This window comes from Vibrio pacinii DSM 19139 (assembly GCF_000711795.1).
Taxonomy (GTDB): domain Bacteria; phylum Pseudomonadota; class Gammaproteobacteria; order Enterobacterales; family Vibrionaceae; genus Vibrio; species Vibrio pacinii.
Window position 1 is genome coordinate 346,029 of the sequence record NZ_JONH01000002.1, and the last position, 57,671, is coordinate 403,699.

The window sequence follows — 57,671 nt, forward strand, 5'->3', positions numbered from 1 at the left end:
TGTCTCGCGAGCGAGGGCTTGGTAGTACACGTTGGCTGTTACATGCTGCCCAGATCGATCAGCTTGATGGCATCAACAAAATTTACAATGTAAAACTGGCGGATCTGTTCTTAGCGCTGCAAAAGGAGGCAGTATGATGAATGCCCATGTGTCTATGCTGGAAAAAGAGTGGTTAGAGCACAAAATAATTACCCGAACCCCTTTGGGATTGCTGGTTTGTGGCGTGTTACTGCTGCTCGCGGTGCTAATGAATTCGACCATTCAAAGTAATGTCACCTACGAGTTAACCTACGATGTTGACGGAATGGGATCGGGTTTTGAGTTGGGCCAGCAGCTTAGTCAAATGGTGTTTGGCTTTACTGGGTTGCTGTCTATCCTGTTAACCACGCTTTATTTCCCCAAAACACTGCGTAAAGAGCGCCAAGAGGGTAGCGTGATGTTTTGGCGCAGTATGCCAGTGTCTGACTTAACAACTCATTCGATTAAACTGGTGTTTGGCTTGCTGGTGACCCCAGTCATTTGCTCGATACTCGTGATCAGCGCGGATCTATTGATGTGGTTAGTTAATGTGATGATGGCGCAGAAATTCCCACTGTTTTTCACTGGTGAATCAATTCTCTACGTGTTGACGCATTGGGTCGAATTTATAGGCAGAATGTGGTTAGTTGGTCTAGTCCTTGCGCCCGTGGCGATGCTGGCGATGGCAATTTCACAAAAGGTTCATTCGCCACTCTTGGTTATGCTGATAGGTTTTTATGTGATCAAGTTGTTTTCAGATAGTCTGCTAGGGACCTCTGTCGTCGGTGACTTTCTTATCGAGGTCACTATGTTGCCGTTAGACGTGCTTCTGGCCGATAACCCATTCATCGCGATTAGTAATATTGGTTTGATTAGCCTTGTGGTGTATTTCTTACTTGGAGCGATCGGACTATTGGCGAGCTTGAAATTAAGCCGCGTTGTCGATTAGACGATAACCAACAAAAAAGGTAGCGAGATCGCTCGCTACCTTTTTAATCAAGTGAAAAATTTAATCAAGTGACAAATTAAGCTTTCTTTAGATCTTTTGCAGGGTAAGTGAGTTGCATACCGTCTACTTTGACGTGGACATAGTTACCGCCGCCGCTTAAGCCAGTGACGACCATTTTACCTAAATCAACGCCTTTTGTTGCGACAACAATATCATCGATTGCAAACATGGTTGCTCCTCCTTATGAACAGATTCAACGGATTTTTCGGAGCGGATTAAAGCAATAACGATGTGTCTTGACCAATCAAGTTTTTTATTGACATGACAAAAAAATCTCATGGCAAGGCTTAGTTTAACTGGTTATCTTTAAAGCTTTGTACGTAAGCTTTATCTTCTTTCATGATGTGCTGCACAAGCCAGTTTTTCAAAAAGGCCATCAGCTCGTCGCCAATCTCTTCACCTTTTTCTACTCGAGCTTGAAAGTCCAGTACTTGCTTGACGAGACTATGATGCTTATCGATGTGTTGTTGAGTTTGTTTATAGTCAATTTGCTCGAACAAGATCTCTTCGTATTTAAAGTGGTTGGCTGTATAGTCAATTAAACCTTGTACGACTCGCTTAATCGAAGCTAAGCCATAGTTGTGGTTGAGTAAGTGGTACAACTCGTTGATGAGATGCACCAAGGTTTGATGTTGGCGATTGATCTCATCCAGACCAATATCCAGTTGGCTGTTCCACTCCATCAGTTTGTCTCGTTTGGCTTCCTCTGCTTCTATTTGCTTGCTGTCTGTGGCAAAGCGGTGCAGTAATGAATCTATCTCACCTGATAAGTTGCGCACGGTAATGCTGGCAATCAACGTTTCTTGAGTGGCACGGACGTTGTTCTCGGATTCGCTCGCAATCAACTGCAAGCATTCATCCAAGCTCAATGTTTGACCCAATTGTTGTTCCGATGAAGTGGCGATCTGCTGACCATATTGGCGTACTTGATCGATTTGAAGGTCGAGCTCTGCAAAGGTATGTTCAGCGGTAGAGGCTATCTCTAATGATTTGGTCATGCTCGATTTATTCTCTTGCATGGTATTCATGACATCATCAGTCTTGGCTTGTAGGTTGGATATTTTACCGCGTATCTCTTCGGTGGCTTGCTGAGTTCGCATGGCTAAAGAGCGAACCTCATCAGCGACCACGGCAAAGCCTCGTCCTTGCTCACCTGCTCGAGCACTTTCGATCGCAGCGTTTAGAGCCAACAGGTTGGTTTGTTCAGCAATGCTACTAATGGTCTCCATCACTTGGCTAATTTGCGCGGTCTCTTCCATCAGAGATTGGAAGTGTTGATTGGAATTATCAATATGTTGATTGGCGGTATCTAGGGCCTGTTCAAGCGCACGCATATCTTGAGTGCCTTGATCGGCTTTGGCTTTGGCTTGATTGGCTAAGGTCGCGGTTGACTCACAGTAGTCTGAGACATTCTTAGTGATGTCAGACAGTTGGCTAATGATCTCTTTGGCAGTATCAACATCGCGTTTTTGTCCGATCGCGCCTTTTTTTGATAACGCGGAGTCTTCTTGCACAGTGTCAGCGACTTCGACCAATCGCGCCGTCGATTTTCTTAATGCGTGGACGGTGCGCGAAATGTCTTCGCCGATGCGATTAAAGGTCTTGAGTAAAGGATCATTGACTGGCGCTTGCCCGCTAATGCGCACAGTGAGATCACCTTCAGAGAGATACTTAGCCGTGCTGCTTAATTTACTCAATAAGCCGTTCATCGAATGAATCAGTATCACAATAATAAGGTGATACAGCACTAATAAAGTAATCCAGCCCCACCATTGTTGAACTAACAGCTGATAGGCGATAGGTGAAATCAGTACCGTTAACAATAATGACCACTGCACAGAGGAAAGTTGATTCAGCTTCGCCAGTACCGTTGTAAACATAATCCTGCTCCCTAGTGGATAATCAGTACATTGCCCCATTAAAGATAGACCAACGGCCTAATTTGAATTGAACTTATTGTGCAAATATTGAACCAACTCGTGCTTAACACGATATGCGTCTATTTGGCGAACCATCGTGGCCTCGAAAGTGTTGTTGAATTCAACCCGCTGCACAGCGACGATTTCTAACCATCTATGCCACAGATCTGCCATTTACACCTTTATTAATAAAATGTAGTGATGTTTCATTGGTGTTGTTAATTAATTGCTACTTAAAGTCGCATGGCGTTGAGTTGATAGGAACGTTCAGTGAATCAAATGGTTAGTCAAGAGCTCGAGGTAGCGCATCTACCATCCCCTAACTCGTACCGAGGTCGCTTTAAATGGCGAGGTATCGAAGTGCGTCTTGGTTTAGCGTTGGCCTTGTTATCATTGACGACGTTATTACTGGCTCTGTTTAGTTCAACCACGTACGACAAACTGGAATTTGCGCTGGTGGAGTTGAAAGAGAAAGATATCGCCTCTCTTGAGCAAGCCGCTAGGCTCAACGACATGGTTCGACTGGTGATTACGGACTCTTCGCAATTGATCGATGCAGAATCAAATTTACAGCGTAACGAGGCCATGCAGCGGATTGAGCAAAGCATTGGGGTGATGAAGCAAGTGCTGGTGCATTTTCCCACCTACCACGCCTATTTTAAAGATTTGATCATGCAGGTGAATAACAGCTTAAGTTTGCTACATCAAAGCAGTGAGGAGTCGCGTAAGCTGAACAGTGAGTTACGCAATTTGCTTGAAGGTTTCTATCCGTTGTTACAGCAAGTGAGTGAAGAGCTTAATTTATTGCCCGATGAGCAAAAATCGCGTTTGCAATATAGCCAGCTAAAGGCATTGCTGTTTTATCAGCTTGGCTTGGTCGAAAAGCTCTACAACGATGGCAGCTTTAATGAGCTTGACTACACCACCTACCGATTAGAACAGCTTGGTCAAGAGTGGTTTAGTTTGTGGCTTGCCAGCGGGTTAGCTGAATCGCTCCCCGCATTAGACGAGAAGCTGTCGGTCATCTATACCTTGGCTTCGCGTTCAAGCAAACTCGTCACGCTCAAAAATCAAGCGCTTGAGCACCATTATCAACAAGAATATTTTCTACAAAACAGCCGTGAATATTTGCATCAGCTTTCAGTGCAGATCGAGCGCAACACGGTAGATGTCAATTTAGAAATCGATGCTTCGATTGAAAAGATCCAACACTCTCTGGCTTCAAATCGAACCTTCTCACTGGTTTTGTCGGTATTTAGCTTATTGGCGGCTGCCGCGATTGCGTGGTTTTATGTTCGTAAAAATATCCTCGAGCGGCTGCTGACTTTACGCGATGATATGTTTGCCATTTCAACAGGTCACCTCGACACTCGTATCGAATTAAAAGGTCATGATGAAATCACTCAAATGGCCAAGTCACTGCAAGTCTTTCAGGCAACCGCACAGGTCGTAAAAAAAACCAATCAAAGACTCGAGGCTGAGGTTGAAGAGCGCAGAGCGGCGGAAGAGAAACTGCGTGTCACGCAAGATGAGTTGATTCAAGCCGGAAAGTTGGCCGCTCTTGGGCAATTGAGCGTCGGTATAACTCATGAAATTAATCAGCCTTTGACCGCGATCAGCAGTCATGCGCGCAGTGCGCGAAAATGGCTCGAGCAACATCGCCCTGATAAAGCGACCCACAATCTACAGAAAATAGAAACGCTTTTGGGTAAAGTCGCCGCCTTGACCCGACACCTGAAAGCGTTCTCACGCAAAAGTGACGGTAAAGTTTCATCGGTATCAGTGATGCCTGTAGTTAACGATGCGATTGAACTGTTTGCCAATAGTTCGGTGCCGATTTTGCTCGACTGCCACCTCACGCCTTATGCAGCGGTAAAAGCGAACCCGATTCGTTTAGAGCAAGTGTTGGTCAACTTAATCAGCAACGCGATAGATGCGGTCGCCGAGAACGTAGAGCCACTGATCGTGGTGTCAGTTAAGCGTGACGACGAAAAGGTGCTCATCGCGGTCAAAGACAACGGTAAGGGCATTCTCGCGCAAGATATTCCTCATATATTTGATCCCTTTTATACCCGAAAAGAGGTAGGCAAAGGCTTAGGGCTTGGGCTGTCTATTGCTTTTAACATTATTAAAGACTTTGGTGGCTCGATACGAGTCTCTTCGCAGCCCCAACATGGCAGCGAGTTTGTCGTCCACTTAGAACAACGCGAAAAGTCATGACAATCGAAAAACAGATTACCTTAATTGATGATGAATTAGACGTGGTTGAAGCGGTAAGTGAGCTATTAGAGCTTGAAGGCTTTGAGGTCACTGGATTCACGGATCCTAAGCTTGGTCTTAAATCATTAACGCCCAACAGTCAGCAAGTGGTGTTGTGTGATGTCCGCATGCCACAGCTTGATGGCTTGGCGATGTTGGATGCCATTCAAAGCCGCGCACCACGCTGTGAAGTGGTACTAATGAGCGGACATGGTGACATTCCGATGGCGATAGAAGCGATGAAGTTAGGCGCGTTTGATTTTATCGAAAAACCGCTTCAAAGCGATGAACTGCTTGAAAAGCTTAACCTTGCCAACACACATATTCAACACGCAGCAGAGCGTAGTAGCACGATTTCGACACTGCCGATTGAACAGGTTCTGATTGGCGTGTCGCCGCAAATGGAAATGATTCGGACACAAGTGCTCGCACTCGCACGAACGGGCGTTGATACCATCATTAATGGTGAAACCGGAACAGGGAAAGAAGTGGTGGCGTATTCGTTGCATCAATACTCTCCGCGCCGCGATAGACCGTTTGTGGCCATCAACTGTGGTGGTATGACGGAGAGCATTATCGAAAGTGAGCTGTTTGGCCACGAGGCAGGCTCGTTTACCAGTGCCAACAAAAAGCGTATTGGCAAAATCGAGCAAGCACATGGTGGTACGCTGTTTCTTGATGAAATCGAAAGTATGCCCATTGCGGTGCAGATTAAGCTGTTGCGTGTGATCCAAGAAAGGGTGATCGAACGCGTCGGAGGCAATAGTTTAATCCCGGTCGATATTGTCATTATCGCAGCCAGTAAAGCCGATTTATCCGAGCTTAGTCAACGAGGTGAGTTCCGCGCTGATCTGTTTTATCGTTTAAATATCGCCAGCTTAAACCTTCCTCCTTTACGTCAGCGTAAAGAGGATATTCAGTCACTGTTTCGCCATTTTGTGGTCCAGGCCAGTCAAAAATATAAAACCCGCGCTTCGACCCTCTATGCCGAGCAAATCCAACAGCTGTGCCGACACGATTGGCCAGGCAACGTACGAGAGTTACGAAATGTCGCTGATCGTTTTGTATTGGGGATTGTTGGTGAAGGGTTTGATTTACAGGCGCCGTCTACGTTAGGCAGTGAGAGTTTTGCCTTCGAGCAACAAATGGAGCAATACGAGCGCAATGTACTCACTGAAGCGTTGATCGAAACCGCAGGCAATATCAATGAAGTTTCTGAGCGACTTAATCTGCCACGCAAAACGTTGTACCGCAAGATGAAAAAACATCAGCTCGATAAGGAAAGCTTTAAAGCTCATAGCCGTGTAGAACTCTAGACATAAATGACCCATGTTATCTGATTTGGGTTGGTGTTTTCTTTATCTACTTGAAATTTAATGGAAAAAATGTTGGCATGGCGCGTGCAACTCAGATGACAACTCTGATAAAAAAACAACCATTATTTATTCGTCTGTAAAACAATTGAAATGTGTTGAGTTCAGAGTCTTGTTATCCAAAACACATCATTTGCTGCAAGGAGAAACCAATGAAGCAAATCGTCACGAGTAGTATCGCGCTCTTATTAGGTGTCAGTTCAGTTGCTATGGCAGGCAATGAACCGGCGCAAGTCGGCCCACGTCCACTTTATTTAGTCAGTGACATGGAAAACAGTCCGCTCAAAACCAAGCTTGAAAGCTGCAGTAGCGGCCCCTTCCATCGTAGTGACTTCTCTATTGGTCACCGTGGCGCTGCGATGCAGTTTCCTGAGCATACTAAAGAATCTTATCTAGCTGCGATTGCTATGGGTGCAGGCGTACTTGAGTGTGACGTTACGTTTACTAAAGATAAGCAGTTGGTTTGTCGCCATTCACAAAGTGATTTGCATACGACCACCGATGTGCTTGCGTACCCAGAACTGGCGAAGAAGTGTACGGTTCCGTTCAAGCCAGCCAACCCAGACACTGGTGAAGATGCTCAAGTTGAGTGTCGTACCTCTGACTTTACCTTAGCCGAGTTTAGAACGTTAAAGGGCAAGATGGATGGTGCTAACCCGAAAGCGACCACGGTTGAAGAGTATATGCAAGGCACGCCAGGTTGGCGTACCGATCTCTACTCCCAAACGGGGACCTTGATGACTCACGCTGAGAGTGCCGCGTTATTTAAGCAGTACGGTGTTAAAGTCACGCCAGAGCTTAAATCGGCGGCGGTTGAAATGCCGTACCAAGGTTTCACTCAGCAAGACTATGCGCAAAAGCTGATTGATGAACTCAAACAAGCCGGTTTCACGCCTGATGAGGCATACGTTCAGTCGTTTAATCTTGATGACGTAAAGTACTGGATTAACAATGAGCCGAAATTTGGCAAACAAGCGGTGTATCTTGATGATCGTATGTACGAGCAGCAAGACTTTGTCGCCTCCCTCGAGAATATGAGAGATCTACACAAGCAGGGGGTTAACATTATCGCTCCTCCTCTCTACGCCCTGATTGAACTCGATGGCAACAAGATAGTTGAATCCAATTACGCTAAGCTCGCCAAGCAAGCCGATCTTGACATTATTGCTTGGACGCTAGAACGTTCAGGGCCTTTAGCGCAAGGTGGCGGTTGGTATTATCAATCGGTAACCGAGCAAATCAAACGTGATGGCGACATGATGAAAGTGCTTGATGTACTGGCAAAAGAGGTCGGTGTAATAGGTGTATTCAGTGATTGGCCATCAACAGTGACGTACTATGCAAACTGTATGGACATTTAAGTTTTAAACGACGTCAATAAGCAACTGAAAGGGCCGCAAGGTCCTTTTTTTGTCTTTATTTTCATAGGACACAAATGACTCAAGTTTGACGAGATTGGTAGGACAAAAATGACCCAAATAAAAGCGACCTAGAATGAGTGATTGTTAACTTATTGAATAATATGTTCTTTTAATCTGGCACGCCGCCTGCAATAGGGAAGGGGAATATCAACAATAACGTGAATGTAAGGTTCTAATATGAAAAACAGTGTAAAAGGATTGTTAATCGCTGGGTCTTTGTTGCTGCCAACCCTTTCGATGGCAAGTGAATGTGCTAACCGTGGTGTTCTTGACGATAGATATTGTGATGAGAACCAAGACCTAGTGGCCGATGCACCGAAACAGGCGTCTGAATGGATTGATCCAAGCACCTTAGTGTTTACTTATACTCCGGTTGAAGATCCGGCACTCTACAAAGATGCTTTCGCGGATTTTCAAGCGCACCTGAGTAAAATCACCGGTAAAAAAGTCATCTATTACACTGTTCACTCTAATTCGGCACAAGTAGAAGCGATGCGTTCTGGCAGACTGCATGTGGCCGGTTTCTCTACAGGCCCAACGGGTTACGCCGTGAACCTTGCCGGCTATGTACCAATCGCGGTGAAAGGTGATGAATCTGGCTTCCAAGGTTATAACTTGGTTACGATTGTACGTAAAGATAGTGGCATCAATGAGATGGCGGATCTAAAAGGTAAGAAAGTGGCGCATACGTCAGCTTCGTCAAACTCAGGTAATCTTGCCCCGCGCGCTCTATTTCCAGCTCAAGGCCTAGTGCCAGACGAAGACTACAAAGTGCTCTACTCAGGTAAACATGACCAGTCGATCTTGGGAGTGTTTAATGGCGATTACGACGCTGCACCTGTTGCTTCTGATGTCTATGATCGAATGGTTGCTGCAGGTCGTGTTGACGATTCAGAGCTAAAGATCATCTACCGTAGCCCACGTTTCCCTACTTCTGCTTTTGGCTACGCTTATAACCTCAAACCTGAGTTAGCTGACAAGATCAATCAAGCCTTCTTTAGTTACCGATTCACTCCAGAAATGAGTGAGGCATTTAAAGGCGCAGACCGTTTCTCTCCGATCACTTATAAAGAAGATTGGTCTGTGATTCGTGATATTGCCCATGCCACAGGTACCGCTTACACCAAAACGGGTTTGAAAAAGCTAGCCGAGAAAGACGCTGCTAAGCGCGCAAAGAAAAAAGCCGCAGAGCTAGCAAAACAAGCCACCGCGCAATAATTATTCTCCAATAACGTCAATAGTACGGTGCCTTGTGTGTAGGGCGCAGGGCACTGTACACCTCAAATAGACCAAGAAAAAAACAAGGAAAAGTAGTATGGCCGTAGCAAGCTGTGACAGCGTAAAGTATGACGGAATCAAGATTAATAACCTGTTTCATCAATATGTGGCGGGCAAGCCAATCCTTAAAGGCATCGATATTGATGTCGACCAGCCGGGCATTATCGCCATTATTGGTCCATCGGGCACAGGGAAAAGTACCTTATTGCGCTGTATCAATCGTCTCAACGATCCAACCAGTGGTGAAATTCTTTTTCAGGGCGTTGATCTCACTAAATTGCAAGGCCAAGCGCTGCGTAATCAACGTCGTCATATTGGGATGGTGTTCCAAGAGTACAACTTAGTCGAACGTTTAACCGTGATTGAAAATGTCCTGTGTGGCCGCTTGGGTTATATGTCGTCGTGGAATGCGTGGCGTCGTAATTACTCGAAGCAAGATCTAACTAAAGCGTTTGAATTACTTGAATTCGTTGGTCTACAAGATTTTGCTAACCAGCGCGCCGATAGTCTCTCGGGCGGCCAGCGCCAGCGTGTTGGTATTGCTCGCGCTGTCATGCAAGACCCGTATATTTTGCTGGCGGATGAGCCTACTTCATCACTTGACCCAAAAACCGCAGTAGAAATTATGGAGTTGATGGAAACGTTCGCCAAAGAGAAACAGATTCCAGTTCTGGTCAACATTCATGATGTCAATCTCGCTAAGCGTTTCGCTAATCGTATTATTGGGATGTGTAACGGCAATGTACATTATGACGGCAGCCCAGAAGGCATCAGCGAAGACGACCTTAAAGTTATCTATGGAGGTGAGTCATGGCTGGATTAAACGCACCATCAGCAAGTGTCGAAAACCCGTTCAAAGCATCATGGGCAAGCCGTATGGGCGTGGTTGCTGTTATAGGCTACTTGATCTATAGCTTCACGACTCTTAACCTCAGCTTTGAGCGTCTAATCATCGGTTTTGGTGAAAGTGAGCGCCTACTTGCTCGCATGTTCCCACCCGATTTTTCTCGTTCGAGTTTATTGCTGAGCGGTTTGGCTGAAAGTCTGCAAATTGCCATTATCTCGAGCTTTGTTGGCATTGTGATTTCGCTGTTTCTTGGCCTATTGGCGGCGCGCAATATGATGCCCGGCATTGTTTCCACGCCTGTGCGTGCATTTATTGCCCTGTGCCGTTCGTTCCACCCTGTCATCATTGCGATTTTGTTTGTTAAAGCGGTCGGCTTTGGGGCGCTGGCGGGGATACTCACGTTAGTGTTCGCTTCGATCGGGTTCATTGCCAAGCTGTTTGCCGAAGCTATCGAAGAAATTTCGTTTAAACAAGTTGAGGCGATTCGTGCGACCGGAGCCAGCTTCCTTAGTGTGATTTTGTTTGCGGTAATGCCGCAGGTCTTCACACGTTTTATCGGCTTCTCTAGTTATCAGCTTGATTCAAATTTACGAAATTCGACCATGGTCGGTATTGTCGGTGCTGGCGGTTTAGGCGGCACCCTATTTTCGGCTTTTCAGCGCTTCGATTACGATTTTGTCGCAGCAATTTTGCTGACCATTATTGCCCTGATTCTAGTTGGCGAGTTTTTGTCTAATGTAGTAAGGAGAATCTTCTAATGACGACCGCTTCGATTGATAAAGAATGGCACCGCTTTACTTTTAATGAACGCCTTGCCAGATTCGCCGCTTACTTGTGTTTTGTTGCTGCGATTGTGTGGTCTTGGCAAACGGTAGAGATCATTCCTGAATTCTTGTATGACGCGCCTGCTCAGTTTGCCGATATGTTTAGTCGCATGGTGCCGCTTGATTACGCTTTTTACCCTGAAACCATTCACGCAGCGCTGATTGAAACCTTGCATATTGCGACGCTAGGGACGTTATTTAGCTTAGTGATGGCGATTCCTTTGGCGTTGTTAAATGCGCCGAATATTATGCCGAGTAAAACGTTGAACTGGATAGCGCAGGTGTTTCTGGTTTCATCACGCTCGGTGAACTCTTTGGTATGGGCGCTGTTATTTATTGCTCTATTTGGCCCTGGAGTGCTGGCCGGAATCATGGCCATTGCAGTGCGAAGTGTCGGTTTTGTTGGCAAATTGCTGGCCGAAGCGATTGCTGAGGTCAATATGGGCACGATTGAAGCACTTAAAGCCACGGGGGCATCGTGGGGCAGTGTTTTATTCAAAGGCTATTGGCCACAGGTTATCCCTGCGTTTTTCTCGATTGTTCTGTTTCGTTGGGATATCAACGTACGTGAGTCAGCGGTTCTTGGCTTAGTGGGTGCGGGGGGTATTGGTGTGGTGCTCAATGATGCGCAAAACTTATTCGAATGGCAAAAAGTAGCGATGGTGCTCTTGAGTATTTTTGCGGTGGTGTTATTAGCAGAAGCACTGGTTGTGCAAGTACGCAAAAAATTGATTTAAGCTTCCTTCCAAGCGAAGAAACGGCCAAGCGCCGTTTCTTTTTCTTGATTAAGAGTGTGAGGTATTGATGGTGGCTTGTTATCGAAGTTATGCTTGCTTTAAAGCCAATAACGCGTCAGCAAACTCAGCAAATCCATAACCGCCACACTGGTTCATGACCACACTAGGTTTGTGGTCGAGTTTATGCCAATAGTGTTCGATGTTTTTGACCCCGGCCGTTAGTGGTAAAGACTCAAACATTTGTTGGTCATTGAGCGAATCTCCGACGTAACAGCACTGGGTGAGAATGTCTTGGTGTGATAAGCCTTGAGCTCGCAAAAACTCAACACTACTGACACGCTTTGAATGATCGCCATACCAAGCATTGATGTGAATGGAACTTGCGGTTGCATGAGCACCAAGAGTGTGAATGTGAGCAACGATTTGATCGACGATTTCGCTGTCGAGAGGCGGTCGATTTTGGCCGATATCGATAGCAACCTCACACAGTCGGTACGCTTGATCTAACGTGAGGTTCACTTCGGCAAAGCGAGTCAAAATCACGTCTATTTGTTGTTTGAGTTTCGCTTGGTTTGCGCGCATCTCGTCTAGTGGTACTGAGGACGTAAGCGTAATGCCGGGCGTTTTTTTCTCTAGGCAAAAGGCACCATTTTCACCCAAAACAGCGTCGACTGGCCACAACTGGGCGATATGATCGCACCAACCTGCACACGCGCCCGTTACGGCGGCAACCTTAATGCCATTTTGCTGCAGTTTGTTCAACGCCAACAGCGTTTCTGGTGGTAGTTTACCCTGCCAAGTCAATGTGTCATCAACATCGGTTAACACCCACTTTATCGGTTTCCATGCCTTTGTCAGCGTCATTTCCATGCTCGGTTTTTTCTAATCAATCGGCTAACCAGTATACCATGGGGACTGACGCTCGGTGATTGCACAGCGTTGAATTGAGACCGCCGCCAATATTCTCTGAGCGGACGAAAATGATAACAATTTATTATCGAATCTATAAAAAACCATAATTTCACTACTAGTCAGTCAGGCGTTATGTTAGCTGCACGATGTAACACAGTGCCATTGGTGGCAGAAGGTAAGATTGATACCAACACTACCATGGTGCGAGCCCGATTGCGTTTATCTTCCGAGCCTGATGGCAATCAGATGAGTGGATTCAAGCAAGCAAATGATGAGGAATAAATGATGAAAGATGCACTATTTCAGCCGATTAAATTAGGTAAGCTTGAACTAAAAAACCGTATTGTTATGCCACCAATGACACGCTCTCGTGCCACTCAGCCGGGTAATTGCGCCAACGACATGATGGCGGCTTACTACGCCCAACGTGCAAGCGCAGGTTTAATCGTCGCCGAAGGCACGCAGATTTCGCCGTTAGGCCAAGGGTACGCGTGGACACCTGGCATCTATTCTGAAGAGCAAATTGCTGGTTGGAAAAAAGTTACCGATGCCGTGCATGCCAAGCAAGGCACTATTTTTGCGCAATTGTGGCATGTAGGGCGAGTTACGCACCCTGATAATACTGGTGGCGAGCAACCGATTTCATCTTCGGCACTGAAAGCGCAGAACGTCAAAGTATTTGTCGACAATGGCCAACAAGAGCCCGGCTTTGTCGATGTGGTTGAACCGCGTGAAATGAGCAAGCAAGATATCCAAGAGGTGATCGAGCAATACCGCCAAGCTGCGCTTAATGCGATTGAAGCTGGGTTTGATGGGGTTGAGTTGCATGCCGCGAATGGGTATTTGATCAACCAGTTCATTGACTCAGAAGCGAACAACCGCACTGATGAATACGGCGGCTCGATTGAAAATCGTCTGCGCTTTTTGGCTCAAGTCGTAGCAGCGATGACCGATGCTATTGGCGCTGATCGCGTTGGTGTGCGCCTGGCTCCATTCACGTCACTCAATGGTACGGTTGATAAAACACCAGTAGAGACGTACACAGCGGCCGCAGCACTGCTCAATAAACTCAATGTCGTTTATCTGCATATTGCTGAAGTCGATTGGGACGATGCACCAGAGACGCCGATAGAGTTTAAGCAAGCGATTCGACAAGCTTATCAGGGCACGATCATTTATGCCGGACGTTACGACAGTGATAAAGCGGCTCAAGCGATTAATGACGGTCTCGCGGATATGATCGGTTTTGGTCGTCCGTTTATTGCTAACCCGGATTTGCCTAATCGGATTAAACACGATTACCCATTGGCAACGCACGATCCTGCCACATTGTTTGGTGGAGCAGAGCAAGGGCTGGTGGACTACCCTGAATATCAGGTGTAACGACGCTGAGTGATTGTAGCGCCTCATTGTTGAGGCGCTTTTTTTATAACCGAGTTAATATTTTTATTGCGTTGTCGGTGATCGATGTAGTTTGGCCTGTCATGTAAGCGGTCGTGATCGCGCCCTCTTTCATCAGGCAGACCGCATCAAGTAGGTAAGGCTTTTGGCCACAGAGTTTCGCTGCAATGAGCTTGCGTACCTCGTCTTTGTGATAAGCGCAATATTGGGCAATATCACTATCGTGGTCACTAAATTCTGCTGAGGTATTGATAAAAAAACAGCCTCTGAAATTGCCAAGCTCGGTCTCTTGGCCTGCAAACCAACCGCCTAATCCAGTGAATAGTTTTTCTATCACGTCGTGATCTGATTTTGTCTCTGCTAATCGCGAATCTAACCATGCCATAAACCGTTGATGACGTTGCGTAAGTGCGGCAACGATTAACGCTTCTTTGCTAGCAAAATGGCTGTAGAGCGTGCGTTTTGCTACGCCTGAAGTTTTAATTATCTCATTGATACCAATAGTTTTTACGCCATGATGATAAAAGAGATCCAACGCCGTATCTATCAGTAGTTGCCGTTTTTTGCTCATGTTTTTCCCTCATCATTGCGACACATCTTGACAAAAGTAGACCGACTTGTCTATCTTGTTTTGTGTAGACAGAGTGGTCTACTTTTTTGGAGGTATGCATGAATAATAAAATGTTGGCGTTGGTGGCGGGCTTTGGCGCCGCGCTTGCTATTGGTTTACTCTCAATAGTCGAAGCGAGCTTACACGATGTAGCGCTGCTAATGGCGCCATTTGGTGCGACGGCGGTATTGGTGTTTGGTGTGCCAGATAGCCCGCTAGCTCAAGCTAAAAATGTCATTGTCGGTCATATGATTACTGCATTGATTGGCGTGGTGTTTGTTGAGTTCTTTTCGGTTTCGCCCTTATCGCTTGCCGCAGCAACGGGATTGGGCGTTAGTGTGATGCTGCTGACAAAAACGACTCATCCGCCAGCAGGAGCCAACCCGATTCTGATTATGCTTGCTGGCCAGAGTTGGAGTTTTTTGATTTCTCCAGTGCTGATTGGGGCGGTTACGATCGTCTTGGTCGGAAAAAGTCTACGAATTATCCAGTCGCGTTATGTGCAAAGCTGTTGACGGCGATAATCTTGAATGGTGATTGAGGAAAAAACGCGCTACTGTCTTGATTTACATTGCAAATTAGGAAAGACAATGCGCGATTCACTACGAGAAAAAATCCTGCAGGTGTGTCAAAAGAAAATTGAACAAAAGGGAGACAACGTCGGCGTCTCTTTTTACGCTTTTTTCGCCAATAAGAATGATGATCCCAAATTACTTATGGAAGCGGCAAGCTGGTGGATTGAGACCCATCAACTGGATCACTTCGAAAAGGCCGTCAAAATAATCGATTTGGTTCAATCTGGGCGGTAGTTCTATGTTTGTGCCTCTTTAGCTCTGAGGGGCTTTACTCTATAATTGCCGCGCTTTAATTTGCCAGCCCTCATACCGTGGACATATTATGATTTCGAAAAACCAACTCAAATTACTTCGTGCTTTAGGCCAAAAGAAACAGCGTAAGGCGCAGGGTTTATTCTTGGTCCAAGGCGAGAAAAACGTTCTTGAGCTGGTGAATAGTACCCTCACGGTAAAGCAACTTTTTGCCACCGCAGAATTTTTAGCCGAGCACCGCCCATTGCTTCACTTTGAGTGTATTGAAGCGTCTTTGGATGAGTTGACCAAAGCCAGTACGTTAGTTAGCAACAATGCGGCGATTGCCGTGGTGGAAATACCTCAGGTTGAAGTGCCAAAAGCGCAAGGTTTGATGATTGCATTGGATGGGGTTTCTGACCCTGGTAATTTAGGTACCATTATTCGTGTTGCAGATTGGTATGGCATTAAGCATATAGTCGCCAGTACCGACTGTGCCGACCCGTATAACCCGAAAACGATCAGCGCTACCATGGGCAGCTTTGGCCGAGTGACGGTCAGTCAGTTGGATTTACCCGCTTATTTGCAGCAGTCAGATCTACCGGTTTACGGGGCGTTCCTGGAAGGTGAAAGCGTACATAAAACGCAATTTGCTGCTGAAGGTATCTTGTTGATGGGGAGTGAGTCTCATGGTGTTCGTCAATCAGCGGCTCAATATGTCACCGATAAAATTACCATTCCAGCCTTTGGTGGCGCAGAGTCTCTTAATGTCGCGATGGCGACCGGGATCATTCTCGACAATATGCGTCGTCAAAACGGCTAATCGTGTCTTGGGTGTGCTCGCACCTGAGCTCTGTGATGCATCAGTGATGAGTGTTCCTACTTCTACCGCTTTTTAAAAAGGGCTGATGTTTTGGCATCAACCCTTTGACACTTCTCTACTTATATCTTGCGGTTACTCAAAATCGTAACTGAAGCCAAATCCGACACTTCCATCACTGCCAGATTTCGTATAAGTACGTAACTTGTCATTTGGATAGTGCGTCTCATAGCAGTCCGTCTTGACGTGAGTTGGAATACCCGATCCAGAAAACGGGCGACTACTAATGCGATCACAGTCTTTTTCATTATGCCAATTTGGTGTGCTATTGAAATGATCGGCGCGTGGCTGAATGGGTAAGTTGTGCAGTTTATGCTGTTGTTCTAATGAATGAATAAACAGATCGCTCGCTAAAGCGCTACTGGAAAACAAACTGATCAGGGCTACCACTAGTGGACGGTTTATCACGGCTTAAACCTCTTTGATATTGAATGATTGGACAGGAATTGATAGCTAAACTAAATCTATCGAAAATAAAATGCAATAAAAACTTATCGTAAAACGATAAATTATTATTGTTTGTTTTAAGGGTAATGGTTATGATGATGGCCAATCTAGTACTGTTTGAGGTCTTTATGTCACACTCATCAATCAGCGGCTTTAGCCGTAAGTTATTGGCTCTTTTTTGGTTTTCGCTGATATTTGTCGCTGTGTTAAATACATCGTTTTGGTTTGGTGCCACCTTGTTTGATGCCGAGTGGTTTAATGCTACTTTTCCGGTTGAGGTCACTTTGCCACTAACCGTGACTCGCGCTTTGGTCGGTTTTGTGCCGAGTATGCTATCGACCTTGCTAACCATGGCGATGTTGTGGCAACTTATCGTGTTATTTCGCCTGTATGAGAAAGGCGCTATCTTCGAGCGTCAAAATGCCCTTTGCTACAAAAAGTTGAGTTACCTGTTGATTGCAACCCCGTTTGTTGAAGCGATTCAAGACGTGTTTTTGAGTCTCGCCTTATCGTACAATGGTGATCAGTGGTACTTCTCGCTTGAAGTCAATGATGCGGATATCACCATGATGATCATAGGTTTGGTTGTCAGAGTGATTGCTGTTGTAATGGAAAGAGCAGCAGAGCTTAGAGAAGAGAGTGAGCTGACAGTTTAAATGGAAGATCAATGGCTATTGTTATAAATCTTGATGTGATGCTAGCAAAACGGAAGATGCGTTCAAATGAGCTCGCTAAAAAGATTGGCATCACTGAGCAAAACCTATCGATTTTGAAAAATGGTCGTGCTAAAGCCGTTAAGCTTGCGACCCTAGAAGCGATATGTGAGCATTTAGATTGCCAACCAGGAGACCTGTTGGAATACGTCCCTGAATCAGAATGTGTTCAGTAGTCGCCTCACACTGTAGGGAAAGCCAGAGTTAATTTCTGGCTTTTTTTATTCAATTAGGCCAATCAAAGCTATGGCTTAGTTTTAAGCAATTCGTTGAGACCACCGGCATTATGCAGATTGCTAAAGCCTTGAGCTTTAAGATACCGATACGCTTGTTCTGAGCGATTACCGCTGCGGCAATACAACACAATTGCGGTACTTTTTTCAATAGTAGCGAAGTGCTGTTCGAGTTCTGATAGTGGGTAGTTAATGGCGCTGTCTAAATGTCCGTGATTAAACTCTGATGGGGTTCTTACATCCACGACTATGGCACCTTGATCTATCCATTGCCAACCCTTCTCAGCGCGCTCAGAAGCAAAGGCAGAGCTCGTCACCAGCGTTAGCGCTGTAATAACAAGCATCATAAATTTTCTCATAATGGCTCCTTTGTGGTGATTGCTTTGTGATAATTGCTTTGTGGTGAGTAGTATGGTGGCAGTTTTCCCGCCGGTGAAATTGATAGCTTACCTCTGCTATCGAATGATTTTTTAACTCCTACTTTCTTATGTCTATACTTTTATTAACTTAACACTTTGTTGTGATAACAGAGTTGTGAATTTAATAATAGGCAATGACATGATAAAAAAGACTTTAATCACCTTTGTGGCGATATGGCTTTTCACTCCTGTGGCAGCTTTTGCGTTATCAAGTCCAACAGAAGACACCTTGTTGTGGGTCTCCGGTAATATTAACCAATCAAATTCAACCTCGGGCGTTGAGTTCGATGAGCCGATGCTATCTCAACTTGAGATGGGGGTAATTCGAACCAATAATCATGTCGTTGAAGATATTGTTGAGTATAAAGGGCCATACTTGGCAAGTTTATTGGACAAGGTGGGGGCGCAAGGAGAGTCGGTCAAAGTCATAGCATGGGATGACTATATGGTTTCTATTCCGATAAGCGATATCAAAAAGTATCAAGTGATACTGGCGACGCATGAAAATGGCCAAAAAATGACGTTAGATGATAAAGGGCCGTTCTTTGTTGTCTTTCCGTTTAGTGACTTTCCTGAACTTAGAAACGATTTTTACTACAGCTTGTCGGTGTGGCAAGTGAGGGAAATTGTGGTTGAGTAGTGATAAGCAACAAGCTCGCTGGGCTCAAAAGGGGTCGTTTGTCGCGATAGTGATCACTATCTGTGCTGTGATCTTGGTGATGATTGCTTATTTCTCTTATTCGATAACCGAGATCCGTAACATCGCGCCTCAGCCCTATGTCACCATTGTGAATAATAACCTTGGAGTCAAAGTAAAGCTGTTAACAATCAAAAGTGAAATGCTCAGCTATAAGGCAGCCCCTTCCAGTCAGTCATTGGCACAATTGAAGTTTAAATCACGCATTTATAAGTCGAGTATTTTACAAGACTTTCGTTCGACTAGAACCATAAAAGTCCATGAACAATATGGTGAAGTAAAACGGCTCGCGGTACTTGTCGCTGAGCTGGAAAGCACATTTACGCGTATTGATGCGATTACGCTCGATAATGAATCTCTGCTCAATAATACCTTAATCCAGTTAGATGGTCTTTATGACCGTTTTAACGCCTACTTGTCCAATTTTGTCTCCGAAGTGCAAAAAAATCAGATGCAGTTTGTGCTGCAAAAAGAGAGCCTACACAACAGTCAGTATGTCTATTTAGCGGTTATTTTGGTTTGCGCTTTATTGATGGTGGGCGTGATCTCTTGGATGTATCTCGATCAACGAAGACTGAGTTTTAACCTTAAACGGCAGACGCGAGAGATGGAAGAGGCCAAAAGCCTTGCTGAACAAAGCGCCACGACAAAAGCCCGTTTCCTTGCCAATATGTCGCATGAGATGCGTACCCCACTTAATGCCATTATTGGCCTGAGTCAGAAAGAATATTATCTTTCATCAGATGAGCAGACACGAAATTTCACCGCTTTAATCAATAGTTCAGGTAAGCACTTACTTAAGTTGATTAATAGCGTATTGGATATCAGCAAAATAGAACAAGGTAGGGCGAAGCTAGAGATAGAAACCTTTGCCATTAGCGAATTGATTACGGCTGCAAAAACGATTTTCGTTGAGATGACTAAACAACAAGTTGAAGTGCTGTTCACCACTGATTTGGTCGACGATGTTCAGATCAAAGCCGATCAAACTAAATTGCTGCAGGTCATCAATAACATTAGTTACAACGCGGTGAAATTCACGAGTCAAGGTTTGGTTGAGATTCATCTCTCCCTGAGTGAGTTCAACTTAATTAGTATCAGGATTAAAGATACAGGGATTGGAATGACTGAAGAGCAGCTCGATAAGGTATTTGACGAGTTTACCCAAGCGGATGATTCAATTACCCGAGAATATGGAGGTAGTGGCTTAGGTCTATCAATTTGTCGCTCATTGGTGCAGTTGATGAACGGAGAAATGACGGTAACCAGTGAACCTCAACAAGGCACAGAGTTCATCATTAACATTCCGGTTGAGGTGGTTGAGCGTCAAGCCATTGTGGATGAACATATTAAGTCGCTAGGCGTTAGAGTGGTGGCGCATAACATCAACGTGCAGAAAGCCATTTCGTCCGAGTTAACCCAACTTGGCCTGTTTGATCCTGATGGCCAGCTAACGGTTTACTACCACAGTGATGAAGCTGTGCTTGAGGCTGGGCTGGCATTGGCCTCTCGTCAGCAAGATGATCAAGTGTTAGTGATTGCCGATGTTCAAACGACGTTGCCCGAACGGCAGCTTTTATTCAAACTCAATAAACCTTATGACCAATTTAGCTTGATTGCTTCGTTGGTCGCGATGCGCGGTACGTCGTCGCCTAGTATGGCGAGCCCGTTATTTCAAATCGATCCGAACTTGAAAGTACTGTTGGTTGAAGATATGCGGGTTAATCAACTGGTCGCGACCAAGATGTTATCTACCCTTGGAGTACATTGGCAAACGGTCAACAATGGTCAAGAATGTTTACAACGACTCAAAGATGAGCGGTTCGATATTATCTTTATGGACATTCAAATGCCTGTCATGGATGGTTTACAAGCCTTGGCTCATATACAACAACAGTCGCTTGCCCCTGAATCGGTCATCATCGCTTTGACTGCCAATACCTTTGACAGTGACGTACAGCACTACTTGGAACAAGGCTTTGTTGACGTGTTAGCTAAGCCATTTCAACTAGAGTCGATGGAGAAAATGCTCAATAAATACCAACCTGCATCCGCGCGACAAGCCTCATCCTCTCTTTCTTCAAAATGAATTATTAAGTGTGATCTAAGTATCATTTAGTCCTTTTGTTGATTATTAATCAATCAATAACTACCTTTTTATTATCGGTCTTAAAAATGAAAGGGATCAGTTTTGAAAAGTTTAAAATTAGTCTTTCTTATCCAAGTGATTATCGCGCTAACTTTTGTATTGCTGATTTCTGCATTCATCAAGTATCAAGGTTTTAAAGAAGACCTGACGACAGAGCTACAACAATCGGTAGAAAATACCACTCAGCGGATGATGATTAGTTTACCTAAATCGGTCTGGGACTTCGATTTAGAGTCAGCCAAGGTATCCATTTCAGCCGAACTTAAGCTCCCGGAAATATCGGCGATTCGGTTGATTGATAATGAGGGCAGTGATCTACTGTTCCTTACGCAAACTAGTACTGGTGAAGAGCGCGAAACCATTGATGTTGAGAACAAGGGCGCTTACTCAATCGATAACAGTATCAAGGCGGATCTCACTTTTGTTGAATACGGAGAAGAGAACGCGGTTGGTAGTGTTGTGGTTTACTTTGATACCCATGCTTTAGACACTAAGCTCGCTGACTCGCTTAAAACCAACATTATTGAGCTTGTCGTGCTCGATATCGTCTTATCTGTGGTTATTGTTGTCGTACTATCGATGACGGTGATTCGACCAATAGCACAACTTACTGATGTGATTAAAGATCTGGCATCTGGTGATGGCGATTTGACCAATAAACTTGCCCCAGCTAAATACCGAGAGTTCAATGCCATTACTGAAGGGATTAACAGCTTCACTGAGTCCTTAAGGCAGATAGTGCAAGATGTAAATTTATCTTCGGAAGCGTTGGGCGAGAGAGCATCGGCTAACGGCTCAACCGCACGGATCAATGCGGAAAAATTAGAGATGCAAAAGCATCAGCTTACCACCGTAGCCGCTGCAGCCACTGAGTTGAATCAATCGGTTTCTACCGTGGCTGACACCGCAGCAGAAACCGCGCAGCAAGCTCAAACTGCAACGACTTTGGCTTTGGATGTAAACCAGTCGATTGAACACTCCGCCAATGAAATCATCAACATGCGTGAAGAGATGAATCACGTCAATGCAGAAATGCATATCTTGATTGAGGAGGGGGAAAAAATAACGACAGTGCTGAATGTCATCAATGATATTTCTGAGCAAACAAACTTGTTAGCACTGAACGCCGCCATTGAGGCTGCAAGGGCAGGGGATCAAGGGCGTGGATTTGCGGTTGTGGCTGATGAAGTGCGGAACCTTGCGGTGAAAACCAGTCAGTCGACTGAGCAGATTCAAAAAAACATTTCTGCGCTTGGTGGCGCAACCAAATCAGTTGAAGATGAGTTAACTCGTATTGCCACACTTCTTGAGCAGACGGCCTCTCGAGTCAGTGAATCGCAAGTTTCGGTGAATGAGGTCCAGAATCTCATTGCCGTTATTTCCGATAGAAGCGGCCAAATCTCGCAAGCGACAGATGAGCAACGAATGGCTGTGGAAGAGATAAGTCAGGCAATTGTTGAGGCGTCGGAAGCGACCAATGATGTTTCGTCTGGTGCGACGACTAATGCTAAACGGACGGAAGAAGTACTCAGTCTAAGCCAGAATATCGCCAACCATATGGCGAAATTCCGTACTTAGCCATTCAATAGAGGATACGTTATGAGAAGTTTATTGATATCAGTGTTTGGATCCCTTGTCGCATTCCTAGCTCAAGCGGCAACAATTACGGCCGCACAAGACCCATGGGCGCCTTTTGTTCAAAAAGACAAAGCGAGCCCCGGTGTTTCTGTCGAAATTCTAACGGAAGCGTTTAAATCTCAGGGACATCAGCTCGATTTTAAAATTATGCCTTGGACTCGAGCATTAAACGAGGTCAAAGAGGGCCGAGTCGATGTGTTAGTGGCGACGTGGTATACCACCGAAAGAACCTCGTTTTTAAGTTACAGTGATCCTTACTTGGAAAACTCACTCAAGTTCATTAAACGCGCAGGCGATAGTTTTGAATACAGTGGCATGGATAGTTTGAATGGGAAAACGGTCGGGATTATCCGCAATTATGGTTATGGTGATGCGTTTTTAGGGGCGAGTAACTTTAACAAGCCTGAAGCGAATGATTTGGTCGGTAACGCGAAGAAGCTGTTAGCGAAACGCATTGACTTAACTCTAGAAGACGAGCTGGTTGCAAAATCAACCCTGTCGGGTGCAGGCATGAGTCTCGGTGACTTCGAGTTTACCGACAATGCCTTATCGGTTAATCCGCTTCATGTCACTTCGGGACTGGCTAACCCAAATCATCAGATGTATATCGAGGCGTTTAATAAAGGCTTAGCGGAAATCAAAACAAACGGCACCTTTGATAAAATACTCGCTAAATATGGCATAAAATAATTCGTTGCTTTCAACATTAATTGACAACGCTCTCACTGGTGGGAGCGTTTTTTAGTTTTAGATCGTTCAATTCGCTTGATTATTGCGTACTGTAAACCTGCAATTGAAAAACTAAACTTTTGATTTAGATCTCAGCATTATTGATGATAAAACTGTGTCAAAAAAATACCACGCAACTCTATCAATAGTCTCTAACCTGCTGCTTTGTAATGACCAAAACTTGCCCAGTCATCTTGCCATATTTTAATTTCAGCCACTTACGTAAATTTTAAATGACATTCTGTATAAAGTATTTCTACGGCTTAGTTGTTCGTTTTCATCATTATCTTCCATGTTATTGAGGCGATATGTCGCGAAATGCTTCCTATGTAGCGGTTGGGAAGAAGGAGTTTCATAATTACAGGATTGAATAATGAACCAACAACGTCAATTAAGCTGGATGATTTCAGCGATTCTAGGTACGTCTATCACTGTCACGGCTAATGCTGCAGAAATGGTCCAGGTCAACGATAGTGCGCTATTACAACAAAGTTTACAGGCGCAGTCGAACAGTGTGGCCCCAGTAGAAACGGGGTTTGCTGAGGTTAAACGAGTTGTTCTACCCAATGGCAAGACCAAAGTTCGCTACCAACAGACCCACCGTGGTGTGCCCGTGTTTGACACCTCAGTAGTTGCAACGGTGAGTAAAGATCAGCTCAGTCAAGTGTTTGGCACCATGGCGCAGGGCATCAGTTCGGATATCACAACCTTAAGCCCCTCACTTGATCACAAACAAGCGATTGCGGCTGCGGTTAGTGATTATCAAGCACAATCATTGAGTGCGGCTAGAGTAGAAAATCAAAACGCCAAATTGATGGTAAGGCTAGACCAAAATCAAACCGCTCAGATGGTTTATATGGTCGACTTCTTTGTCGCGGCGGAAAAGCCTGAACGCCCTTTTTACTTTATTAATGCCATGACAGGCGAGGTGATTGAGCATTGGGATGGTCTTAATCATGCAGACGCTTCAGGCACTGGCCCTGGAGGCAACCTTAAGACTGGTCGTTATGATTATGGCACTGACTATCCAGGCTTTATTGTCAATAAAACTGGCACGACCTGTACCATGAATAACAGTGCAGTAAAAACGGTTAACTTGAACAATGGCACCTCGGGAAGCTCTGCGTTCAGTTATGATTGTCCTGATGGGACCAATTACAATGATTACCAGTATGTTAACGGCGCTTATTCGCCGCTCAATGATGCTCATTACTTTGGTAAAGTTGTATTCGACATGTACCAAGATTGGATGGACACCTCACCGTTGTCATTCCAGTTAACCATGCGAGTTCATTACAGCACTAACTATGAAAATGCCTTTTGGAATGGTTCATCAATGACATTTGGTGACGGTAAAGATACTTTCTACCCATTGGTCGATATCAATGTCAGCGCTCATGAGGTAAGCCACGGTTTTACTGAGCAAAACTCGGGTTTGGTATATCAAAATATGTCAGGCGGTATGAACGAAGCGTTCTCTGATATTGCCGGTGAAGCGGCAGAATACTACATGAAAGGCTCCGTTGACTGGGTTGTCGGGGCGGATATTTTCAAATCTGAAGGTGGTTTGCGTTACTTCGATCAACCATCAAAAGATGGCCGCTCAATCGACAATGCCTCTCAGTATTATAACGGCTTAAATGTGCATTACTCGAGTGGTGTCTACAACCGAGCCTTTTATTTGCTTGCGAATAAATCGGGTTGGGGGGTACGCAAAGGCTTCGAAATCTTTACCTTGGCGAATCAACTCTATTGGACACCAAACAGTACCTTTGATGCAGGCGCATGTGGCGTCGCCAAGGCCGCGCAAGACTTCGGTTATAACGTTGCCGATGTTAAGGCCGCGTTCAGTACCGTTGGTGTGAATGCTGATTGTGGCGTAATGCCACCTACTGGTAAAGTCCTTGAAAAAGGTGTCCCGTTAAGCGGACTAAGCGGTAATCGCGGTTCTGAGGACTTCTACACCTTTACGGTCGATAGCGCTTCAAATGTGGCCGTTACTATTTCTGGTGGTAGTGGTGATGTAGACCTGTATGTTAAAGCGGGAAGCAAACCAACAACCAGCAGTTACGATTGCCGCCCATACCGCAGTGGTAATGCCGAGCAGTGCCGTATTGCGGCGCAAGCGGGCACGACCTATCATGTTATGCTCCGTGGCTACAATACCTACTCTGGTGTGACACTGCGACTGGATTAAAGTGTGGTTGGATTTAATTAAAGATAAAAGACACCTCAGGGTGTCTTTGTTGTGTTACTCAGTTCCGTTCGAGAAAAACCCAGCCTGTTGTGATATCTGGTTAGCAAGACGGATTTGTGTTCTGAATTGGCCTAATAAAAAGCCCGCTTTTTAGCGGGCTTATTCGTTTTAGTTAGGTGTTGTTTACACTTTAAAACGATCAACGAGCTCGTAGAGTTCATTTGCTCTTTGGTTAAGCTCTTGGCTACCAGCGCGGTTTTCATTGGCAAGTTCTGCTGATTGCAAACTTTGGTCTGAAATGACCACCACACGCTGGGAAATTTCTTGACCAACCAAACTCTGTTCTTCAGTTGCGGTTGCGATCAACGAGTTCATATCCATGATAGTGCCGATCGATTCTTGAATTTTAACCAACGCTCTTGCCGCTGAGTTTGCTTCTTCAACCGTGGTTTCGCCGCGTTTTTGGCTTGATTCCATCGCTTTCACTGCATCGTCAGAGGCGGCTTTGAGCTGTTCAATCATCTGGTGAATTTCACCAGTGCTATCTTGCGTTCGGCTAGCAAGCTTACGGACTTCGTCGGCAACGACCGCAAATCCACGCCCTTGCTCACCTGCCCTTGCCGCCTCAATCGCTGCGTTCAATGCCAGTAGGTTAGTTTGCTCGGCAATGTCTTGAATCACTGCCAGAGATGATGAAATGTTTTGTACGTCACCCTCTAGGCGAGAAACAACGCCATTCGCTTGCGAGACTTCTTGTGCTAAGGCTTCGACTGACTGAGCCGCAGAGTTCACTATGTTTTGCGCTTCTTTGGCGTTGTCATCGGCCAGTTTGGCTGAGTCAGCCGCTTGGCTGGCGTTGTTGGAAATCTCACTTGCTGTGGTGGTCATTTCAGTCATCGCAGTGGCGACTTGTTCGGTTTCCTCTCGCTGGCCAGAAGCCAATTCGTCCACTTTCGCTGCACGCATCGACATGTTATTGGTTTCAGAAACCACTTGTTGACCCACGTCGCTGACACTGCGAATTATGGTTTGCAGGCTTGAAACAAAGGCATTGAAGTTGCTACTCAATTTGGAAAACTCGGGTGCTTTGAAATCGTCCATGCGTGCAGTAAGGTCGGCATCGCCGCTGGCAAAAGAGCTGATGGACTTATCAAACATTTCTAGCGGCTTCATGATGGTGCGGTTGACCGCAACCGCGAATACGGCGACAAGTGCTGCGATCACCAGACAGAAAACCACAATCGCTGAGAGTGTCGTCTGTAGTGCGCTGGTTGTGGAGCGTTCCATTTCTGCCACAATCGCGTCGATGTCATCGGTGTAGAACCCCGTGCCAAGCATCAGGTCCCATTCAGGAATAAATATCGAGTAGCTCAGTTTAGGTAGCGCTTGTGTTTGGCCCGGCTTCGGAAAATAGTAAGTGGTAAAATCACCCGTTTTGGCGTTACGGAGTAAGTCTTGGATAAGGTAATTACCTTGCTTGTCTTGTAAGTTCCAAAAGTTATCTCCTACGCCCTTGTCGCTTTTACCTACAGCAACACGGACCCCTTTTGAGTCGTAACCAAACACGTAGCCAGAGTCACCATACTCAAGTGTCTTAATGGTTGGTAATGCTTCTTCTAGCGAAGCGCCACGTTGTAGGAAAGGAGTGATGGCGGATTTGGCCATTTGAATATAGTTCTTCAGTTCCTCTTTCTTCATACTCATCATATTTGAGCGAGTAACTTCGATTTGTTGAGCGTTGAGCTCGTTGGTTTTGAGGTAAGTGACACCCAGCATACCTATGGTCATCACAAGCAGCGGAACGAGAGCCAAAATGTAAAGGCGGCTACGAATAGAAAGAATCATACAAACGTCCTGTAATTAGTACAATGTGGCTTCGTGCCTGGAATGAATGCCCAGATAGCCAGCCTAGTAATTGGATTTATCTTAATAGACCCAAAGTTTATCTATTAAGATTAGCCAATTTATCGACTAATGACTGTGAGTCTTGAGAGATTTGTTATGCTTCGTTACTAGACATTAGTACTATCTAGCGAGAACATTGACCGCCTTCACATTTACTTTTACCTGTCAGCAACTTAGACCATCGATAACGATTGCGTGCAAACTTAAGGTAAGCCCAGTCGGCTAGTGGTTTGACCACGGACCAGCGCAATGGTGCGTAGAGCCAGCCTTTTCCGACCAGCTTCCAAGCATAATAAGTCACATCAAGCCCAAGTAATAATTCACCGTCCTGTTTTAATCCATGCAGAATTTGCCCTGCACGGTGTTTATCGATAGTAGGGTAGTGCTGCATATCACTGCTCTGGGTATCAACCAGCTTAATGGCGTGGTTTTTGTCATGACGATGCAGCGAGTTCATCTCTTTAACGCAAAGCGGACAAAGGCCGTCGTAGAAAATTGTTAGTTTGATCATCATTACTCCTTTGCCATTATTACGCATTAATCAAGACTATTGATCAGTGACTGGCGTTTAAGTAATGATGCCAACTGTTCGCCACGGTTGCGCCGTTTTCACTCTATTCAATCATCATTACTGCCGCGAAGTTGTTGACGGCATCAATAGACTTCATCGTGATACAAAAGTGGCTAAATTGCTGGTTGGTTGCGACAAAAGCGGAGTCACGCTAACCTAGCTAAAGTTGATTATAATTAGGGAAGTGTCAGCAGGCTTATGCTACACTCGCCGACCTTTTCTGTTTCCAATAAGAGTAAAACCATGAGCCTTAAGCAAGAATTACAAAACCTACATAATCGCATTGATACTTGTCAGCGCAAATTGGAGGCTGCCAAAGGTCGTGGTGATCAGGACATGATCAGCAAATTTACTGACGAAATAGAAAAGCTCAACAAAAAAGCCAGTGCCATGAAGCACAAACAGAACTATGACATCAGCAAAGAGGGTAAAACTCTAACTGATATGCCATTTTCTCGTCCAATTACCAAAGCTGAACAAGCGGACATGGGCAAGTTGAAAAAATCGGTTAAAGGGTTAGTGGTTGTACACCCAACGACTAAACTTGGAAAAGAGCTTAAGCTTGAAGCGATGACAGGTTACGCTCCGAAGAAGTTCTAATCGAGACAATATTTTAAAAAAGCGCCAGTTAGGCGCTTTTTTACGTTTTAGGTACGTGTATTTCTGATGATTGAGCAAAAGCGCAAGCGTAGAGCCTTGCGCTTAGAGTACTTGCTTGATGACGATGAGCGGTTAGTAGCCCATCAGTTGCAGTAAGTTTTCTGCGGTTTTAATCGCTTCTTTGCGGTTGGCGATATTGAGTTTTTGATACAGATTACGAATATGCGTTTTGATCGTAGTACCGGCGACATCTAACTCTTGGGCGATCTGCTCGTTACTAAAACCAGAATAGATAAGACCCAGTACTTGCCACTCGCGTTGAGTCAGCGGGCTGGTGCGCACCAGCTCAGGAATATTGGGGTGATTGACCAGTTTCTCCACAAACTCTTCATCAAAGTGGATAGAGCTGCTGCGTTGAGTGGTTGAAATGTCTTTGAGTAGTTGCTGAGCGCGGTGGCGCTCTAGATCACCCAGTTCATTCTTGTTGTTGAGTTTCTCAAGAATGTGACCAATTTTGGCACCATCGACTAAGAAATTACCCAGCATTCCCGTTTGATTGGTCAGTTCGAGCGCTTGTTTGAGCGCTTGGTGTGCTCGTTCTTCATCGTGTTCGGAAATCGCCAATACTGCTTCCACAATCAAGTTGCGATTCTTGTCGGTCAGTAGTTCGTTCTCTTGTGTTTGTTGCTGAATAAAGTCTAACGTGTCATGCGCTTGTTCAAAGAGGCCTAATGCAATCTGTGCGCGTGCGATGTTGCGCCACTGCAATTGAGTGAAGTGGTTGCAAGCTTGCTCTGGTCGAACTGTCGTTTCTAGCCATTGCGCGATCGAGTCGAGATCACCGCGAGTCTGCCAGAATAAAATCAGCGACAATGACGCATTCGCTGTCCAATCGACATGATAAGTTGATTGTTTGAGTAAGTGGGCAATCTGGTCGATAAACTTACCTGCTTTGTCTATCTCGCCACGTCCAATCGCAATACGCGCCAACATCGAATAACTATGTAAGTGCTTACTTGGGCTATGATTACCCAGCACATCAAGTCCTTTATAAGCGCACTCTTCTGCCTCTTCGAGGCGGTTCCAGCACCACAGGATTTGCGCACGCACGCGCAGCAAGAACTCATGCAGTGGTACTTGATGAAGCTGTTGTTCTTCAATCAACTTAAAGGCATTGTCCTGCACTTCATACGCCGCTTGTACATAGCCTTGAGCAATTAAGATTTCGCTTTGCTGCAGCATTGCCCATAACGCCTGATGGTAGACCTGATATTGACGTGCTAATTTTTCAGTTTGCTGCATCATAGGTAACGCACGACTGAGGTGGCCAAGTACGTGGTTAACTTCGCCAACCACAGAGGTCGCGACAATGCGGCTCCGGTAGACGGTGGAATCAAGTTGGCTCAATGCCAATTCCGCCAGCTCAAGTGCTTTTTCAGGTTGATTTTTATTGATGGCGACCTGAGCGCGTAACGCATTAAATTCGCCTTGTTCTTTAGCGCTTAACGTCACATTAAGCTTGGCCATTTGCTCGTCAGCTTTGGCCAGAAGATCGCCGACATCATTGTATCTATGCTGACTTTGTGCCAGCCAAGCTTGTAACATGCACAGCTTCGACTCGCTATAAAGTTGCTCAGAGGTCAGAGAGTTAATCGCTTTCTCTAATGTCTGTAGCTCACCGCTGTTAAACATCTTCCAACCATATTGACTAAGAATATCCGCAGTTAACTGGCTGTCTCTGGCTTCTTGCGCATGACGCAGTGCTTGATGGGGCGATGATAAAGTCAGCCAAGCGTTGGCGGCTTTGCGATGCAAGGCTTTTTCTTGACGTGGAATACGCGCCGTACGTTCATGCGCTAAAAATTCAGCAAATAGATTGTGGAAGCGGTACCAGTTTTGCTCCCCTTCAAGTGGATGAATAAACAGACCGAAGCGGTTGAGAGATTCAATCATACTCAGAGCGTCTTCGCGCTCGGTCAATTCAGACACCAGATGATCGTTAAAGTGGTCAAGTACCGAACATTGCAGTAAAAATTGGCGAGTCTCTTGATCAAGTAAGTCAAACACTTCTTCAACCAAATAGTCCCACAGATGAGCGTGATTAAACTGTGAAAAAGATTCCGCCGATTGGGCTAAGGTTTTATGCTGATGTTGAGCTTGCAGGGCGATGAGTTGCAGTGCTGACGGCCAGCCTTCAACGTAGTTACGTAAATTGTTGGCTGTGGTGTCGTCAATACCATCGCTCACTCGTTGATTAAAGAATCGTGTCGTTTCTTCGGTATCGAACGCCAGTAATTCATCGCCAATTTCGATCATCAAATCACGTACGCGCAAGTTGGCGGTGCCAAGTGGTGGCGCTGCTCGACTCGTGACAACTAGGGTCAAGTTATCTGGCATATGCTTAAGGAAAAAGCGCATCGCCTCGTGAATTTCATCATCAGCAATAAGGTGGTAATCATCGAGCACCAAATAACACTCTTGATGAAAGTTAGACATCTCAGTGAACACTTCACCAAACAGCGAATGAAGCGATGAAAATTGACGCTTTTCAGCCAGTTTCTGTGAGTTTGGACAGCTGTCATCGGTGGCTTTGTTCAGGGCTTGGAGTAAATAATTCATAAAGCGGAATGAATCATTATCGCTGTCATCAAGACTGTACCAACCAACATGAGGTTTGTCAGATAACCATTGAGCGGCCATCGTGGTTTTACCATAACCTGCTGGGGAACGCAGTAGTACCAATTTGTAAAAAGGCGCTTGCTGAAGTAAATCTAGTACTCTTGGCCTAACAATGGCGTTATGCAGTCGGCCAGGGCGCGTCAATTTCGAAGGAATCCACATCTTCTTAATCCCTATAATGTTGTCCTACGGGTTACGGCTAACACGGTGGAGAGGCTAGCGATAACATGAAGCACAGGGTGTTCATTTTTGCTTATTGGCAAGAATATTACTGGAGATTGAATTCGACCGTTATTGATCAGAGGTCGGTTTCTCGTATGTTTCACAGTTTGCTCTCTTCTACGCCCCATATTTGTGATGCTTATCACTAAATGTCTATCTGTGAAGTGTGTCTTAGCTCTATATCTGCACGAGAAATAGTGAAATTTGCAGTTAAAGGGAAAACAATATGTGATCCGATAAACAGTTTTGTCAAATACTTACTCCCCGCTACATGTATCTTTAATACAGCAAAGCTAGGCTAAATTCGTTGGTGGTGTGATCTCAATCACCCGAGCTCAGACGTTGGTAATTTTTATTGAGAGTTAGATCACTGAGCCTAGGGTAATACACCCTCTACGCCCTATATCCTCCTCCTAAATCGGGCAGTCGGTGGGAGGATGTTTTGTTGAGCTTGTCCATGCACGATATGGCACAGATGGATTAAAACTAATAAGTGAGATTTCTCGAATGAAACCTACGCAACAGAAAAATTTTGACAAGGCTGCATTTCAAGCCGATGTAAAAATGCACCTTTCCGCGACTTACGCAAAGACGATAGAAACAGCAACCACGCGTGAATGGTATCTTGCTATGGGCAAAGCTCTAGCAGAAATCACCACTCTGGATCTACTTAAAACTGAACAAGATCCTAGAATTCAAAAAGCGAAGAGCGTTAACTATCTTTCGCTTGAGTTTTTGATTGGTCGCTTAACCGGTAACAACTTAATCAGCTTAGGTCTGTATGAGCAAATCACTGACGCAATGGCTGAGCTAGGCCAAAACCTTACCGACTTGCTTGAAGAAGAGCGTGATCCATCATTGGGTAACGGTGGTTTGGGTCGTCTTGCTGCATGTTTTATGGATTCATGTGCTGCGCAAGAATTCCCGACTGTGGGTTACGGACTACACTACGAGTACGGCCTGTTCAAGCAATCATTTAAAGATGGCCGTCAGCAAGAAGCACCAGACGCGTGGCGCGGTGTTGAAGGTTACCCGTGGGAAATTGCTCGCCCTGAGCTTGCGCAAGAAATTGGCTTTTATGGTCATGTTGAAGTCACGTACGAAAATGGCCGTGAAGTGCGTAAGTGGGTACCAGGTATGACTGTGAAAGCGATGCCTTGGGATCTACCAATCGTGGGTTACGAGTCAGAAACCGTCTATCCACTGCGCCTATGGGAATGTCAGGCGATTGCACCTTTCTCTCTTGCGAGCTTTAACAACGGTGACTACTTTGAAGCCCAGCACTCATTGATTGATGCCGGTAACATTACCAAAGTTCTTTACCCGAACGATAACCACGAGAAAGGCAAGACGCTACGTTTGATGCAGCAGTACTTCCACTCAGCAGCATCGGTACGTGATATTCTTCGTCGTCATGAAGCCGCTGGTTTTGCCCTTGCGGATCTGCCTAAGCAAGAGACGATTCAGCTTAACGATACTCACCCAACAATCGCGATTCCTGAATTGATGCGTATCCTGATTGATGAGAAAGGTTTATCGTGGGAAAAAGCGTGGGAAATCAGCTCACAAACTTTTGCTTACACTAACCATACGCTACTACCTGAAGCGCTAGAAACATGGCCAGAGTCGTTGATTCAACGTCTATTGCCTCGCCATATGGAAATCATTTTTGAAATCAACCACCGCTTCTTGCAGCAAGTCCGTGCTATGTGGCCTGGTGATGGTGAGAAGCAAGCTAAGCTATCGATCATCCAAGAAGGTTTCAACCGCATGGTGCGTATGGCTAACCTCTGTGTGATTGGTTCTTATGCGGTCAATGGTGTTGCGGCGCTTCACTCTGCATTGGTCAAAAAAGATCTCTTCCCTGAGTTTCACGAAATGTACCCAACGCGTTTGCATAACGTCACCAACGGTATTACGCCTCGTCGCTGGTTAAAATTCTGTAACCCAGGTCTTTCGGACCTTATCACTGATAAGATTGGTCCTGAATGGCCAGCCAAACTAGAGATGCTAGAAGGTATTGCCAAATACGCTAATGATGAGCAGTTCCAACAAGCGTTTATGGCGGTTAAAAAAGCCAACAAACAGCGTCTGGCAGATTGGGTGAAAACCAATATGGATATCGATCTTGATACCAACGCCATCTTTGATGTTCAGATTAAACGCCTGCACGAGTACAAACGTCAGCACTTGGATCTTCTGCACATCTTGTCTTTGTATCATCGTATCCTCAATGAACCAGGTTTTGAGTGCACTCCTCGCGTGGCTATCTTTGCTGCGAAAGCCGCACCAGGTTATCACCTAGCCAAAGAGATCATTTTTGCGGTCAACAAAGTGGCGGAGAAGATCAACAACGATCCACGAATCGGCAATTTGCTGAAAGTGGTCTTCATTCCTGATTACCGTGTGAGCATGGCCGAAATCATTATCCCGGCGGCAGACGTTTCACAACAAATCTCGCTAGCGGGTAAAGAAGCGTCAGGAACCGGTAACATGAAGATGGCTCTTAACGGTGCATTGACTATCGGTACGATGGATGGGGCGAACGTTGAGATCCGTGAAGAAGTCGGGGATGACAATATTTACATTTTCGGCCTAGAAGTCGACGAAGTCGTCGCGTTGCAAGCGTCAGGCTACAACCCTTATGACTACTACCATGCCGATCCGCTGCTGAAAGCGTCACTGGATCTATTGCTTGGTGAAGAGTTCACGCCAGGTCAACCGGGCTTGCTACGAGCGACTTACGATAGCTTGCTTGACGGCGGTGACCCGTACCTATGTTTGGCCGACTTTGCCTCTTATGTGCAAGCACACGAAGCAATGGGCAAGCAATACCAAGATCAAGCGGGTTGGGCGAAAAAAGCGATACTTAATACCGCTTTAGTTGGCAAGTTTACCTCTGACCGCTCAATTCGAGATTACGTCAACAACATCTGGAAACTCGAAGCGGTGAAACGCTAATTAGAGACCATAAACAGCCAAGGCATCGTGCCTTGGCTGTGAACATTTTATCAAGTTAAATAACCCTACATTTTGAAGGTACAAGCAGTCCTTCGGAGAGAGCGATGAAACAACAGAACGCATTAAAACAAGTCGCTGAAATGGCGAGAATTGCCGACAGCTACGTGAGCGCGTGGGGAGATGAAGCGAAAGTTTCAGACGAGACTATTCGCCACTTACTTACGTCATTAGGCTACGATACAACCAATGATGAAACTCTTCTAAAATCGGCAGAGAAAAAACACAAGAAAGAGGTGTTGGATCCTGTGCTTGTGGTTCGAGATGGTGAGCCCGTTGAAGTCACCCTTAACCTAGGTGCAAGCGCTCGTGAGAGTGAGTTTAGCTGGCGTCTAGACACCGAACAGGGAGAGGTACTTGAAGGCTATCTTCAATCACAAATCGTGCGTGACGAGCGTAGCGAGGGTGGCCCTTTAGTGTTTGCATTACCGAGTGATATCGCTTGGGGTTATCATAAACTGACCGTGATGCGTAAGCGTCGTAAAGCGCCGTATGAGATGACGCTCATCGTGACGCCTCAAGCATGTTACAAGCAAGAGGCGATGGAGCTCCGCAAAAAAATGTGGGGGCCCAGTGTTCAGCTCTACACGTTGCGCACTCAACATAACTGGGGTATCGGTGACTTTGGTGATCTGAAACAGCTGGTGGCCGATATTGCATCGCGCGGGGGCGATTTTGTTGGCCTTAACCCGATTCACTCATTGTTCCCAGCTAATCCTGAGGGCGCAAGCCCGTACAGCCCATCTTCGCGCCGTTGGTTGAACATTCTTTATATTGATGTGAGTTCGGTGCCTGAATTTGCGTTGAGCATCGAAGCGCAGCAAAAAGTCGGCAGTGCTGAGTTCCAACAGCGTTTGCAAAAAGCGCGCGATTCACACTGGGTTAATTATACCGAAGTGGCTGAGCTTAAATTAAGTGTGCTACCGCTGCTGTTTAGTGAGTTTAAAAAACGTCATCTTGATAACAATACTGAACGTGCTGAACTGTTCTTGGCGTTCGTCGAACAAGGCGGTGAGAGCCTAGTTCATCAAGCGGCTTTTGATGCACTGCATACTAAGCTACATGCTGACGATTCCAACGTGTGGGGCTGGCCTGTCTTCCCTGAAGAATATCGCCAATTTGAGAGTAGCGCGGTGCAAGCGTTTATTACTCAACACCAAGATCAAGTACATCTTTACATGTATTTGCAGTGGATTGCCGATATTCAGATTAAAGAAGCTCAAGCACTGGCTGAAGAGAAAGGCATGTCAGTCGGTCTGTATCGTGACCTAGCCGTTGGTGTGGCCGACTCGGGGAGCGAAACTTGGGCTGATGAAGGTAATCTGGTGATGGATTGCAGCATTGGCGCGCCACCTGATGTCCTTGGCCCGCTGGGGCAAAACTGGGGTCTTCCGCCACTTAACCCACAAGTGTTACAAGCAACCAGTTACGATGCGTACATCAAGTTGCTACGAGCCAATATGAAGCACTGTGGCGCATTGCGTATTGACCATGTACTTGGTTTATTGCGTTTATGGTGGATTCCGAAGGGTGAGAACGCAACCCAAGGCGCTTACATCTATTACCCTGTAGAAGATATGTTGGCGATTTTGGCGCTCGAATCACATCGCCATCAGTGCAGTGTGATTGGTGAAGATTTAGGCACAGTACCGGATGAGATTGTTGATATTCTGCGTGATGCAGGCGTTCACTCCTATAAGGTTTTCTTTTTCGAAACATCAGAAGGTGACGGCGGTTACATCTCTCCTGCCCATTACGCAGAGCAATCTATGTCGGCGTTGTGTACGCACGATATGCCAACCTTACGCGGTTTTTGGCACTGCGATGACCTGAAGATGGGCGAAGAATTAGGTTTATATCCAGACCCAGAGCAGCTAGAGAGTCTATTTGCTGATCGTCTGGCTTCGAAGCAGGGTATCCTAGATTCAGTGGCGTGGCATGGTTATTTACCAGAAGGCGTTGGCCGTGATGCCCAATTCGTTCCTATGGATGCGTATTTAGCCGAAGCGCTTCAACTGCATGTGGCGGCGGGGTCATCAGCTTTGCTCAGTGTTCAGCTTGAAGATTGGCTAGAAATGGATAAGCCCGTCAATATACCAGGTACGGTTGATGAGTACCCTAACTGGCGCCGTAAATTATCCATGAACCTTGATGAAATATTTGCTCATGAAGGGGTGAATCGCATCGCGCATAAACTGACGGAAGTTCGAAATAAAGTCGCGAAATAGTGGCCCAATTACACCGCCTACATAGAAAACTTGAGGATAGGTCACTCTATGTAAAGCAGGAATTCGGTAAACTTAAAAAATGCTAATCAAGCCCGCTATTTAGCGGGCTTTTTGGCTTTTGTTACATCGAAACTATTTGATTAGAGAGTTCGATAAGAGAGTTCGGTTAGGGAGAGATAAGACTTGAAAATAACAACGTTAGATAAGACAACAAAAATTTATAACCAACTTTCACATGCAACATGTTCTGATCCTTTTTCATTTATTGGTCCTTTTATCGACCCCAAGCAAGGCGCACTTCGAGTATGGATGCCAGGTGCAGATAAAGTTGAGTTGGTGATTGATGAAGAGCGTATAGAGTTAGATCGTGAAGAGGCATCGGGATTTATTCTCAAGCAGCCGCGAGACTTGCACTTGACTCACTACCTGCTCGCGGTAGATTGGAATGGCACAGAACAACTGATTGATGATCCATACCAATACCACAATATCTACGCAGAATACGATGAACTACATACTCCGAAAGAGATGTACAAACATATGGGTGCTCAGTTTGTCACCATAGAGCGCGATGGTAAGCAGGTCTCAGGGATCCGCTTTCTCGTTTACGCGCCCCATGCTTGTGCGTGTAGTTTGGTCGGCGAATTTAATCAGTGGGATGGTCGTCGCACACCAATGCAGCGTCTAGACTATGGTATTTGGGGCGTCTTTATCCCTAACTTACCCGAAGGGACGCAATACAAATTTGAACTCAAAGGACCCAATGGCGAAGGCTTGCCACATAAAGCCGATCCATGGGGCGCATTTGCAGAGCAATATCCATCGTTTGCTTCGATCACCTACGACCACAGCCGCTATCAGTGGCAAGATACACAGTGGCAACAACGTCCGATCACTGAAAAACGTAAGCAGGCGCTGTCGTTTTACGAACTCCATCCGGGCTCTTGGCGTCGCGATGATAATGGTGATTTTCTCAATTATCGACAGCTTGCCGATCAATTGATTCCTTACCTTATCGATATGGGGTATACCCACGTTGAACTCATGCCAGTGTCGGAACACCCATTCTATGGTTCATGGGGTTATCAACCGGTTGGGCTGTTTGCGCCAACGAGCCGTTATGGCTCACCGGATGACTTCAAATACTTTGTCGACCAATGTCACCAAGCAGGTCTTGGCGTTGTGCTAGATTGGGTTCCAGCGCATTTTCCATCTGATGACCACGGCTTGGCCAACTTTGATGGCACACCACTGTTCCATGACCCAGATCCACGTCGCGGTTGGCACCAAGATTGGAGCTCATACATTTATGACCTAGGTCGTGAACATGTACGTCGCTTCCTTGTTTCGAATGCGCTGTATTGGTTTGAGCAATTCCATATCGATGGGATACGCGTTGATGCGGTGGCCTCAATGCTCTATCTCGATTACTCACGCAGCCATGATCAGTGGATCCCGAATGTTGATGGCGGCAACGAGAATCATGATGCCATTGCGACCCTGAAGTGGATGAATGAGGAAGTGTACAAATACTTCCCGAATGCGATGACGATTGCCGAAGAATCGACGGCATTCCCAGGCGTTTCTGCACCTACTTTTATGGGAGGCTTAGGTTTTGGCTTCAAATGGAATATGGGTTGGATGCACGACTCGCTCGCTTACATCAAAGAAGATCCTGTTCATCGTAAATACCATCACGATACCATTACTTTCCCGTTAGTTTACGCACATAGCGAGAACTATGTGTTGTCGTTATCTCACGATGAAGTGGTGTATGGCAAAGGCTCAATCCACAATAAAATGCCAGGGGATGAGTGGCAGCAAACGGCTAACTTGCGCGCTTATTTAGGTTATATGTATGCGCAACCTGGCAAAAAACTCAACTTTATGGGTACAGAGTTCGGCCAAACTGGCGAATGGAATCATGATGATCAGCTGCAATGGTTCTTGCTCGATTTTGAGCGTCACCAAGGTGTTCAGGCATTAACTCGCGATCTCAACAAACTCTACTGTAGTGAAAAAGCGCTGCATGAATTGGATAGTGAACCGCGTGGTTTTGAATGGCGTTTGCAAGATGCGGCCGATGCATCGATATTGGCGCATGAACGATTGAGTGATCGTGGTGAACGTATTTTGGTGATCAGCAACTTTACTCCTGTCCCTCACGAGGCATTTCGCTTAGGCGTACCGCTGCAAGGTACTTATCAGTTATTGCTCAACAGCGATGATACTAAGTACTCTGGCAGTGGTTATGAGGTCGCCTCTTCGGTCAGTACTGAAGCGGTAGAGAGTGAAGGCTTGGCGCAGTCCCTCACGTTGCGGATTCCACCGTTAGCAACGCTGTTTTACAAGCTAAGCTAACGTAAACGAGATGACATGACAGCCCAGCAATCGCTGGGCTTTTTTAGGCGTGCGATTATTCAATAATATTTGGATGTGTCATGGCTTGATAACGAGGAAGTTGCTCTCGTAGACCTTGAAAAGTGGCGCGTGCACTTTCTTTTGCGAGCTTGTTGACTAACCAGTCTGGGAGCGAGCCACCAGGGTTGGCAAAGGCCTGATATTCAATCATGGTGTCGCCATTGCTGAGTTTTTGCAGTGTCCAAGTTGCCTTAACTTGGCGTATACGAATGTAACCCTGTTGTTCTGGCAGGGTTTGCGCAGGCGCATCTTCAATGGTTAAGCGAAAACCGAGAGCATCCAGTTCGTATTGTGAGTAGGTGACCATATCACGGTCTTTGGCAGGCCAAGGGGCGTCAAACTGGGTGTAGACAATGTTTTCATTGCTTGAGATCTGCTTTACTACTCGACTGTGGCTGACGTTGTCGATCCACTGGGGGACATTGGCGGTGTCTTCGAGTAAACGCAGAAAAGCGCTGTAGGTGGTCGGTGTAAACATTTGTACGCGGACTTCGACTAAGCCGTCTCGGTGTTCACGGGTATAAATGGTGATCCCCTGATTGTCACTGTCAAACTGCCAATAAGTGGGGGCTTTAGCCAGTGCTATTGAGGTGACAAATAGCAGGGCAAGTAACGGGTTCTTCCATAAACCAGACATAACACGACCTATTGTTAAGGGGGCAATGTTATTCAAGCATAAATCGTGATATCAGCACAATCACACCTTAATTTAATGCTTTATACGGCCACGTAATGTTTTAGTTTGTGACTTCATCCCTTTGCTTTTCAATCTGCGTTCTTTTGATGCACGGGTCGGTTTGGTCTCTCGGCGCTTCTTTTGCACCACCATCGCGGAGCGAATCAAGTCGGCTAAACGATTGAGCGCATCGTCTTTATTTTGTTCTTGAGTACGGTACTGCTGCGCTTTAATTGTGATTATTCCTTGTTTCGAAATCCGTGAGTCATTGAGTGCAAGCAGGCGCTCTTTATACATGTCAGGGAGCGAGGAGTGGGTAATATCAAATTGCAGGTGTATAGCCGATGAGACCTTATTAACATTTTGGCCACCGGCACCTTGGGCGCGAATGGCCGTTAATTGGATCTCCCACGCTTGAAGGGTGACGTTGTTGGATATTTTAAGCATCTACTTCTTTTTATCGGTCAAAGAGTGTTATTGTAGCGTGTTCATCAACGAAAATCCTCATGTCTCATTTGAGCGCACTCTCCGCGTCGTACACGATCAGGTTATTTAAACTCTTCACCATGGTTTTCGAGTTTTTTGTGCCCACATTCCTGGCAAACGACATAGCGATCGATGAGCTCAAGTGACGCTAATGCCGGCCCGACTGCAATACCACCAAAAAATCCCGATAAGAAAGCTTTAAACTGCTCTTTTCTACTTTTACCGTAGGGAGAAGGTTTCTGCTTTATTAACTCTTTATGCGCCGTTGGGCGTGCACATTTGTCGCAAAACTGGATTGTCATTGATTTCATTATCCCCTAAATAGAGGCCCTCTTGAGGGCCAGAATGGTTAAATCAGAGTCGCCGCCGTTTGTTCACCCATTGCGATTAAAGTGTCGAGGATTTTCTCGCCATCCGCGCGTAAACCATTGTGCTCATATTCGTTCGTGATCCACGCTTTGGCGTTTGGCATGATAGCCAGAGTTTCGCGGCTAATATCCATCTCAACAAACATGTCATCGGCGTACACAGCGCAGCTTACCGGAACTTTGTTATTGGCGAGAACGTGTTGATCGTAAAGTGCTGGCCAGTCGGATTTTTCGGCCAAAATTTGTGCCGCTGGCTGGAGTGGCTGCAAGTTTTTGTATTGGTCGAACATCCAAGGGAATACCATCTCACCCGTAAAGTAGAAAGGTTGGCCTTTTTGATAGTTAAACTCGTTGTGGCTTTGACGTACACGCTGAGCACTCCAGTTGGAGGCAAATCCCTGGCAGTATATCGATTCGTGCAAAATGGCATAAATAGGGTTGGTCTGAAATCCTTGCTCCATCAGCATGCTATTAAGAAATTCGTAACGCAGTTGAGGTTGACCTGCCACTTCTATTAACGCGTTCTCAAGGGCGTAGTAGGTTGGTAAGAAGGAGTCAGCGACACCAAAGTTAATGCCGATTTGTTGGAATTGCTCAACCGTAAAACGCTGACCATTTGGTAGAAACTCTTGATGGTCGATAAGGTGATCGGCAATTTGCTGACACAGTTGTTGCGCTTTAGGAAACTGCTGAAAGAAAGCTTTGTTCTTGTCGATGGTGCGTTTAAACGTGGCTTGATACACATCGTCTGGGTGGCGAGAAATAGAAGGTACGCCACCTGTGATGTAGCTGCGTGACAGGCTTTCGGGAAACAGGGATAAATAAGTCAGTGAGCAAAACCCGCCAAAGCTTTGACCGAGGATAGCCCATTGCTCAATAGCAAATTGCTGGCGAATAAACTCGGCGTCAAGCACGATACTATCGGCGCGAAAGTGAGTTAAGTAGTCCGCTTGCTGCTGCGCTGATAAGTGTGCCAAGGTTTGGTGGTTGATCACTGAACTGTTGCCTGTGCCACGTTGATCAAGCAATAGCACGCGATACTGCTGCAGAGCGCGTTTGATCCAGCCGTTATGGCCGTTTTGTCGTGGCGAAGGGAAACCTGGTCCGCCTTGAAAATAGACCAACCAAGGTTTAGCGCTTTCACCGTCGCTGGTTAAATTCAGTGCACGAGCAAAAATGGAAAGGGTCCCTTTACTTGAGTCGGCATAATCGAGAGGAACATCAAAGTAGTACGGTGTATAAGTGACACCCGCGTCGGTAAATGGTTGAGCGTGCATAGTGATTGTCTGTTGATATGGTATAAGTGGCACTATCTTAGCTTGTTGCCGAATCGAGACCAATCGCTGAGTCGTGTTCTACGTGATAGAAGGGGCGGTGACATGACAAACGGTGATCTTGATCGTCTTTGAGTGGTGAACCGTTGATGAATATGAATGTGATGAACATCTGCGGTTTGGTTCAACCACAACTCATTCGAAGAATTTGAACGAGAGGCTCTAATCTGCCCGCTCTTCTTTTTAGCCTGTTGACATAGAATTAATCCTATCGAGTATAGGAGGACAGGCTATGAGCGTGTTACGAAGTGTCAATCAAATCATCCAAGCCCATGCGACATCCGATGGTGATGGCGTAAAGATTAAACGGGTAGCCGGTTTTAATAATCACCAGTTCTCTCCCTTTTTGATGGTGGATGAGCTCAAGTCTGATCAGCGAGCGGATTATGTTGGCGGCTTTCCTCCGCATCCTCATCGTGGTATCGAAACGCTGACTTATATGCTGAAAGGGCATTTTGAACATCGTGATCATATGGGCAATGTTGGCGAACTCAGAGCCGGTGGTGCTCAGTGGATGGCGGCAGGACGTGGCGTGATCCACAGTGAAATGCCTATTATGCAAGACGGTGATTTGCATGGCTTTCAGATTTGGATCAATCAGCCAGCGCGCGACAAAATGAAGCCAGCTCAATATCACGATTTTCAGCCAGAAACGATTACTGTCGAGCAAAATGATCAATTGGGTGTGTTGCGCGTATTAGCTGGAAGCGTTATTGCTAATGGTGAGCCGGTTAGTGGCCCCTTAACCGAGACTGGTGTTGAGTTGAGTGTCTCAGATTGGCGCGCTGAGCAAGGCAATCAGTTAACACTGACCGTTCCGAATGACTTTAACATGATGGTTTTTAGCTATCATGGTGATGTTAAGATCGGCGAACAATGGGTAAGGCAAGGCGAACTAGCGCTGCTTAGCAAAGGCAACGCCGTGACCCTAAGTAATTTGGTACAAAGCGGCGCACTTATTTTTTCAGGTCAACCGATTGATGAACCTGTCGTGCATTACGGACCATTCGTGATGAACAGTATGAAAGAGATAGAAGAGACGATTCGAGATTACAACATGGGTGTGTTTGAAACCTATTAACCCGTTTTATTTGAGGTTGGCTTTTCAACCTCTCGTACACAAAAGCTAACTATTATCCACTGCCAGTTGTTTTTGTTTTGCCGCACCCTAGGGTGCGGCTTTTTTATTTGTGCAATATCGTTCAATACCTAAAGGAGAGGTTTGATTAAGGTTGAATAACAAACCAGGAGACACAGATGAGCAGTATAATTTGGGGCATGTTAGCCTTCGCGCTAGTTGGCGCTGCAACGCCAGGGCCGGTTAATTTAATTGCGACCACCACTGCGGTGCAAAGAGGCAGTGGAGAAGCGTTCAAGTTGGTGCTGGGGGCGTCATTGGCTTATGCGATGGTGGTGTTTCTATCCGGCAGTGTGATGCAATACTTGGTTAATTTGGTGCCTGTGCTGCATCAGGTCCTTCGTTGGCTCGGCAGTCTGTTTTTACTTTATTTGGCGTATCAAATTTTTACCGCACCAGTTAACGCTCTGTCATCACCGTCAGCGCTGACGTCTGGCTGGTGGGTCGGATCGCTGACTCAGTTACTCAACCCGAAAGCTTGGTTGGTCGCGATGTCTGGTGTTAGCCTCTATGTGCTTGGTCAAGCAGAGCCGCAATGGTGGTTGTGGATTTTTACCTTGGTGTCCTTGGTCTGCTGTTTGATTGGTGTTGGTCTTTGGGCATTAACTGGCCGAGCGTTTGCCAGCTTCCTTTCTAAGCCGAGCCGATTACAACTTTTTAATCGTACCATGGCGATTGTCTTGGCTGCATCTGTTAGCATTATCTGGATTCAGTAGCACAAAGGGAGTTGTGCATGAAAAAAGACGCCAGCGCACATTTTAAACAAAGCACGGTGTTACCTTGGGTAGAGCTCAGAGTCGCCAATCAGAGTAATGCCTGTTACCAAGCTCACTCACATGACGAGTTTTCTTTTGGCATCATTGATAGTGGGCGCGCTGAATATCGTAACCGTCACACCAATCATCATATAGGTCAAGGCGATATCGTCACCATTAATCCGGCCGATGTCCATTCATGCAATCCAGAGAGGGGGACTTGGTCATACAGCATGTTATTTGTTGATAGTGGCCAGATGGGACAAATGCAACAAGAAGTGATGGCATGCAGTGACGGTGGGCATCGCCAAGACTATCTGCCATTTCGTGTTGCGTTGGATCGCAGTCCACTCGTTGGTCAGCGATACCGCGCGCTTTTTTATGATCTGCAAGCAGAAGTCGGTGCGCTAGAGGTTCAAACTCGGCTGTTTGATTTTATTGAGGCGGCGTTTGGTCAGCGAAGTGATGAAACCATAAAGGCACCTAGCCCACGGCTTAAACGTGTTCATGAGACGTTACTTGATGATGTGACGCGTGTTCATCAACTCGAACAGTTAGCGGCAGAAGCGCAAATGAGTCGATACCAGCTATTGCGTGCGTTTAAACACTATTATGGTTTGCCTCCTCACGCCTACCTGATGGATGAAAAAATTAAGCGCGCTAAAGTGATGCTAAAGTCTGGACATCAGATTGCCGATATCGCTCACACGTTGGGTTTTTCTGATCAAGCCCACTTCCAACGCCAGTTTAAAAAGAAAATTGCCGTGACGCCGAAGTATTATCAATCCCATTTTATCAAGCTTGGCGACGTGTAGCGACGTAGCTTTCAGCCACAAACTAAACCCTTCTGAGGTAAAAAAGCCAGTCGAAGGTCGACTGGCTTTGACTAATTTTAAAGCTTAGGCGCTCTGTTTGGCGTCTTGTTGATCACCAATAAAACCACCCGTTTGGTGCTGCCAAAGTTGGGCGTAGATACCACCTTGTTGCACTAGCTCTTGGTGAGTGCCTTGCTCAACGATGTCTCCTTTATCGAGCACGATGAGCCTATCCATCGCTGCGATAGTCGATAGGCGGTGTGCAATCGCAATCACGGTTTTTCCTTGCATCAATTCATTGAGGCTTTCTTGAATCGCGGCTTCTACTTCAGAATCGAGCGCTGAGGTTGCTTCATCGAGAATCAACAACGGCGCATCTTTGAGCAGGACTCGCGAGATCGCAATACGCTGACGTTGCCCGCCTGAGAGTTTTACACCGCGCTCACCGACCTGCGCATCGTAGCCAATGCCACCAAACGGATCGCTTAAGGTTTCAATAAACTCATGCGCGTGCGCTTGTTTGGTTGCGCGCAGCAGATCTTCCTCTGAGGCGTCTGGGTTGCCGTAAAGAATGTTGTCACGAATTGAGCGGTGGAGCAGTGAGGTATCTTGAGTCACCATGCCGATGTTACTGCGCAGTGAGTCTTGAGTGACGTCAGAGATAACTTGACCATCAATCTTGATTTTGCCGCTTTCAACATCGTGAAAACGCAGCAACAGATTGACCAAGGTAGACTTACCCGCGCCAGAGCGACCGACTAAGCCGACCTTTTCTCCCGGTTTGATATTAAGATTTAACTTGTTGATGACCCCTTTACTCGCATCGCCATAATGGAAGCTAACATCTTCAAATTCGATGCTACCTTGGTTAACAACTAATGGTTTCGCATTGGGTTTATCTTCAATATCAACCGGTTTAGACAGTGTTTTCATGCCATCAACCACGGTACCCATATTTTCAAACAGCGCACCGACTTCCCACATGATCCACATCGACATGCCGTTGATACGTAGTGCAAGGGCAATCGCAATCGCAATCGAACCGATGCTGATGGAATTGTCCATCCACAAGTAGATAGAGAGGGCACCAATAGAGAACACTAAAATGTAGTTAGTGATTTCAACGGCAACATCAAACCCAGTCACTAAGCGCATTTGACGATAAACGGTGTCTAGAAAACCACTCATGCCTTCTTCGGCGTACTCGGTTTCGCGCTTGCTGTGAGAAAACAGCTTAACGGTGGCGATATTGGTGTAGCTGTCAACAATACGCCCGGTCATGGTTGAACGCGCGTCGGCTTGCTCTGAGGCCACGCTTTTCAACTTAGGCACAAAGTAAACTTGAATACAGACGTAACAAATTAGCCATACCATCATAGGGATCATCAAGCGCCAATCGGCCTGGGCTAACAGGACTACCATAGAGGTGAAATAGACGCTAACGTAAACAAATACGTCCATGGTTTTCATCACGGTCTCACGCACGGCCAGTGAGGTTTGCATCACTTTTGTCGCAACACGGCCAGCAAAGTCATCTTGGTAGAAATTCAAGCTCTGTTTGAGCAAGTAGCGGTGTGCTAACCAACGAATCGACATTGGGTAGTTACCGAGCAAGGTTTGATGAACCAGCAATGAGTAACAGATGGCCAAAATTGGCATCACGACCAGTAATAGCACCCCATAGAAAATCAAGTCACGATGATTTTCTTGCCAAAAGGTCTCTGGGTTACTGTTAGACAACCAGTCGACTAAGTTACCCATCGCCCCAAATAAAGAGACTTCGACCACGGCGACAATAGTCGCCATAATCGACATGATTAACAGTGGGATTTCGAAACCACGAGTATAGTAACGACAAAATGCAAAAATACCCGATGGCGGTTGGCCAGGGTCTTGCTCGGGGAAAGGCTGAGTAAAACCTTCAAACTTCTTAAACATATGTTTTTCCTAAACACGCAATGAGAATAGAGCGCCAGACAGGCGCATGCGTTCGTCCTTAATAGGAAGGGCTTTGATATGGTAACCCTTCGGCTTGGCAAATGTAACCGGTTTATTATTCCCTTCTATGCATAATATCCATTTCATTTGATTGTTAAATTTATCACTCAGTTAAATTAACTTAACTTACTTTATTTAACAGTTATATTTGCTGAAAGTGAGTGGCTTTAGGCGTCAACTTCAGTAAATGTTTATTTAACATTATGTCTACAATTGGCCTTATTGAGTGAGATTAATTGAGTTTGTCACAATGTTGAAACAGCAAACCATACTAGAAATTAAACGGTCTTCAGTGCAAAACGCTAACTGTGTGGTGATGGTGCCTCCTAAAGAGTTTGCCTTTAATGCTGAAACGGCCAAAGACAATGAATTTCAACACCAAATTAATGACACCACTGGCCACATCCGCCAACTAGCGATGCAAGAATTCAACACGATGGTGGGTGAATTACGCCAGGCGGGCGTGCAAGTGGTGGTGTTTGATTACCCTCAAGGTGAGATTGAAACGCCAGACGCTGTTTTCCCTAATAACTGGTTTAGTACTACGGCAGATGGTCGTCTATACACTTTTCCGATGGTATGTGAAAACCGCCAACAAGAAGTCAAAACCAGTGCATTAGTTGAGGCGCTAGAATTGGCTGGACGCCCTGTTTTAACGCAAGATAATTTGTTGTCTTACTTAGAGCAAGATGCGCATCTCGAAAGCACGGGGGTGATGGTCAAAGACCACCTCAACAAGACGGTTTACGCGGCGCTTTCTCAGCGTTGTGATAGAGAAGTGCTTGAAGATTACGCCGAGCGTATCGGCTATCAACGGGTGGTTTCTTTTCAAACCGCACTGCCTTCAGGCAAGCCGATTTACCATACCAATGTCATGATGGCGATTGGTGAAAATTTCTGCGTTATTTGTGATGAAGTGATCCCAGAGTTTGAACGTCGTTTTGTACTCAAATCATTAGCCAAAGATAAGCAGGTCATCTCAATTTCACTTGAGCAGATGAATCGGTTCTGTGGCAATATCTTGCAACTGGAGGCCGCTAATGGTGAGAAGGTAATTGCCATGTCTCAGTCAGCATTTGAAGCGTTTTCTCCTGCGCAGTTGGCTCAGTTAGCCAGTCACGGTAAATTGCTGCCATTTAACGTGCAGACTATCGAGAATATCGGTGGTGGCAGTGTGCGCTGTATGTTGGGCGAAGTGTTTCTGCCTAGCCACGCACAAAGCTTGTAAATCCATAGCTCAGCTTTAAATATCGTCAAAAATAAACCGCCCAAGCAAGAGGGCGGTTTTGTTGTTTAAGTTAGAATTTAACTTGGTAGTTCAATGTATAGGTGCGGCCACGGCCTTTGTAATCGTAAGCCGCTGCATCATAGTGAGCCGAGTAAACTATCTGAGCTCTTTGTCCCCAAATGGTGGTGTAATCCTTGTCGAAGAGGTTTTGAATACCAAAGCCTAAACTGCCGACAGGAAGTTGGTAGCTACCCACTAGGTCAAAGATGGTGTAACCATCAAGCTTGCTTTGCGCATCATCTTGGTAATCAAACATGGTTTGACTTTGTACTTTGACAGCCAGCTCGTTGTCATACCAACCTGCCCATGCATTTGCTTTTGAAGTACTCGCTTCGCCAGCCGTCATATCTTGCCAACCATTATCGCCCTTGATCTCTGAGACGACATAATGGCCTGAAGCGCCAAGTTGAATATTGTCATGCACCCAGTAAGATGCCATGGCTTCTAGCCCATAAACACGTTTCTTATCTTCTAGCTCTTCGATAAGTAGCGTTTTCTTGTTGTACTTAACCGATTTGTCAGAGAGCGAATAGTAAGCGGCAGTTTGCAAGTTAAAGCCCGCTTTATCTAATCGGTAACCTAGCTCTATGCTGTTGGTTTTAATACCAGACATCTTTGATTCGTTGACATTGATACTATCGTTCAGCTGCCAGTGATCACCCACTTGGGTGTAGTCACCTTGGCCATAGTATTTGGCGGGATCGGCGAGGTCGAAACCTTGTGAAAAGTTTGCCCAAATCTGCGAGTTGTTATCCAGATGATAGATAGTACCGACATTGAATAGACCTACATTGTAGTCGGTCTCACCGCCCGGTACTGCATCGGCCGTGGTGCCATTACCTGCGGCAATTTTCTTTTGTTGCTGGTAACCGACAAAATCATCGATCTTGTTGATCATGTGTTGATAGCGGAATCCCCCTTCAATCGACCAATCCTCAGTAATGGCGTAATCGGCCTGCACAAAGCCTGCAATTGAACCGACGTCGACCCCTGGGTAGCGGCCAACTTGTGCGTAGGTGCGATTGATTAAATTCCCCGAGTTATTCGCGATGGTCGGATCATAAAGAGCTTGGTTACTGTCGAGTTTGTCTTGGTAGGCATCAATACCGTAAACCAAGTTAAGTTGCTCAAACTTTTTGGCTAACGCAACTTTCAGTGACAGGACATCGGTTTTTTGCTGACCAGAAGATTGATAGTAAGGGGTATAGGTTTGGTCTTCTTGGCGGTATGACGCTTCAGCGATAAGTTGGTGACCTACGAAGGCTTCATCCACATAAGAGGCGCTCAACATCATGCGTTCTGTGCCATGCTCGCGATCTGAGTCAAAGCCTTTTCTTACATCAACAAAATCACCGTTTTCGATATACAGGCCGTAAGGCGAATCTTGTTGACTATCATAGTACTGAGCCAGCAAGTTGAGCTGTTTGGTGTCAGAAATGTTCACGTTGGCGGTAGTCATGAAATCAAGGGTTTGGTTAAATTGCAGCGAACCTTGTGATATATCCGGTGTGACGATATCACCATTGGCATCAAAATAGCCTTGGGTTTCTGTGTAGATTACCGATGCGCGTGCGGTGACTTTGTCATTGCCGCCAGAGATCGATTGTCCCAGCTTGTAGTCAAAATCTTCACTTGAATTTAAACCAGAAGAGCCGCCGACATAAGACTCAAATTCAAGCTCTTGGCCGGTGGCTTTTTTAGTAATGATGTTGATGACACCACCGGAAGCGCCAGCACCATAGATAGAGGTGGCACCAGACAATACTTCGATTCGCTCAATATTAAATGGGTCGATAGAGTCCATGTAACGGCTGATCTGACGCGATGATTGCAGAGACACTCCATCAATCATCACCAACATTTTGCGTCCACGTAGGTTTTGACCGTAGTTGGTGCGTGCACCACTGCTGATGTCTAAAGAGGGAATCGAGGTCGCTAGGATTTCGCCTAATGTTTTGCCACCGCGATACTCTTGCTCGATTTGCTCCGAGTCGATGTACCAAACGGTGCCGGGAATGTCGCTGATCGCTTTCGGTGTGCGGCTAGAGACCACCACCATCTCTTCAAATGAGGTCGCTTCTTGGGCGGCAACGGGCGGGGTGAGTATTGCACTGGCGACAGCAATCGCCGTCGTAGACAGTAGCAAGTTTCCTTTCTTAACGTTCATTTTCTTCTCTATGTTTATAGTAGTAATGAGCCCACGACTGGCTGTTTACGAACCAGCTCGCTCGTTGGGCGGGTGGAAACGTCACCCACTCAATCACAGTGAGTGACAAAAAGGTGTTTGGCTAAGCGACCAGTTGCTGTGCCTGCGTACTAGGCGAGAGCCAATCAATCATGCCCTGACCTGAATCCGTATCGAACAGGTTTTGGCCAGTTAAGCGATTGATGATGCGTGCGCTGCGCCAAGCCATTAAGCTCAGTTGAGGCTCAGCGATGCCGTGGCTGTGCATACCAGCATTAACCGCAAAGATTTTATTGCGCTGTTGGCCTTCCCATTTGATCTCAAAGTCAGGTGTCATTTGATATCGGTGTTGTTGATCAAGATCGAGCAGAGGCAAAATGGCGCTTAAGCATGCAGGGCTGGGCGCTTCAAACCCGGTCGCAAGAATGACGATGTCGGCCTGATGCGTCTCTAAACATTGGTCTAGTGCGTTGCTGGCGGTAAGTTTGAATGCGCCGCCGACAGCATTCATCTGAGTTAAGGTGCGATGTGGTAATAATTTGACCCACTTCTCTTCTTTGAGGACATCAAAGCGGTGATACAACTCTTGATAAATTGTGAGTAGTGCTTTTTGAGTAATACCGTCAGAAGTGAGTTTTTGCTGAGTAATCTCATTGCGCTTTACTTGCGAATCTAAATTAACGAAGGCATTGACATAATCAGGGGTGAAGAACTCGTTGGTAAACGCGGCTTCATCAAGTGGCTGATAGTTGGCACGACGTGAGAGCCAATCGAGGGATTTTGGCTTGCCCCATTTGTGTTGCAGCGCGTTGATGAAGATGTCTGCGCCGCTTTGACCACCGCCAACGATCATGATGCGTTTACCGCTAAAATCATGCTCACCAAGGCCAATTTGTGCAGCGTGGAAAACGCGTTGGCCTAAATGCGCTTTGGCACATTCAGGGATTGCGGGTACTTTGCCTGTGCCAATACAAAGGTTGTCGGCGAGGTAGCTACCTTGGTTGGTATGCAGTTTAAATGCATCGCCAGTGTACTCTATCTGTTCAACACGGGTTGAGAGCTGAACGTTTTCGAGTTGGTTAGCCGTCCAAGCAAGGTAATCCGAGAATTCGTGGCGGCTGATACATTGCAGCTCAGCAGACAAGAAACGATAAAATTTCTTGTTTTTAACCAAGTAAGAAAGAAACGAGTAGCGACTTTCCGGATCGACAGCGCTGACCAAATCTTTCAAGAACATGGTTTGCATATGGGTGTTATCCAGAAGCAAACCTGGATGCCAAGCAAAGTAGTCACGGCTTTCAAAAAAACGTGATGAAATCTGTGGCTTATCTGCAAGTAGTGCCGCGATACTGAGGTTAAATGGGCCGACGCCGACACCGGCGAGATCAAGTTTGACGTTGTTAGTGTGTTCCATAAGAACAATCCTTTTCTTGGTTTAATGGCGGCTTAACTAAGCACTAAATTTATAGTTATGTTGTTAATTAGCGTTGATGGTTGTCGTCCATTGCTTTGAACAGCGGGTTATCGAGCATGTCATCTATATCGGGTAACATTCTCGATGTACTGGCGTCCGTGCTATGGCGCAACTTGGCTAAGTTAAGGCCGATGCGTAAAATTTTCGGTTTGAATAGGTCGAATTGCTCGAACCGGTGTTGATACTCACGATGAGAGGCCATGTAGGCTTTAAGCCGGTCGCCAAGCAAGCGATAAAATTGCTGCTCAGAGAAGCCTAGTTTGGCCACCCATGGTGAAATAAAGCGTAATGTGGTGACAAAGTGGCCAGTCTGTAAATCATGAATAATTAATGATTCATCGAGACGGACAGTGACCTTTTTGACGCTATCATCCAAAGACGCTTGTTCAGGGTAATCTTTGCTGACCAAGCGCATATCGCCTTGGAAATCTTTGAGTAAAATGCGTTTAGGGGCGTTATTTTCTAGTATTAAGGTGACGTTTTGGCCATGGGCGATCAGTGAGACACCGTATTTACACAGCAGGTGGTAATAAGGGATCACCACGGCATCAAACAGTTTGCTCAGCCATGCTTCGATACTTAAACCGGAAGCGTCAATGTACTGCTCAATCAGCGAGTGGCCTTGGTTGTCACTCTCCATCAAGGCTGCCATTAAGATCGCGCATTCACCCGATTGTAATTTTGAGGCGGCAGATTCACGCCAAATGACACCGAGCAACTCGTGGTAACGATAAGGTGCGTTTTGTAACAGGGCATAGTCAGCTTGCGCAGCAAAGGCGGCGGCAGGCTCTTGCAAGACTTGCGCTTGTTTTTGTGCCAAGAGTGGATCTGACTTGAATACGTCATCAATCCAGTCGGAGGCGGTTGGACCGGCGAGAATATAACGACCTGGAATACCGCGATAGCACGAGGTATTCATGATGGTTAGCGGCAATTTGATGTCGTAGCTTTCAGGGCGCGTAACGTTGCTTAAGGTGCGTAATGACAGCTGAGGCAAGAAGCGATCGCCAAATTCACCTAAGTAAACCAGCTGTTTAACGGCCAGTTCACGCACAAACAGAATTGACAGCTTTTGGTTCCACTGCCAAGGATGAACGGGGATATAGCCATACTCGCTGATATCGACATTCAGTGCGGCTAATTGGCTGTCCATCTGCTTTCGTTCATCATCAGCAATGCAAGAGTTGAGCAGATCTTGCCAGCCAACGTGGTCATTAGTTGCACGTTGCAAAATAGACAAGTGCACCGCAACCCAGCCTAATTGAAAGGCATGTTGTGCTTCTGGGGCATACTTTGCCAAGTCATCGCTACCCCATCCTCGACGCCCTTTATTGAAGGCAAACTTGGGGTGACCGTCAAAGTAGCTTTGTTGCTGCTCGCAGGGTAAAAATGCCAGATCTCGCGCAGTCATCGCTTGTTTACGATGGATTAATTGACAGTCGCCAAGCAACGTGGCGTTAAGATCTTCAAGGTGTTCAGCCAAGGCTTCATCAGACATTGATAGCTGTGATTGAAGATCGCGCATCAATAATGCCGCTGAAACTGGTTGGTTAGGCTCACTGTCTGAGTCGCGAGTGATCGAGGTAGGCTCAATCATCACTTGCCCCCAGATGTTCCCACTGCCGGTAAAACAATACTGAGTGCCATTATCGAGTTTGAGTTGATAGCCTGAGCCGGTGACATCAAAGCGAAACGCTTGTTCGTAAGCGAATTCACTGAGGATTTTGCCGACCATTTTTTGGTTGGCTAACGTCCAATAGTTGTGCAAGGCGAACGATTCCATTACCACTGCTCCGTAAAGAATGTTGGGCGATTTAGCATCAACAGCGCCGAGCGTTTATGAGGGAAATTAAACTCAAAACATTTTTGATAACCCAGTGGCAAGATGCGATTAAATAGACGGTCATTATCCGCCCGCGGCTCGAGCACAATGCGGTTAGTGCGCACATCATCGATAAACAGGTAGTGGCTAATCGCACGCATCCAAGCGTTAAAGAACTTAGGGCCTCTGAATGCTTGCTCGCCGACCAGTAGGTGGATACCACGATCGAAGTCTTGCACATCGTAATATGGGCTAAGTCGGTCTTCGGCAACCCAATAGGCTTCAATGTAACCAAAGGGTTGGCCGTTAAACTCACCAATTAATGGAATAATGTGCGGGTCTGCAAGGCGCTGTTCAATAAACTCGGCCAGTTTTTCTTCACTCCAAGCCTGCTCCCAAAAGTGGGCGACTCTCGGGTCGTTCATCCAGCGGGTAAAACGGGCCAGATCTTGCTCTAATTCAATTACACGAAAGCTGACGTTAAGTTCGGCATCAAAATCATCCCTTTGATACACCTGGCCTTGTGGCATAGGCGGACGTAAAGGGTGATGGCGGTATTGGTTGTTGGATTGAACGAGCTGCTGTGGGAAGCCGCTTGACGTTGGGTGTTGATGCCAAACGAGCGGCAATTGGTAAAAAGCTTGGCGTGATACCTGTTGTTCGACCAAAGGGAGTAGCGTGTTTACCCACTGCAGAATTTCGCGATCGTGGCTGATCACTTTAAGCGCTTCAATTTGCTTAAATTGGCTTAGAAGTTGATCGATATCTCGCACCAATTGTGCGCCGATTTCAGAGCAGACTAAGTCACTAGCGTGTAGCGTCAGCTCAATCGTAGCTTGAGGTTGTTCGTGGTAGCTAAAGGTATTGAACTCAAGCATGAGTCACCTCCTTAACGCGAGCCAAAGGGTTGGCCAAATCAAAATAGATAACGGCAGGATCTGGGATAGAATTCTCGTTAAAGTTTTGTAGGTAGCAAAAGAAATTACCTTTGCAGCACAGCGCGTCACTCGAGAGCACATAGCGCAGGCAGAGATCATCTTTTACTCCGCTTTTCAGTAGTGCATCAAGGTGATCGTAGAGAATTTCAATTAATTCACTTTCCTCAACATCCAAGTGAGCGCAGATGGCGGAGATAACATTAAAAGTTGAGTTAATGATCAGGTAGTAGGCAAAGTAGCGGCGTACTTTGTCTTGGTTCCAGTAGTTCTCAAGCGCCTCTTTTTCATCACCGAGTTTATCGCCAAAGCGCTTAAAGGCGAGGTCGGTATAGCCGGTGCCCTGACAATCGCGGTAGTACATTCCGACCGGGAAGCCATGCTCTAACTGCATCACGATATTTTGCTGGTGGGCAAGAAAGACGATGCCCCAGTTGGCTTGTAAGTCAAACAGAGGCGCAACAGCATGACGGCAGTATGCATCAAACCAGCGTGTGGCGGCGTGGTGGGTAGGCAGCCCCTGTTGCTCGGCATAGTGTTTAATGCGTTCGGCCACTAAACTTGCGCCGCCATACGGATTTTGCTGGGTGAGCGTTGCTAGAACCACGGCTTCTTGAGCTGGTTTGTCCATCAGAGGATTGTCTCTAAATGCCACAAGACTCTCGTCGATAATCTCGCCGTGGCAATCTTTGAGACCGATAAACGCCGGCTCTTGCATTAGTTGAAAATCTTGACCATTACCCAGTTGTTGCGCCAGTTCAGGGTGTTGGAATAAATCGTTGAGTCTTGTGCCACGCAGCACTTCTTTAAACGATAGATTACGAATGGAGTTGGTCAGTTTAACGCTGAGCGAAAACTTAAGCATGTAAGGTAATCTCGGCGCATATAACGAGCGAGTTGACGAGGTAGGGTACCAAGTGGCGCCCAGTTGGCCGAGGTTCTCAATTTGCTTAGTGGCGATATAACCTTTAATCGAGGCGTTATCTGCCATGACATGCCACTGCCATGGGTGAACGGGAAGCAATAACCTGTCTTGTTGCTGTGCGATTTTTAGAGCATCAGCCAGAACGGCATCGTGTGCGACAAGGTCATGTAGGCGTTGAGTAAAACTGATCTCCGCCGAGCTACCTGTTGTCAGGATCTCTTGATTGACGCTAAGCCAGAACAGTTTGAATTGGCCGCCGAGTTCGGGTGAGTAACGCTTAGCGTCACTCAGGCTAAACTGTTCGCGGCTCTTTGGTGCTGGGTGGAATGAGTGACCAATCAACAAACCTTGCTCTGCGGTTTTGAAGTCAAGCGGTTGGCTAAATAGCTGTTGTTGATAAGGTGAATGCGCAATCGCTTGTGCGGTGTTGTCCAGACTCTCCAAAACTCGATTGGTAAAAATGGCTTTTTGCTCTTCGCTGATAATGCCAACCAGTGCTGGTTCGTTAACGATAGTGTCGACAAGTTGTTCTATCGTCAGCGCCGTCACTTCATCGCCGCTGAGTAGCAGGGCTGGGAGCTGGTATTCATGGCTGCCCAAGGCTGAAAAATAGCGCAGAGGGATATGAAGTGTTTGTGAGTTTGACAGCGACAATTGATACGTATGCTGACCATCGTCACTGCGCAGTAATTGTACTGACTGACTTTCTCTGGCTAATGAGTTGAGAAAACAAGCGATGGACGCTTGGTTGGTGTCGATTTTATTGGTTGAGCTCTCGAGGTTAAGCCGATCGTTGTTACGATTCATTTTCTTTCTCGTTATGTTATTAATTAAACTGACAAGAGAATGCTAATTATTATCATTCGTATGATCAACTTGTTTTTGATGATTTAATAAAATTATTTTTACAAAGGGGAGAAATAATGTGGGTTAAGTATTGCCGTGTGGTTAACAGAAGGTGCTGCGAGGTCACCTTCTGTGGTATCAAATATCTATCGTCAACGTCTCATCAGATAAAGGAAATAGCCACCGCCGATGAGCGAAGCAAGCAGTCCGGCGGGGAATTGCCAAGGAAACCAGAGGTTGCGTCCGAGCCAGTCAGCTAACACCATGACTAGCGCGCCGAGTAGAGCCGCGCTAAGCATTTGCGTTCGCGGTTGATATTGATGCAGCGAGCGCGCCATATGGGGTGCCAGTAAGCCGATAAAACTCAATGGACCAATCACGATAGTGCAAAGGGTCGTCAGCGCCGCGACAAGCACGAGCAAGACAAGTCGCACACGAGTCGAGTTAAGGCCAAGGCTGTTCGCGGTTACTTCTCCCATTTCTATTATGCCAATCCAGCGCTGGAGTAAAAGTGCCACCAGTGCCACAACGCTGACACCGGTCGCAAGGAGATAGATGTCAGACTCGGCCACTAAATAGGTTGAACCTGACAACCAAGTCAGCAGAGCTGTGGCATTATCATCGCCCGAGCTCATGGCAATGCGTAACAATGCATCTAGTCCAGCACTGATGGCGATGCCGGTCAGCAGCAGTTGACTTGGTGCAAAGTGGTGTTTACGACCCATAAACCACAATAAAGCGGTGACCGAAAGTGCGCCTAGTGTGCCAAAGAGCATCTGTTGCTCTCGCTCTACGGCAACACCTAATAAACTGCCAAGCACCAAGGCTAGTGCGGCGCCTGAGCTTAGCCCGAGGACTTCTGGGCTCGCCATCGGGTTGTTTGAGACTCGTTGAATGATGGTGCCAGCAAAGGCCAACCCAATTCCGGCGAATAAAGCGGTCATTACTCGTGGTGCGCGCAGTTCAAGTAGGCTTGGGTTGAAGCTTAAATTCCAGCCTGTTTGGCCCTGGCCTAAGAGTAACGCCAACACTGTCACTGCAATAAGTACCGTCATCATTAATGGCAATACGACTTTTGCCTCTATGTTGATGTAGCGTTGGGGCGGTTCCTCGCGGGCGCGAAGCTGCGATTGTAATTGGCTGCGTTGCAGGAGCCATAACAGAAATGGGGCGCCGATTAATGCGGTCATTGCACCAGTTGGCAGTAGCGCGCCACCAACGCCAGAAAATGGCTGAATGGCTAAATCGACCATTAACAACATCATGGCACCAATAAGACCACTGACCATCAATTGAGCCGTTAGTTGCCTGATACCCAATAGCCTTGCGATTGCCGGGGCGACAATACCAATGAAACCAATCAAACCGACCTCGCTGACCACTGCCGCGGTGATGAATATCGCCAAGCCAAGACAAAGCAGCTTAATCTGTTTGATGTTGATGCCCAAAGAAGAGGCAACATTATC

The 57,671-nt window shown here is 46.2% G+C and carries 49 protein-coding genes (2 of these 49 cut by a window edge); 29 read left to right on the forward strand and 20 right to left on the reverse strand.

The annotated features are described in order from the left end of the window. Both BS19_RS03800 and BS19_RS03805 read left to right on the forward strand, forming a co-directional pair. Positions 1-137, forward strand: partial view of an ABC transporter ATP-binding protein gene (locus BS19_RS03800; protein WP_038173433.1) — the 3' portion only. Its footprint begins 733 nt before the window's first position; 137 of the gene's 870 nt are visible here — the last part of the coding sequence; its start codon lies off the left edge, out of view; it ends in the stop codon at positions 135-137. Continuing rightward, positions 134-967, forward strand: a complete 834-nt coding sequence (locus BS19_RS03805) for a hypothetical protein (protein ID WP_245609250.1) — start codon at positions 134-136, stop codon at positions 965-967. The genes BS19_RS03800 and BS19_RS03805 overlap by 4 nt, the downstream gene beginning before the upstream one ends. A gap of 76 nt (positions 968-1,043) precedes the next feature. Here BS19_RS03805 and BS19_RS20360 read toward each other — a convergent pair whose 3' ends face one another. Continuing rightward, the gene (locus tag BS19_RS20360) at positions 1,044-1,196 is read right to left on the reverse strand and encodes a hypothetical protein (protein ID WP_169739001.1); all 153 of its coding nucleotides are present in this window, start codon (positions 1,194-1,196) and stop codon (positions 1,044-1,046) included. A gap of 118 nt (positions 1,197-1,314) precedes the next feature. Beyond that, positions 1,315-2,907 (reverse strand): bacteriohemerythrin, encoded by a 1,593-nt coding sequence (locus BS19_RS03810; protein WP_038173434.1) that lies wholly within the window; start codon positions 2,905-2,907, stop codon positions 1,315-1,317. A gap of 318 nt (positions 2,908-3,225) precedes the next feature. Between BS19_RS03810 and BS19_RS03815 the strand changes: the two genes are divergently transcribed. From BS19_RS03815 to phnE (BS19_RS03845), 7 genes are all read left to right on the forward strand, one after another. Further along, complete coding sequence (locus BS19_RS03815; RefSeq protein WP_211252986.1) at positions 3,226-5,166, forward strand: sensor histidine kinase; 1,941 nt, start codon at positions 3,226-3,228, stop codon at positions 5,164-5,166. Next, complete coding sequence (locus tag BS19_RS03820; RefSeq protein WP_038173437.1) at positions 5,163-6,521, forward strand: sigma-54-dependent transcriptional regulator; 1,359 nt, start codon at positions 5,163-5,165, stop codon at positions 6,519-6,521. Before BS19_RS03815 ends, BS19_RS03820 begins: the two co-directional genes overlap by 4 nt. Positions 6,522-6,730: 209 nt before the next feature. Next, positions 6,731-7,939, forward strand: a complete 1,209-nt coding sequence (locus BS19_RS03825) for a glycerophosphodiester phosphodiesterase family protein (protein ID WP_038173438.1) — start codon at positions 6,731-6,733, stop codon at positions 7,937-7,939. A 237-nt stretch (positions 7,940-8,176) separates the two neighbouring features. After that, positions 8,177-9,217, forward strand: coding sequence for a phosphate/phosphite/phosphonate ABC transporter substrate-binding protein (gene phnD / locus BS19_RS03830; RefSeq protein ID WP_038173439.1), 1,041 nt, complete (start codon positions 8,177-8,179; stop codon positions 9,215-9,217). 97 nt (positions 9,218-9,314) lie between these two features. Next, positions 9,315-10,100, forward strand: coding sequence for a phosphonate ABC transporter ATP-binding protein (phnC, locus tag BS19_RS03835; RefSeq protein WP_038173440.1), 786 nt, complete (start codon positions 9,315-9,317; stop codon positions 10,098-10,100). Further along, a complete protein-coding gene (gene phnE, locus BS19_RS03840) occupies positions 10,088-10,882 on the forward strand; it encodes a phosphonate ABC transporter, permease protein PhnE (RefSeq protein WP_038173441.1) in 795 nt (264 codons plus the stop codon). The genes phnC and phnE (BS19_RS03840) overlap by 13 nt, the downstream gene beginning before the upstream one ends. After that, positions 10,882-11,685, forward strand: coding sequence for a phosphonate ABC transporter, permease protein PhnE (gene phnE / locus BS19_RS03845; protein WP_038173442.1), 804 nt, complete (start codon positions 10,882-10,884; stop codon positions 11,683-11,685). The genes phnE (BS19_RS03840) and phnE (BS19_RS03845) overlap by 1 nt, the downstream gene beginning before the upstream one ends. Positions 11,686-11,772: 87 nt before the next feature. Here phnE (BS19_RS03845) and BS19_RS03850 read toward each other — a convergent pair whose 3' ends face one another. Then, a complete protein-coding gene (locus tag BS19_RS03850) occupies positions 11,773-12,555 on the reverse strand; it encodes an HAD family hydrolase (RefSeq protein ID WP_038173443.1) in 783 nt (260 codons plus the stop codon). A gap of 174 nt (positions 12,556-12,729) precedes the next feature. Here BS19_RS03850 and BS19_RS20140 point away from each other — a divergent pair, with 174 nt between their 5' ends. Together BS19_RS20140 and BS19_RS03855 are read left to right on the forward strand one after the other, a co-directional pair. Further along, on the forward strand, positions 12,730-12,879 hold the full coding sequence (locus tag BS19_RS20140) for a hypothetical protein (protein ID WP_157631126.1): 150 nt from the start codon (positions 12,730-12,732) through the stop codon (positions 12,877-12,879). Between the two features lie 3 nt (positions 12,880-12,882). Beyond that, positions 12,883-13,980, forward strand: a complete 1,098-nt coding sequence (locus BS19_RS03855; protein ID WP_038173583.1) for an alkene reductase — start codon at positions 12,883-12,885, stop codon at positions 13,978-13,980. 43 nt (positions 13,981-14,023) lie between these two features. Here the strand turns inward: BS19_RS03855 and BS19_RS03860 are convergent, their stop codons facing one another. Then, on the reverse strand, positions 14,024-14,569 hold the full coding sequence (locus BS19_RS03860) for a TetR/AcrR family transcriptional regulator (protein ID WP_038173444.1): 546 nt from the start codon (positions 14,567-14,569) through the stop codon (positions 14,024-14,026). 98 nt (positions 14,570-14,667) lie between these two features. On the opposite strand from BS19_RS03860, the gene BS19_RS03865 reads away from it, so the two are divergent. From BS19_RS03865 to BS19_RS03875, 3 genes are all read left to right on the forward strand, one after another. After that, positions 14,668-15,123 carry an HPP family protein gene (locus BS19_RS03865; RefSeq protein ID WP_038173446.1) on the forward strand — a complete coding sequence of 152 codons (456 nt, stop codon included), beginning with the start codon at positions 14,668-14,670 and terminating at the stop codon, positions 15,121-15,123. A gap of 75 nt (positions 15,124-15,198) precedes the next feature. Then, the gene (locus BS19_RS03870; RefSeq protein WP_038173448.1) at positions 15,199-15,417 is read left to right on the forward strand and encodes a DUF6500 family protein; all 219 of its coding nucleotides are present in this window, start codon (positions 15,199-15,201) and stop codon (positions 15,415-15,417) included. An 88-nt stretch (positions 15,418-15,505) separates the two neighbouring features. Then, positions 15,506-16,237, forward strand: coding sequence for an RNA methyltransferase (locus BS19_RS03875; protein WP_038173449.1), 732 nt, complete (start codon positions 15,506-15,508; stop codon positions 16,235-16,237). Positions 16,238-16,369: 132 nt separating this feature from the next. On the opposite strand, the gene BS19_RS03880 is transcribed toward BS19_RS03875, so the two are convergent. Further along, a complete protein-coding gene (locus tag BS19_RS03880) occupies positions 16,370-16,702 on the reverse strand; it encodes a hypothetical protein (RefSeq protein WP_038173450.1) in 333 nt (110 codons plus the stop codon). A gap of 167 nt (positions 16,703-16,869) precedes the next feature. Here BS19_RS03880 and BS19_RS03885 point away from each other — a divergent pair, with 167 nt between their 5' ends. Continuing rightward, positions 16,870-17,397 carry a DUF2975 domain-containing protein gene (locus BS19_RS03885; protein ID WP_038173584.1) on the forward strand — a complete coding sequence of 176 codons (528 nt, stop codon included), beginning with the start codon at positions 16,870-16,872 and terminating at the stop codon, positions 17,395-17,397. An 11-nt stretch (positions 17,398-17,408) separates the two neighbouring features. After that, positions 17,409-17,630, forward strand: a complete 222-nt coding sequence (locus BS19_RS03890; protein WP_038173452.1) for a helix-turn-helix domain-containing protein — start codon at positions 17,409-17,411, stop codon at positions 17,628-17,630. Between the two features lie 68 nt (positions 17,631-17,698). Here BS19_RS03890 and BS19_RS03895 read toward each other — a convergent pair whose 3' ends face one another. Continuing rightward, positions 17,699-18,046 (reverse strand): rhodanese-like domain-containing protein, encoded by a 348-nt coding sequence (locus BS19_RS03895; protein WP_038173454.1) that lies wholly within the window; start codon positions 18,044-18,046, stop codon positions 17,699-17,701. Between the two features lie 199 nt (positions 18,047-18,245). On the opposite strand from BS19_RS03895, the gene BS19_RS03900 reads away from it, so the two are divergent. The 5 genes from BS19_RS03900 to BS19_RS03920 all read left to right on the forward strand — a co-directional run bounded on the left by BS19_RS03900 (position 18,246) and on the right by BS19_RS03920 (position 25,516). Next, positions 18,246-18,746 (forward strand): putative pterin-binding protein, encoded by a 501-nt coding sequence (locus BS19_RS03900; RefSeq protein WP_211252982.1) that lies wholly within the window; start codon positions 18,246-18,248, stop codon positions 18,744-18,746. Next, on the forward strand, positions 18,739-20,892 hold the full coding sequence (locus tag BS19_RS03905) for an ATP-binding protein (RefSeq protein ID WP_051686487.1): 2,154 nt from the start codon (positions 18,739-18,741) through the stop codon (positions 20,890-20,892). Before BS19_RS03900 ends, BS19_RS03905 begins: the two co-directional genes overlap by 8 nt. A 102-nt stretch (positions 20,893-20,994) precedes the next feature. Further along, positions 20,995-22,530, forward strand: a complete 1,536-nt coding sequence (locus BS19_RS03910) for a methyl-accepting chemotaxis protein (RefSeq protein WP_038173455.1) — start codon at positions 20,995-20,997, stop codon at positions 22,528-22,530. Positions 22,531-22,551: 21 nt separating this feature from the next. Continuing rightward, a complete protein-coding gene (locus tag BS19_RS03915; RefSeq protein ID WP_038173457.1) occupies positions 22,552-23,280 on the forward strand; it encodes a transporter substrate-binding domain-containing protein in 729 nt (242 codons plus the stop codon). A gap of 412 nt (positions 23,281-23,692) precedes the next feature. Continuing rightward, positions 23,693-25,516, forward strand: a complete 1,824-nt coding sequence (locus tag BS19_RS03920; RefSeq protein ID WP_038173459.1) for a M4 family metallopeptidase — start codon at positions 23,693-23,695, stop codon at positions 25,514-25,516. A 183-nt stretch (positions 25,517-25,699) separates the two neighbouring features. Here BS19_RS03920 and BS19_RS03925 read toward each other — a convergent pair whose 3' ends face one another. Further along, positions 25,700-27,361 carry a methyl-accepting chemotaxis protein gene (locus BS19_RS03925; protein WP_038173461.1) on the reverse strand — a complete coding sequence of 554 codons (1,662 nt, stop codon included), beginning with the start codon at positions 27,359-27,361 and terminating at the stop codon, positions 25,700-25,702. A 184-nt stretch (positions 27,362-27,545) separates the two neighbouring features. Beyond that, positions 27,546-27,932: a thiol-disulfide oxidoreductase DCC family protein gene (locus tag BS19_RS03930; protein ID WP_038173462.1), complete on the reverse strand. Its 387-nt coding sequence runs from the start codon at positions 27,930-27,932 to the stop codon at positions 27,546-27,548. Positions 27,933-28,235: 303 nt separating this feature from the next. On the opposite strand from BS19_RS03930, the gene BS19_RS03935 reads away from it, so the two are divergent. After that, positions 28,236-28,592 carry a YibL family ribosome-associated protein gene (locus BS19_RS03935; RefSeq protein ID WP_038173463.1) on the forward strand — a complete coding sequence of 119 codons (357 nt, stop codon included), beginning with the start codon at positions 28,236-28,238 and terminating at the stop codon, positions 28,590-28,592. A gap of 132 nt (positions 28,593-28,724) precedes the next feature. On the opposite strand, the gene malT is transcribed toward BS19_RS03935, so the two are convergent. Next, positions 28,725-31,433, reverse strand: coding sequence for an HTH-type transcriptional regulator MalT (gene malT, locus BS19_RS03940; protein WP_038173465.1), 2,709 nt, complete (start codon positions 31,431-31,433; stop codon positions 28,725-28,727). 567 nt (positions 31,434-32,000) lie between these two features. On the opposite strand from malT, the gene BS19_RS03945 reads away from it, so the two are divergent. From BS19_RS03945 to glgB, 3 genes are all read left to right on the forward strand, one after another. Continuing rightward, a complete protein-coding gene (locus BS19_RS03945; protein ID WP_038173466.1) occupies positions 32,001-34,454 on the forward strand; it encodes a glycogen/starch/alpha-glucan phosphorylase in 2,454 nt (817 codons plus the stop codon). Positions 34,455-34,558: 104 nt separating this feature from the next. Beyond that, positions 34,559-36,739: a 4-alpha-glucanotransferase gene (malQ, locus tag BS19_RS03950; protein ID WP_038173468.1), complete on the forward strand. Its 2,181-nt coding sequence runs from the start codon at positions 34,559-34,561 to the stop codon at positions 36,737-36,739. Between the two features lie 183 nt (positions 36,740-36,922). Then, positions 36,923-39,100: a 1,4-alpha-glucan branching protein GlgB gene (glgB, locus tag BS19_RS03955; RefSeq protein WP_038173470.1), complete on the forward strand. Its 2,178-nt coding sequence runs from the start codon at positions 36,923-36,925 to the stop codon at positions 39,098-39,100. A gap of 55 nt (positions 39,101-39,155) precedes the next feature. Here glgB and BS19_RS03960 read toward each other — a convergent pair whose 3' ends face one another. The 4 genes from BS19_RS03960 to BS19_RS03975 form a co-directional block, all read right to left on the reverse strand. Beyond that, positions 39,156-39,797: an START domain-containing protein gene (locus BS19_RS03960; RefSeq protein WP_038173471.1), complete on the reverse strand. Its 642-nt coding sequence runs from the start codon at positions 39,795-39,797 to the stop codon at positions 39,156-39,158. 72 nt (positions 39,798-39,869) lie between these two features. Further along, entirely contained in the window at positions 39,870-40,283 is a 414-nt protein-coding gene (gene arfB / locus BS19_RS03965) for an alternative ribosome rescue aminoacyl-tRNA hydrolase ArfB (RefSeq protein ID WP_038173473.1), read from the reverse strand. 101 nt (positions 40,284-40,384) lie between these two features. Further along, positions 40,385-40,624, reverse strand: coding sequence for a hypothetical protein (locus BS19_RS03970; RefSeq protein WP_038173475.1), 240 nt, complete (start codon positions 40,622-40,624; stop codon positions 40,385-40,387). A gap of 47 nt (positions 40,625-40,671) precedes the next feature. Then, complete coding sequence (locus BS19_RS03975; protein ID WP_038173477.1) at positions 40,672-41,967, reverse strand: alpha/beta fold hydrolase; 1,296 nt, start codon at positions 41,965-41,967, stop codon at positions 40,672-40,674. A 289-nt stretch (positions 41,968-42,256) separates the two neighbouring features. Here BS19_RS03975 and BS19_RS03980 point away from each other — a divergent pair, with 289 nt between their 5' ends. The 3 genes from BS19_RS03980 to BS19_RS03990 all read left to right on the forward strand — a co-directional run bounded on the left by BS19_RS03980 (position 42,257) and on the right by BS19_RS03990 (position 44,732). Beyond that, positions 42,257-43,105 (forward strand): pirin family protein, encoded by an 849-nt coding sequence (locus BS19_RS03980; RefSeq protein WP_038173480.1) that lies wholly within the window; start codon positions 42,257-42,259, stop codon positions 43,103-43,105. Positions 43,106-43,281: 176 nt separating this feature from the next. Further along, positions 43,282-43,878, forward strand: coding sequence for a LysE family translocator (locus BS19_RS03985; protein ID WP_038173481.1), 597 nt, complete (start codon positions 43,282-43,284; stop codon positions 43,876-43,878). A gap of 17 nt (positions 43,879-43,895) precedes the next feature. Further along, complete coding sequence (locus BS19_RS03990; RefSeq protein ID WP_038173482.1) at positions 43,896-44,732, forward strand: helix-turn-helix transcriptional regulator; 837 nt, start codon at positions 43,896-43,898, stop codon at positions 44,730-44,732. Between the two features lie 84 nt (positions 44,733-44,816). Here BS19_RS03990 and BS19_RS03995 read toward each other — a convergent pair whose 3' ends face one another. Further along, positions 44,817-46,670, reverse strand: a complete 1,854-nt coding sequence (locus BS19_RS03995) for an ABC transporter ATP-binding protein (RefSeq protein WP_038173483.1) — start codon at positions 46,668-46,670, stop codon at positions 44,817-44,819. 310 nt (positions 46,671-46,980) lie between these two features. Between BS19_RS03995 and BS19_RS04000 the strand changes: the two genes are divergently transcribed. Then, positions 46,981-47,958, forward strand: coding sequence for an arginine deiminase-related protein (locus BS19_RS04000; RefSeq protein ID WP_038173485.1), 978 nt, complete (start codon positions 46,981-46,983; stop codon positions 47,956-47,958). 70 nt (positions 47,959-48,028) lie between these two features. Here BS19_RS04000 and BS19_RS04005 read toward each other — a convergent pair whose 3' ends face one another. The 6 genes from BS19_RS04005 to fhuB all read right to left on the reverse strand — a co-directional run. After that, complete coding sequence (locus tag BS19_RS04005; RefSeq protein WP_038173486.1) at positions 48,029-50,185, reverse strand: TonB-dependent receptor; 2,157 nt, start codon at positions 50,183-50,185, stop codon at positions 48,029-48,031. 121 nt (positions 50,186-50,306) lie between these two features. Continuing rightward, on the reverse strand, positions 50,307-51,617 hold the full coding sequence (locus tag BS19_RS04010; RefSeq protein WP_038173488.1) for a lysine N(6)-hydroxylase/L-ornithine N(5)-oxygenase family protein: 1,311 nt from the start codon (positions 51,615-51,617) through the stop codon (positions 50,307-50,309). A 67-nt stretch (positions 51,618-51,684) separates the two neighbouring features. Beyond that, positions 51,685-53,460, reverse strand: coding sequence for an IucA/IucC family protein (locus tag BS19_RS04015; RefSeq protein WP_038173490.1), 1,776 nt, complete (start codon positions 53,458-53,460; stop codon positions 51,685-51,687). Beyond that, the gene (locus BS19_RS04020) at positions 53,460-54,377 is read right to left on the reverse strand and encodes a GNAT family N-acetyltransferase (protein ID WP_038173492.1); all 918 of its coding nucleotides are present in this window, start codon (positions 54,375-54,377) and stop codon (positions 53,460-53,462) included. Before BS19_RS04020 ends, BS19_RS04015 begins: the two co-directional genes overlap by 1 nt. Then, positions 54,370-56,166 carry an IucA/IucC family protein gene (locus tag BS19_RS04025; protein WP_038173493.1) on the reverse strand — a complete coding sequence of 599 codons (1,797 nt, stop codon included), beginning with the start codon at positions 56,164-56,166 and terminating at the stop codon, positions 54,370-54,372. Before BS19_RS04025 ends, BS19_RS04020 begins: the two co-directional genes overlap by 8 nt. Positions 56,167-56,357: 191 nt before the next feature. Further along, positions 56,358-57,671: the 3' portion of a Fe(3+)-hydroxamate ABC transporter permease FhuB gene (gene fhuB, locus BS19_RS04030; RefSeq protein ID WP_245609252.1), read on the reverse strand. It continues 612 nt past the right edge of the window; the window shows 1,314 of its 1,926 coding nt (coding positions 613-1,926); the start codon falls outside the window, past its right edge; it ends in the stop codon at positions 56,358-56,360.

Bases quoted from the DNA above. Each gene is read 5' to 3' on its own strand.
- BS19_RS20140 (WP_157631126.1), top strand. From the start codon at position 12,730: ATGTTAGCTGCACGATGTAACACAGTGCCATTGGTGGCAGAAGGTAAG.
- phnE (WP_038173442.1), top strand. From the start codon at position 10,882: ATGACGACCGCTTCGATTGATAAAGAATGGCACCGCTTTACTTTTAAT.
- BS19_RS03900 (WP_211252982.1), top strand. From the start codon at position 18,246: ATGATAAAAAAGACTTTAATCACCTTTGTGGCGATATGGCTTTTCACT.
- BS19_RS20360 (WP_169739001.1), bottom strand. From the start codon at position 1,196: ATGTTTGCAATCGATGATATTGTTGTCGCAACAAAAGGCGTTGATTTA.
- BS19_RS03990 (WP_038173482.1), top strand. From the start codon at position 43,896: ATGAAAAAAGACGCCAGCGCACATTTTAAACAAAGCACGGTGTTACCT.
- BS19_RS03810 (WP_038173434.1), bottom strand. From the start codon at position 2,907: ATGTTTACAACGGTACTGGCGAAGCTGAATCAACTTTCCTCTGTGCAG.
- BS19_RS03935 (WP_038173463.1), top strand. From the start codon at position 28,236: ATGAGCCTTAAGCAAGAATTACAAAACCTACATAATCGCATTGATACT.
- BS19_RS03850 (WP_038173443.1), bottom strand. From the start codon at position 12,555: ATGGAAATGACGCTGACAAAGGCATGGAAACCGATAAAGTGGGTGTTA.
- BS19_RS04005 (WP_038173486.1), bottom strand. From the start codon at position 50,185: ATGAACGTTAAGAAAGGAAACTTGCTACTGTCTACGACGGCGATTGCT.
- BS19_RS03865 (WP_038173446.1), top strand. From the start codon at position 14,668: ATGAATAATAAAATGTTGGCGTTGGTGGCGGGCTTTGGCGCCGCGCTT.
- BS19_RS04000 (WP_038173485.1), top strand. From the start codon at position 46,981: ATGTTGAAACAGCAAACCATACTAGAAATTAAACGGTCTTCAGTGCAA.
- BS19_RS03890 (WP_038173452.1), top strand. From the start codon at position 17,409: ATGGCTATTGTTATAAATCTTGATGTGATGCTAGCAAAACGGAAGATG.
- BS19_RS03915 (WP_038173457.1), top strand. From the start codon at position 22,552: ATGAGAAGTTTATTGATATCAGTGTTTGGATCCCTTGTCGCATTCCTA.
- BS19_RS04025 (WP_038173493.1), bottom strand. From the start codon at position 56,166: ATGAATCGTAACAACGATCGGCTTAACCTCGAGAGCTCAACCAATAAA.
- BS19_RS03870 (WP_038173448.1), top strand. From the start codon at position 15,199: ATGCGCGATTCACTACGAGAAAAAATCCTGCAGGTGTGTCAAAAGAAA.
- BS19_RS03995 (WP_038173483.1), bottom strand. From the start codon at position 46,670: ATGTTTAAGAAGTTTGAAGGTTTTACTCAGCCTTTCCCCGAGCAAGAC.
- BS19_RS03930 (WP_038173462.1), bottom strand. From the start codon at position 27,932: ATGATCAAACTAACAATTTTCTACGACGGCCTTTGTCCGCTTTGCGTT.
- phnD (WP_038173439.1), top strand. From the start codon at position 8,177: ATGAAAAACAGTGTAAAAGGATTGTTAATCGCTGGGTCTTTGTTGCTG.
- BS19_RS04020 (WP_038173492.1), bottom strand. From the start codon at position 54,377: ATGCTTGAGTTCAATACCTTTAGCTACCACGAACAACCTCAAGCTACG.
- BS19_RS03820 (WP_038173437.1), top strand. From the start codon at position 5,163: ATGACAATCGAAAAACAGATTACCTTAATTGATGATGAATTAGACGTG.
- BS19_RS03895 (WP_038173454.1), bottom strand. From the start codon at position 18,046: ATGAGAAAATTTATGATGCTTGTTATTACAGCGCTAACGCTGGTGACG.
- BS19_RS03980 (WP_038173480.1), top strand. From the start codon at position 42,257: ATGAGCGTGTTACGAAGTGTCAATCAAATCATCCAAGCCCATGCGACA.
- BS19_RS03805 (WP_245609250.1), top strand. From the start codon at position 134: ATGATGAATGCCCATGTGTCTATGCTGGAAAAAGAGTGGTTAGAGCAC.
- BS19_RS04015 (WP_038173490.1), bottom strand. From the start codon at position 53,460: ATGGAATCGTTCGCCTTGCACAACTATTGGACGTTAGCCAACCAAAAA.
- BS19_RS03875 (WP_038173449.1), top strand. From the start codon at position 15,506: ATGATTTCGAAAAACCAACTCAAATTACTTCGTGCTTTAGGCCAAAAG.
- malT (WP_038173465.1), bottom strand. From the start codon at position 31,433: ATGTGGATTCCTTCGAAATTGACGCGCCCTGGCCGACTGCATAACGCC.
- phnE (WP_038173441.1), top strand. From the start codon at position 10,088: ATGGCTGGATTAAACGCACCATCAGCAAGTGTCGAAAACCCGTTCAAA.
- arfB (WP_038173473.1), bottom strand. From the start codon at position 40,283: ATGCTTAAAATATCCAACAACGTCACCCTTCAAGCGTGGGAGATCCAA.
- BS19_RS03855 (WP_038173583.1), top strand. From the start codon at position 12,883: ATGAAAGATGCACTATTTCAGCCGATTAAATTAGGTAAGCTTGAACTA.
- BS19_RS03975 (WP_038173477.1), bottom strand. From the start codon at position 41,967: ATGCACGCTCAACCATTTACCGACGCGGGTGTCACTTATACACCGTAC.
- BS19_RS04010 (WP_038173488.1), bottom strand. From the start codon at position 51,617: ATGGAACACACTAACAACGTCAAACTTGATCTCGCCGGTGTCGGCGTC.
- phnC (WP_038173440.1), top strand. From the start codon at position 9,315: ATGGCCGTAGCAAGCTGTGACAGCGTAAAGTATGACGGAATCAAGATT.
- BS19_RS03960 (WP_038173471.1), bottom strand. From the start codon at position 39,797: ATGTCTGGTTTATGGAAGAACCCGTTACTTGCCCTGCTATTTGTCACC.
- BS19_RS03860 (WP_038173444.1), bottom strand. From the start codon at position 14,569: ATGAGCAAAAAACGGCAACTACTGATAGATACGGCGTTGGATCTCTTT.
- BS19_RS03970 (WP_038173475.1), bottom strand. From the start codon at position 40,624: ATGACAATCCAGTTTTGCGACAAATGTGCACGCCCAACGGCGCATAAA.
- BS19_RS03925 (WP_038173461.1), bottom strand. From the start codon at position 27,361: ATGATTCTTTCTATTCGTAGCCGCCTTTACATTTTGGCTCTCGTTCCG.
- BS19_RS03825 (WP_038173438.1), top strand. From the start codon at position 6,731: ATGAAGCAAATCGTCACGAGTAGTATCGCGCTCTTATTAGGTGTCAGT.
- BS19_RS03945 (WP_038173466.1), top strand. From the start codon at position 32,001: ATGAAACCTACGCAACAGAAAAATTTTGACAAGGCTGCATTTCAAGCC.
- BS19_RS03985 (WP_038173481.1), top strand. From the start codon at position 43,282: ATGAGCAGTATAATTTGGGGCATGTTAGCCTTCGCGCTAGTTGGCGCT.
- BS19_RS03885 (WP_038173584.1), top strand. From the start codon at position 16,870: ATGTCACACTCATCAATCAGCGGCTTTAGCCGTAAGTTATTGGCTCTT.
- BS19_RS03815 (WP_211252986.1), top strand. From the start codon at position 3,226: ATGGTTAGTCAAGAGCTCGAGGTAGCGCATCTACCATCCCCTAACTCG.
- BS19_RS03920 (WP_038173459.1), top strand. From the start codon at position 23,693: ATGAACCAACAACGTCAATTAAGCTGGATGATTTCAGCGATTCTAGGT.
- malQ (WP_038173468.1), top strand. From the start codon at position 34,559: ATGAAACAACAGAACGCATTAAAACAAGTCGCTGAAATGGCGAGAATT.